Raw genomic sequence first — 55,263 nt, 5'->3', positions numbered from 1 at the left:
TGGGCGATGGCGACGCCGGTCGCGAGCGACTCGTCGTCGGGGTGGGCGTGGACGAAGAGCAGCCGCGCGGGCCGCCCGCGGACCAGGACCGGCTCGGCGCGGGTCATCGCGACACCCCGACGACCCCGAGCTCGGGGACCCCGCCGTAGGCGGGGTTGCCGATGAAGGAGGTGACCTCCGACCCGGCCGCATGGGTCAGCCGGCTCTGGCGAAGGGGGATGTACGCCCCGTCGCGCAGCAGGTCGGTGTCGATCGCGGACCAGGCCTTGGCCCGGTCGGCCCGCGTGGTCTCCGCGCCGGCCTTGTCCATGGCCTTGGTGACCTGCTTGTCGGCCCAGAGTCCGTAGTTGCGGCCGACGGAGGTCTTCGACAGGTTGATCCGGTCGTCGAAGAGGGGCGGCAGCACGGTGCTCGCCGAGGGGAAGTCGGGGCCCCAGTTGGCCCAGACGAGGTCGTGCTTCTCGGCCACCTTGCGGGTGCCGACCTGCGAGAAGTAGTCCTCCTCGTCGATCGGCTCGAGGGTGACGTCGAAGCCGGCGTCCTCCCAGGTGCCCTCGAGCGCCGTGAGCGCCTTGGGCATCTCGCCGCCGTCGCGGTAGGCGACGGAGATCTTGACCGGCGTACGCACCTTGGCCTGGCGCAGCTGGGCGCGGGCCGCGGCGGCGTCGCCCGTCGGTCCGTGGTCGAGGACGGTCTCGTGCGTCGACGGCAGGGCCGTCCCGAGCAGCGACCACGACGGGGTGCCGGTGGCGGTGCCGAGTGCCTCGGTGTATCCCTCGCGGTTGGTCGCCGTGGCCAGCGCGGTGCGCACGGCGGACTTCTTCAGCGCGCTGCTCTTGCTGCTCACGGCGAGGTAGTCGACGAGCTGACCGTCGACGGTGACGGACTGGGCGGCGTCGCCGGCCTCGTCGAGCGCCGGGGTGAGCGCGGCCGGCACCGGGTCGAGGGCCAGGGTGCGCCCGCCGTCCTCGCCGTCGACGATCGTCTCGACGGCGTCCTTGGGCTCGACGCCCTCCTTGTGCTCGATCGTCGCCGGCCCGACCCGACGCAGCGGGTCGCTCTTCGCCGACCACTTCGGGTTGCGCACCCAGGTGCCGCCCTTGCTCGGGGTCCAGCCCTCCTCGAGCTTGTAGGGCCCGGAGCTGAAGGCGTCGTGCGCGACGTCGTCGACCTTGTCGCGCGAGGCCTTGAAGGGCGCGAACTCGGGCAGCGAGACGACCTCGTCGAAGTTGCCGACCGGCTCGGCGAGGTGGAAGGTGATCGTCCGCTCGTCGCGGCACTCCACCGCCCGCTCCAGGAGCTTGCGGTTGGCGGCGGAGGTTCCCCCCTTCGCCAGGGGGCCGGGGTAGCGCGAGGTGCCGTCGGGCCGCTTGGGGATGTCGAGGTAGGTCAGGGCGTAGCCGCTGGAGGTGATGTCCTCGTCGAAGGAGCGGGCGACGCCGTGCTGGACGTCCTCGCAGGTGATCGCCGAGCCGTCCTGCCAGGTGACGCCCTGCCGCAGCCGGAAGGTCCACGTCTGCGCGTCCTTGCTCGCCCGGCCGGTGCCGTCGGCGAGGTCACCGCGCAGCGCCCGCTGGCCCGCGAGGTTGGTCGCCGGGGCGTAGGCGGTGAGGGTGCGCATCCACGTGCGCGAGGCGAGCCCGGCGACCTGCCGGCTGGTGATCCGCTGCGGGTCCCAGGCCGCGATCGGGCCCTCCGACAGCAGGGTCAGGCGGTCCTCGGGGCCGCTCACGTCACCGGTGCTCGCCGACGGGCCGGGGCCGGGGCCGCCGTCCCCGTCGGTGCAGGCGGTCGCGCCCGCCACGACGGCGAGCGCGACCGCACCGGCGATCAGTCCTCGGGTGCTGCGCCTCATCGGCGCTCTCCTCTCAGGAGTTGCGAGCCCGTGAAGCCGCCCGGGCACGCAGGTTGGCGTCGAGCTCGACCTTGCGGATGCGGATGGCGTCCGGGGTGACCTCGACGCACTCGTCCTCGCGGCAGAACTCGAGCGACTGCTCGAGGCTCAGCTTGCGCGGCGGGACCACCTTCTCGAAGTTGTCCGCGGAGGAGGCCCGCACGTTGGTGAGCTTCTTCTCCTTGGTGATGTTGACGTCCATGTCGTCGGCGCGCGAATTTTCGCCGACGATCATGCCCTCGTAGACCTCGGTGCCCGGCTCGGTGAAGAGCGAGCCACGCTCCTGGAGGTTGACCATCGCGTAGGACGTGACCGGCCCGGAGCGGTCGGCGACGAGCGAGCCGGAGACGCGCGTGGTGATCGCGCCGAACCACGGCTCGTAGCCCTCGAAGACGTGGTGGGCGATGCCGGCACCGCGGGTCTCGGTGAGGAACTCGGTGCGGAAGCCGATGAGGCCGCGCGAGGGCACGAGGAACTCCATGCGGATCCACCCGGTGCCGTGGTTGGTCATCTGCTCCATGCGGCCCTTGCGGGCGGCCAGGACCTGGGTGATGGCGCCGAGGTACTCCTCGGGGGTGTCGATCGTCAGGCGCTCGACCGGCTCGTGGACCTTGCCGTCGACCTCCTTGGTGACCACCTGCGGCTTGCCGACGGTCATCTCGAAGCCCTCGCGGCGCATCTGCTCGACGAGGATCGCCAGCGCGAGCTCACCACGGCCCTGGACCTCCCAGGCGTCGGGGCGCTCGGTCGGCAGCACGCGCAGGGAGACGTTGCCGATGAGCTCCTTGTCGAGGCGGTCCTTGACCATGCGGGCGGTGACCTTGGTGCCCTTGGTCGGGCCGCGGCCGACGAGGGGCGAGGTGTTGGTGCCCAGGGTCAGCGAGATGGCCGGCTCGTCGACGGTGATGACCGGCAGCGGGATGGGGTTGTCGGCGTCGGCGATCGTGTCGCCGATCATGATGTCGGGGATGCCGGCGATGGCGATGATGTCGCCGGGGCGGGCGGCGCCGGTGTCGAGCGGCTTGCGCTCGAGGCCCTCGGTGATGAGCAGCTCGGTGATCTTGACCCGCTCGGTCGACCCGTCGTGGCGGCACCACGTGACCTGCTGGCCCTTGCGCAGCTCGCCGTTGAAGACGCGCAGCAGCGCGAGGCGACCGAGGAAGTTGCTCGAGTCGAGGTTGGTGACGTGCGCCTGGAGCGGGGCGTCCTCCTCGTAGGAGGGGGCCGGGATCGTCTCCATGATCGTCTTGAAGAGCGGCTCGAGGTCCTCGTTGTCCGGCAGGGTGCCGTCCTCGGGCCGCGTGAGGCTCGCGGCGCCGGCCTTGCCGGAGGCGTAGACGATGGGGAACTCGATCTGGTCCTCGTCGGCGTCGAGGTCCATGAAGAGCTCGTAGGCCTCGTCGACGACCTCGGCGATCCGGCTGTCGGGCCGGTCGACCTTGTTGATGCACAGGATGACCGGCATCTTCGCCGCGAGCGCCTTGCGCAGCACGAAGCGGGTCTGCGGCAGCGGGCCCTCGGAGGCGTCGACGAGCAGGACGACACCGTCGACCATCGACAGACCGCGCTCGACCTCGCCACCGAAGTCGGCGTGGCCCGGGGTGTCGATGATGTTGATCGTCACGCCGTCGGGGGCGTCGTGGGCGGCCGCGGAGGGGCCGTTGTAGTGGATCGCCGTGTTCTTGGCGAGGATGGTGATGCCCTTCTCCCGCTCGAGGTCGCCGGAGTCCATGGCCCGCTCGTCGACGTGGTCGTGCTCGCCGAAGGCACCCCCCTGCCAGAGCATCTTGTCGACGAGGGTGGTCTTGCCGTGGTCGACGTGGGCGACGATGGCGACATTGCGGATGTCGCTGCGAGAGATCAGGGGCATGGTCGCGATCATCTCAGCCCGTGGGCCCCCGGCCCAAATGGACGAAGGGGGGACCCGCCCCCTGCCGCAGGATCGGGTGAGGGTTTTCCCCCTTCGCCGCACATCCTGCGGTCGCGGCGGTCTCACTCCGGTAAAGGTCACGGCACCAGCCCCTGACGGCCTCAGGATCGGACTAGATTACCGCCCCAACCGTGTGCGGTGGATCACCATCGCCCGCGGACACGGACCCGGGCGACCGCTCCGGGCCTGGCTGAGACGAGCGAGGAACACATGTCGATGAGGAAAGCTGCCCCGCTGGCCGCGCTGGCCGCGACCGCGCTGACGCTGAGCGCGTGCGCGCAGAGCGAGCGCGACGACTCGGGCTCCGGTGGTGACGCCGACGGCACCTTCACCTTCGGCGCCGCCGGCGCCCCCGAGGTCTTCGACCCCTTCTACGCCAGTGACGGCGAGACCTTCCGCGTCACCCGTCAGATCTTCGAGGGCCTGGTCGAGGTCGAGGAGGGCAGCTCCGAGATCGGCCCCGGTCTGGCCGAGAAGTGGGAGCCGTCCGAGGACGGCAAGACGTGGACCTTCACCCTGCGCGAGGGCGTGAAGTTCAGCGACGGCGAGACCCTCGACGCGCAGGCCGTCTGCGACAACTTCGAGCGCATGGCCGACCAGAACGAGACCGCCCAGGCCGGCCCCGCCGAGTACTGGGCCTACTCGATGGAGGGCTTCGGCGACGACTCGCTCTACCGCAGCTGCGAGGCGAGCGACGAGCAGACCGTCGTGCTCAAGATCGCCCGCGCGACCTCGAAGTTCCCGGCGATGCTCTCGCTGTCGGCCTTCGGCATCCAGTCCCCCAAGGCGCTGGAGGAGGGCAAGGCCAACGACGTCAAGAAGCAGGGCGAGGGCTTCGCCTACCCCAAGAACTCCGAGAACCCCGTCGGCACCGGCCCGTACACCTTCGACAGCTACGACGAGGCCAACAAGACGGTCACGCTCAAGCGCAACGACGACTACTGGGGCGACAAGGCGAAGAACGCCGAGATCGTCTTCAACATCATCCCCAACGAGTCGACCCGCCGCCAGGAGCTCGAGGCCGACAGCATCAACGGCTACGACCTGCCCAACCCCGTGGACTGGAAGGCCCTCGAGGACGACGGCAACCAGGTCGAGATCCGCGACCCCTTCAACGTCCTCTACGTCGCCTTCAACCCCGAGAGCAACCCGGCCCTGAAGGACCTCAAGGTCCGTCAGGCGCTCGACATGGCGGTCAACCGCGAGCAGCTGGTGAAGTCGCAGCTGCCGGAGGGCGCCACCGCGGCCTCGCAGTTCTACCCGGACACCGTCGAGGGCTACAACAAGGACATCTCGGTCACCAAGTACGACCCGGAGGGCGCCAAGAAGCTCCTCAAGGAGGCGGGCCAGGAAAACCTCAAGCTGACCTTCGCCTACCCGAGCGAGGTCACCCGGCCCTACATGCCCAACCCGCAGAAGATCCACGAGGCCATCCGCAAGGACTTCGAGAAGGCCGGCGTGGAGGTCGAGGTCGTCACCAAGCCGTGGAACGGCGGCTACCTCGACGGCGTCGACAACGGGCAGTTCGACGCCTGGCTGCTCGGCTGGACCGGTGACTACAACTCCGCCGACAACTTCATCGGCACCTTCTTCGGCAACCTCAAGTCCAACGACTTCCACACCTCGGCCACGGACTTCGGTGCCGACCTGAGCAAGGCGCTCAAGGACGCCGACCAGACGGTCGACGAGGCCGAGCGGACGAAGAAGTACGAGGAGCTGAACCAGAAGATCCACGACGAGTACGTGCCCGGCCTGCCGATCTCGCACTCGCCGCCCGCGATCGTCGTCAACGAGGACGTCGAGGGGCTCGTCGCCAGCCCGCTGACCGCCGAGCGCTTCTCGTCGGTCACCGTCGGCGGCAAGTGACCCACACCAGCAGGTGACCTCGTGACGGGGCCGCCTCGACCACCAGGTCGAGGCGGCCCCGGTCCGCGGTCGACACCAGGAGCGCACTCGTGCTGAGATTCATCATCCGCCGGCTCATGCAGCTGGTGCTCGTCATCTTCGTCCTGTCGCTGCTGCTCTTCCTGTGGCTGCGCGCCCTGCCGGGCGGCATCGTCTCGGCGATGCTCGGCGAGCGCGCGACCCCGGAGAGCCGCGCCCGGCTGACCCACGAGCTCGGGCTCGACGAGCCGATCTGGGTGCAGTACTGGACCTTCCTCAAGCGGGCCGTCACCGGCGACTTCGGCGTCTCCAACGGCGTCCAGCCCGGCAAGCCGGCGATGGACCTCCTCCTCGACCGCTTCCCGGCGACGATCGAGCTCAGCCTCGTCGCGCTCGTCATCGCCATCGGGCTCGCGCTCCCCCTGGGCTACCTCGCCGCCAAGCGGCACGGGAGCCTCCTCGACAACCTCAGCGTCGTCGGTTCGCTCGTCGGCGTCGCCGTCCCGGTCTTCTTCCTCGCGTTCCTCCTGCGCTACGTCTTCGCCCAGGAGCTGCACTGGCTGCCGGTCTCCGGGCGTCAGGAGGTCGACGCGACTCGCGTCACGGGCTTCTTCATCCTCGACGGGTTGCTCACCCGCGAGTGGGACGCGGCGTGGGACGCCCTCAAGCACCTGCTGCTGCCGGGGCTCGCGCTGGCGTCCATCCCCTTCGCCATGATCTTCCGGATCACCCGCGCCTCGGTGCTCGAGGTGCTCGACGAGGACTACGTGCGCACCGCCGAGTCCAAGGGCCTCACCCAGCGGGTCGTCCGCGGCCGGCACGTCATGCGCAACGCCCTGCTGCCGGTCATCACCGCGATCGGTCTGCAGATGGGCGGTCTGCTCGCCGGCGCCGTGCTCACCGAGTCGGTCTTCAACATCGCCGGCATCGGTGACGCGCTGCGCCAGGCCTTCAGCCTGCGCGACTACCCGGTGCTGCAGGTGCTCATCCTCGCGGCCGCGGGCACCTACGTCGTCGTCAACCTGATCGTCGACATCCTCTACGCCGTCGTCGACCCCCGAGTGAGGACCCGATGAGCTCCGACCAGTCCCCCCGCCGCGGGCTCGGCGCCCGCCGCAAGCAGCGCATCGACGACCTGGCCGCCACGAGCGGCGCGACCGTCGCCGAGGCCGGCACGATCGACGACACCGAGGGCGTCGGCCTCATCGCCTCGGCGTGGCGCCGACTGCGCCGCAACCCGATCTTCCTGCTCGGCCTGGCGATCACCATCGCCTTCGTCGTGCTGGCGATCATCGCGCCGTGGATCGCGCCCCACGACCCGGCCGACAACCCCCTCATCGACAAGGTGAGCCCGCAGTCCAACCCGATCCCCGGCCCCGAGGCGGGCTACCCGCTCGGCGCCGACAGCTCGGGCCGCGACTTCCTCTCCCGGCTCATCGTCGGCAGCCGGCAGACGCTCATCGTCGGCGTCGCCGCGACCCTCGGCGGCCTGTCCGGAGGTCTCCTCCTCGGCACCCTCGCCGGTGCCTTCGGCGGCGTCGTCGACGCGGTCATCATGCGCATCGTCGACGTCATGCTCTCGATCCCGAGCCTGCTGCTCGCCTTCTCGATCGCGGCGATCGCCGCCCGCCCCAGCCAGTGGACGGTCATCATCGCCATCGCCACCGTGCAGGTGCCGATCTTCGCCCGGCTGCTGCGCGGCTCGATGCTCGCCCAGCGGAGCAAGGACCACGTCCTCGCCGCCCGCGCGCTCGGCGTCAAGCGCTCGGCGATCGTCCTGCGGCACATGCTGCCCAACTCGCTCGGGCCGGTCATCGTCCAGGCCACCCTCGTGCTCGCGACGGCGATCATCGACGCGGCCGCGCTGTCCTACCTCGGCCTCGGCCTGCCCGACGACCGCGTCCCCGAGTGGGGCCAGATGCTCGGCACCTCCGAGACCTACTTCCAGGACCACCCGCACCTGGCCTTCTACCCGGCCATCTGCATCATCGTCGTCGCCCTCGGCTTCACCCTCATGGGTGAGTCGCTGCGCGAGGCCCTCGACCCCAAGAGCCGGAGGTGAGCGGCATGACGTCCGCCCCCACGCCGAGCAGCCCCCGCGCGGGCGCCGGCACTCCCCTGCTGTCCGTGCGCGACCTGTCGGTGACCTTCCGTCGCCAGGGGCAGACCCCCTTCACCGCCGTCGACGGGGTGAGCTTCGACGTCCAGCCGGGGCAGACCGTCGGTCTGGTCGGCGAGTCCGGCTGCGGCAAGTCGGTGACCTCGCTCGCGATCATGGGCCTGCTGCCCACCCGCGGCAACGAGGTGACCGGCTCGGTCCACCTCGACGGCACCGACCTGCTCACCCTCTCCGACAAGCAGATGCGCGAGCGTCGCGGCCGTGACGTCGGCATGATCTTCCAGGACCCGCTGTCCTCCCTCAACCCCGTCGTCCCCATCGGCCGGCAGGTCACCGAGGTGCTCGAGCGGCACAAGGGCATGTCCCGCAAGGAGGCCACGCCCCACGCCCGCGACATGCTCAAGAAGGTCGGGATCCCCGACCCCGACCGCCGGCTCAAGGACTACCCGCACCAGCTCTCCGGCGGCATGCGCCAGCGCGCGCTCATCGCCATGGCGCTGGCCTGCGAGCCCCGGCTGCTCATCGCCGACGAGCCGACCACCGCGCTCGACGTGACGATCCAGGCGCAGATCCTCGCCCTGCTGCGCGAGCTCGTCGAGGAGACGGGCACGGCCCTGATCATGATCACGCACGACCTCGGTGTCGTCGCCGGGCTGTGCGACGAGATCAACGTCCTCTACGGCGGTCGACTCGTCGAGCGGGCCGAGCGGCACGACCTCTTCGCGCAGCCCCGCCACCCCTACACCGGCGGCCTGCTCGCGAGCGTGCCGAGCCTCGACGGCGAGCGCGGCGCGCGCCTCAACCCCGTGCCGGGGTCGGTGGCCGACAACCTCCCGTGGACGAGCTCGTGCGCCTTCGCGCCACGCTGCGCCAGCGCCACCGACCACTGCCGCGAGGCCACCCCCGACCTCGCCGTCGGGGGCTCGCGAGCCCTGCGCTGCTTCAACCCCCTCGCCGGCGACCCCTCGCCCGCCGAGTCCGCGACGACCGAGGAGGTCCGATGACCACCACGAGCCCCGAGCCGACCGCCACGGCGAGCGACGCCGACGTCCTCGTCGACGTCCGCGGCCTCAAGGTCCACTACCCGATCACCAAGGGCATCGTCTTCGACAAGGTCGTCGGGCACGTCTACGCCGTCGACGGTGTCGACCTGCAGATCCGACGCGGCGAGACCTACGGGCTCGTCGGCGAGTCCGGCTGCGGCAAGTCCACGCTCGGCCGCGCGATCCTCCACCTCGAGCCGGCGACCGACGGCACGGTCACCTTCGGCGGGGAGCCGATCTCCACGCTGTCGGGCGAGGACCTGCGCCGACGTCGCAAGGACCTGCAGATGGTCTTCCAGGACCCCATGGGCAGTCTCGACCCGCGCCAGAGCGTCGAGGCCCTGCTCGTCGAGGGGATGAAGGCCCACGGGATCGTCAAGAACGCCGCGGAGGCCGAGCCCCGCCTGCGCCAGCTGCTCGCCGACGTCGGGCTCCCCCCGGCCGCGCTGAAGAAGTACCCCCACGAGTTCTCCGGCGGTCAGCGCCAGCGCATCGGCATCGCCCGCGCCCTGAGCGTCGACCCGGAGCTCATCGTCGCCGACGAGCCGGTCTCCGCGCTCGACGTGTCGGTGCAGGCGCAGGTCATCAACCTCATGTCGGACCTGCAGGCCGAGTACGGCCTGACCTATCTCGTCATCGCCCACGACCTCGCGGTCGTGCGACACATCTCCGACCGGGTCGGCGTGATGTACCTCGGCGGCATCGTCGAGGAGGCACCGGCTGACGGCCTCTACGCCGCTCCCCTGCACCCCTACACCCGGGCCCTGCTCTCGGCGGTGCCCGTGCCGGACCCGGTCGTCGAGGACACCCGCGAGCAGATCCTGCTGACCGGCGACCTGCCCTCGCCGGCCGCGCCTCCCGCGGGGTGCCGCTTCCACACCCGCTGCCCGTGGCGCCAGGAGACCCGCTGCGACACCGAGCGTCCGCAGCTGAGGCTGGTCGAGATCGACGGCGCCGGCGCGGAGCACAAGGTCGCCTGCCACTGGGCCGAGCAGATCGCCTCGGGCGAGCTCCAGCCGCACGCGGTGACCGCTCAGGCCGACGAGACCGGCGCACAGCTCGCCGCCGATGCCGAGGCCGAGCGGATCGTCGACGAGATCCCCTTCGCCTGACCTCCGGCAGACGCACGAAGGGGGGAGCCACCGACTGGTGGCTCCCCCCTTCGGCGTCTGACGCGTGGCGTGCGTCAGGCGCCTGCGGTCGAGGTATCGGCCGAGGCACCGCCGGCGGCGGCGCCACCGGGCTGACCCGCGGCGGCCGCATCGGCCCGGTCCGTGAGGCCCTGACCCTCGAAGAGGCCGTGGTCGTCCGTGACGTCGGTGGTCTCGACGACGAGCCGCGGCTCCGCGAAGTGGCAGCGGGAGGGGTGCGTCCCCGCGCCGTCCGCGCGCAGCTCGAGCTGCGGGGTCTCGGTCCGGCAGATGTCCTGCGCCTTCCAGCAACGGGTGTGGAAGTGGCAGCCCGCCGGGGGGTTGGCCGGCGACGGGACGTCACCGGAGAGGACGATCTGGTCGCGCTTGCCGCGCAGGGTGGGGTCCGGCACGGGCACCGCCGACAGCAGCGCCTGGGTGTAGGGGTGCGTCGGACGCGAGTAGATGTCGTCCTCGTTGCCGATCTCGACCATGCGGCCGAGGTACATCACGCCGACCCGGTCGGAGATGTGGCGGACCACGGACAGGTCGTGGGCGATGAAGATGTAGGACAGGCCGAGCTCGTTCTGGAGCTTTTCCATGAGGTTGATGACCTGCGCCTGCACCGACACGTCGAGCGCGGAGACCGGCTCGTCGCAGATGAGCACCTTGGGGTTGAGCGCGATGCCGCGGGCGATGCCGATGCGCTGGCGCTGGCCACCGGAGAACTGGTGCGGGTAGCGGTTGATGTGCTCGGGGTTGAGACCGACGAGCTCGAGCAGCTCCTGCACCCGGCGCTTGCGCCCGCCCTTGGGCACGACGTCGGTGTGGATCTCCAGGGGCTCGGCGATGATCTCGCCGACCGTGCGCCGCGGGTTGAGCGATGTGTAGGGGTCCTGGAAGACGATCTGGATGTCACGCCGCAGCTTGCGCATCGCGCCGCCGGACTGGGCGTACATGTCAACCCCGTCGAAGTCGACGGTGCCCTCGGTCGGCTCCTCGAGCCGCATGAGCAGCCGGCCGAGCGTGGACTTGCCGCAGCCGGACTCACCGACGATGCCGAGGGTCTCGCCCTTGTGCAGCTCGAAGTCGACACCGTCGACGGCCTTGACGTGGCCGACGGTCGTACGGAGCACGCCACCCTTGATCGGGTAGTGCTTCTTCAGGCCCTGGGCCTTGAGGATCACCTCAGGCATCGAGCACCTCCTGGCTGAAGTGGCACGCCGACTGACGGCGCGGACCGATGTCGAGCAGCTCGGGCCGCTCGGTACGGCAGATGTCCTGGGCCATGACGCAGCGCGGGTTGAAGGCGCAGCCCTGCGGGATCCGGGTGAGGTTGGGCGGCAGGCCACCGATGGCCGACAGCGTCTGCCCCTTCTGGTCCAGTCGCGGGATCGACTCGAGCAGCCCCTTGGTGTAGGGGTGGCCCGGGTGCGCGTAGATCTCGTCGACGTCCGCCCGCTCGACGATCCGGCCGGCGTACATCACGGCGATCCGGTCGGCGACGTCGGCGACGACACCCAGGTCGTGGGTGATGAGGATCAGGCCCATCTTGTACTCCTCCTGCAGCTCCTGCAGGAGGGCCATGATCTGGGCCTGGACCGTCACGTCGAGGGCCGTCGTCGGCTCGTCGGCGATGAGGACCTTGGGGTTGAGGGCGATCGCCATCGCGATCATGATGCGCTGGCGCATACCGCCCGAGAACTGGTGCGGGTAGGCCTTGACGCGCTCCTTGGCCGCGGGGATGTTGACCCGCTCCATCAGGCGCACGGCCTCCGCGTAGGCCTTGGACCGGCTCATGCCCTGGTGGACCCGGAACATCTCGGCGATCTGCCAGCCGACCGGGAAGACCGGGTTGAGCGAGCTCAGGGCGTCCTGGAAGACCATGGAGATCTCCGGGCCGCGCATGGCACGCCGCTGGTCCTCGGGCATGGTGAGGATGTCGTTGCCCTTGTAGAGGATCCGGCCGCCGGGGATGACGGCGGGCGGCATGTCGAGGATGCCCATGATCGCCTGGGCAGTCACCGACTTGCCGGAGCCGGACTCACCGAGGATCGCCAGCGTCTCGCCCTCGTCGAGGGTGAAGTTGACGCCGTTGATCGCCTTGGCCACGCCCTCGCGGGTGCGGAACTCGACGTAGAGGTCGTCGACCTCGAGCAGGTGCTCGGAGCCCGACGGAGTCGTCGTGGTGCTCATGTACTCACTCACCTGTCTCTCAGCGGCTCTTGGGGTCGAAGGCATCACGCACAGCGTCGCCGAGCATGATGAAGGCCAGGACCGCCAGGCTGAGGAAGAGGGCGGGGAAGAAGAGGATGTGCGGATAGCTCCGCAGAGGCACCAGCGCGTCGCTGATCATGACACCCCACGACACCGTCGGCGGCACCAGCCCGATGCCGAGGAAGGACAGCGTCGCCTCCGCGGTGATGTAGGCGCCGAGGTTGATCGTCGAGACGACGATCGCGGGTGCCATGGCATTGGGCAGCACGTGCCGGCGGATGATCCGCATCGGCGAGGCACCGAGGGCCCGGGCGGCCTGGACGTAGTCGTTGGGCTTGACCTGGATGACCGAGGAGCGCATGAGGCGCATGAGGCTCGGCCAGCCGAAGATCATGAAGACGAGCACGACCTGGATCACGACGCCGAAGTAGCTGTCGGTCTTCAGCCCGAGGATGCTGGGCCGTTCGCGGACCGCAGACAGGAAGATGATGCCGGCCAGGAGGAGGGGGATGGCGAAAAAGATGTCGCCGAGGCGGCTGATCAGGGTGTCGACGATGCCGCCGACGTAGCCGGCGATGAGCCCGAGGAAGGAACCCAGCAGCAGCACGCCGGTCGCCGCGAGCACCCCGACGAGGATCGAGGCCCGGGCTCCGTAGACGCTGCGGGTGTAGATGTCCTGGCCCTGGGTGTCGGTACCGAACCAGTGCTCGCCGCTCGGGCCCTCGTGGGCTCGGCTCAGGTCGTTGAACTTCAGGTCGTAGGGCGTGAAGAGCGAGGGCCACACCGCCATGAGCACGAAGACGAGGATGAGGACGCTCGAGATCCAGAAGAGCGGGTTGCGCCGCAGCGACGCGAAGGCGTCGGAGGTCAGCGACCTCGCCTGACCGCTCTCCTGGGTCACGTCGGCGGCGACCGCCGCCTCGCGGGTGGTGGTCGCGCCCATCTCGTCGTTGCCGGGGCGGGCTTCGGGGGCGACGTCGCGCGTCGCGTTGTCGTCAGTCATTGCTGATCCTCGGGTCGAGGGCGCCGTAGAGCAGGTCCACGAGCAGGTTCACGAGCAGGTAGACGATGACCAGTGCCGTGACCGCGCCGACCACGGCGATGCCATCGCGGTTGCGGATGCCTTGGAAGATGTAGCCGCCGACACCCTGGATGTTGAAGATGCCCTCGGTGACGATCGCGCCGCCGAGCAGAGCACCGAAGTCATAACCCATGAAGGTCACGACGGGGATCATCGAGTTGCGCAGGGTGTGGATGCCGATGATCCGGCGTGAGCTCAAGCCCTTGGCCTTGGCGGTCCGCACGTAGTCCGAGCGGACGTTCTCGGCGATGTTGGTCCGCATCAGGCGGGCGATGTAGGCCAGCGAGGTCGAGCCGAGGACGATCGCGGGCATGATCAGCGACACGAAGCTGGGGTCGGTGCCGCTGGCCAATGACGGCAGCAGCTCGAGGTTGAGGCCGAAGGTGTACTGCAGGACGGTACCGATGACGAAGACCGGCACCGAGATGACGAAGAGGGTGCTGACCAGCACGAGGTTGTCGATGAAGCCGCCCTTGCGCAGACCGGCGAGGACACCGGCAGCGATGCCCAGGACGCCCTCGAAGACCAGGGCCATGAGGCCGAGCTTGGCAGTGACCTGGAAGCGCTCGCCGAGCTCCTCGGCCACGGGGTTGCCGAACTGGTTCTCGCCGAGGTCCCCCTGCACGACGTTCTTCGCGTACTCGTAGTACTGGACGAGCAGCGGGTCGTTCAGGTGGTACTTCTCGTTGAACTCGGCGATGTAGGCCGGCGGACAGGGCCGCTCACCACACTTGCCTGCCGTGGGGTCACCCGGCATGGCGAAGACCATGGCGTAGATCAGGAACGTGGAGAAGATGATCACCGGGATCATCTGGAGCAATCGTCGGACGATGTACTTGCCCACGTTGCACCTCCTCAGGGAAGTCGGACGCACCTCTGCCCGGGGTGCCGGGAGAGACTAACTCAAACGTTGGGGCCGCAGGCGACGGTGGGCGCCGCGGGCTCGGCACGACGCCGACCGGCCATCACGGGAAGCGGATGGCCGGCCGGCGTCGTGCGGAAGTCAACCTTCGACGAGGATCAGTTCTTGACCTTCATCGCGGCCAGGTCCGGGTTGCCGAAGGGCGTGGCCTGGACGTCGGTGACGTTCTCCGACCAGCCGATGATGGTCTTGCCGTACCAGGTCGGGATCGTCGTGAACTCCTCGGCGATCAGGCCCTCGGCCTCCTGGTAGAGCTTGTTGGCCTCCTCCGGGGTCTCCGCGGCGCCGGCCTCACGCATCGTCTTCTGGAAGTCGTCGTTGGCGTAGTTGTAGTAGTTCGAGGACGCACCCTTGCCGTAGATCGGCGCGAGGTAGTTCTCGATCGACGGGTAGTCCATGACCCAGCCCATGCGGAACATGCCCTTGAGCTCGTTCTCGCCCAGCTTGGTCAGCATGGTCGCGAAGTCGACCGTGGGGGTCGCGACGCAGTCGATGCCGAGGGTCTTGTTGATGGAGTTGCAGACCGCCTCGGTCCAGCCCTTGTGGCTGGCGTCACCGTTGTAGGTGAGGGTCAGCTTGCCGTCGTAGCCGCCGCCCTCCTCGAGCAGCTGCTTGGCCTTCTCGGGGTTGAACTCGCAGTACTCACCGCACGCGCCCTCCTTGTAGCCGTCGACGACCGGGGAGACCCAGCCGGTGGCGGGAGTGAAGGCGTCGTTGAAGATCTGCTTGACGATCGTCTTGCGGTCGATGGCCATCGAGATGGCCTGGCGGACCTTGACGTTCTCGAGCTTCTTGTCGACGTGGTAGTTCATGCCGATGAACTGGAGGGTGGAGTTCTCCTTCTCCAGGAACTGGCCCTCACCGAGGTCGTCCTTGAACTTGTTGTCGACCAGCGCGCTCGCGGGGATCTCGCGGACGACGTCGAGGTCGCCGGACTGGAGCGCCACGTAGGCGGCGTCGGAGTCCTCGTAGTTCTGGAAGATGATCTCGTCGGCGTTGCCGCCGTACTCACCCGAGTAGTCCTCGAACTTGCTCAGGGTGATGGCCTGGTTCTTCTCCCAGGAGTCCAGCTTGTACGGGCCGGCCGCGATCGGCTTGTCGCCGAAGGCCTCCGGGTCGTCGAAGAAGGCGTCGGGCTGCGGGGCGAAGGCCGTGTAGCCCAGACGCAGCGGGAGGTTCGAGACCTTTTCGCTGGTCTTGATCGTGAAGGTCAGGTCGTCGACGACCTTGAGGCCGGACAGCTCCTCGGCCTTGGGCTTGCCCTTGCCCTCGCAGGGCTTGTCCTCGTCCTCACCGGTGCACTGCAGGTCCTCGAAGCCCTCGATGGGCTCGAAGAAGTAGCTGCCCTGCTGGCCGTTGACGCCGTAGGCGGTGTAGTTCCACGCGTCGACGAAGTTCTTGGCGAGGACGTCGTCGCCGTTGTGGAACTTGTAGCCCTTCTTGAGCTTGACGGTGAAGTTCTGGTTGTCGTCGGTCTCGATGGACTCGGCGATGTCGTTCTCGGGCTCGGCGGTCTCGGGGTTGTAGTGGACCAGCTTGGCGGTCAGTACGTCGAGGACGTCGCCGCCACAGGTCTCAGCGGTGTTACCTGCGACGAGCGGGTTCTCCGGGTTGCAACCGGCGGCCGTGATGGTGCCGCCCTCGCCGCCCGAGCCGCCGTCGCTGTCGTCGCTGCCACCGCCGCACGCGGTCGCGAGAAGCGCGGCCGCGGAGATGCTGGCGATTGCCATCGCGCGAGACTTCACTCGCATGGATGTCCTCCTACGTCATGCCGCCGGGAACGGCGGGTCTATCGGCGTTCCCGATCGTCCGGGTCCACCCCTGGGCGCAGCGCGGTCCGCGACTGCTCGTGACATCAAAAACCACGGGGCCCGATCGCACCATGGACCCGTGTGCCCTGAGACACAACTGTGACTCTTCGGTGACTGACCCGGCACCCCTCAAAGGAGATGCAGGGTTAACCCTCACGATCGGGAAACCTTGCGGTGACGGCCCCGTGACGCCGCCGATATCGCGGCCGCGGTCGCGACACGGAGGCCTCAGCGACGACGGGCTCCGGCAGACCCCGCGACGATGTCGTCGAGGCTGACCGGGCGACGGTCGGGGCCGGCGAGCGGCAGCCGCCAGTTGGGGTACTCCTCGTCGGTGCCGGGCTGGTTGATCGCCCGCACGTCGCCGACGAGATCGGTGAGGGCGATGCCCCGCAGACGCGAAGGGGTGAGCCCCAGCCACGCGTGCAGCGCCGCCACCACGTCGGCCGGCTCCGCATCGACCCGCGCCAGCAGCCCCCGCTCGTGCAGCGACTCGCGCACCGCCCGCACGCTCGCCTCCTCGGCGGCGCGCTCCTCCTCCACCGGGCGGGTGAGCAGGCCGAGGCGCTCGCGGATCGCGACGTGCTCGAGGTCGAGGTAGCCGGCGCTCGGCGGCAGGTCGTGGGTCGTGACGGTCGCCAGGCACAGCTCGCGGTAGGCCTCGGGCGGCAGCGGGCGTCCGTCGTCGCCCCACTCGAACCACGCGACGCTCGTGCCGAGCACCCCGCGCTCGAGGAGGTGCTCGCGCACCCACGGCTCGACGACGCCGAGGTCCTCGCCGATGACGACGGCCCCGGCGCGGTGCGCCTCGAGGGCGAGGATCCCGACGAGGGCCTCGTGGTCGTAGCGCACATAGGCCCCCTCCCCCGGCGCGTGCCCCTCCGGGACCCACCACAGGCGGAAGAGCCCGATGACGTGGTCGACCCGCAGCCCGCCGGCGCCGGCGAGTACGGCCCGCAGCATCTCGCGGAAGGGCGCGTAGCCGAGCTCGGCGAGCCGGTCGGGTCGCCAGGGCGGCTGCGACCAGTTCTGCCCGAGCTGGTTGAACTGGTCGGGCGGTGCGCCGACGTCGACACCCCGGGCGAGCGCGTCACCGAGGGCCCACGCGTCGGCACCCTCGGGGTGGATGCCCACGGCGAGGTCCGTGACGACGCCGATGCCCATGCCCGCGGCCCGCAACCGCTCCTGCGCTCGCGCCAGCTGGGTGCGGGCGACCCACTGGAGCCACACGTGGAAGGAGACCTCCCCGCGGTGCGCCTCGCGGTGGGCGAGCACCTCGGGCGAGGTGGGGTCGTGCAGCTGCGGCGGCCAGGTGCTCTCCCAGAGGCTGCCGTGCTCGGCCGCCAGCGAGCACCAGGTCGCGTAGTCGACGAGCGCCTCCCCCTCGCCGGCGTGCAGCGCGGCGACCTCGTCGGCCTGCCCGGCACCGAGGTGGCGGAAGGCGGTGCGCAGGGCCTGCTGCTTGAGCGCCCACACGGCGTCCCGGTCGATCCGATCGAGCCGGTTGAGCTCACGGGCCCGGTCGGCGAGCGCGTCGATCTCGGCGCGCGCCGGCTCGGGGAGGCGGTCGGCGCCGGGCAGGTCGCGCAGGTCGACGTAGACGGGGTTGAGGAAGCGGCGCGAGGTCGGCAGGTAGGGCGAGGGCTCCATCGGCGGGACGGGCTCGGCGGCGTGCAGCGGGTTGACGAGGACGAAGTGCGCGTCGTGCTCGCGGGCGGCCCACTCGCCGAGGGTGCCGAGGTCGCCGAGGTCACCGATGCCCTGGCTGCCGGATCCCCGTACTTGGTACAGCTGCGTCAGCAGCCCGGCCCGCGGCTGCTCCTGCACGACGGCGGGCAGCTCCAGACGCTGGGGCACGGTGACGAGCACGGCCCGCTCGCTCCCTTCGGTCAGCGGTCCGGCCTCGACCTCCGCGACGACCTCGTGCCACCCCAGGGGCAGATCGCCCGGGACCTCGAAGGCGGCCTCGCCCACCACCGTGCCGTCGACGTCGTGCGGCTCGACGACGTGCTCGAGCTGCTGCAGGTCACGGCGGTGCCCCCCTTCGAGCTCGACGTGGACGCCCACCGCGCTGCCGTGCGGCACGTGCACGAGGAGGCGAAGGGGGTCGCCCTCACGCTGGACGACGGTCGGGGGCAGCGTGCGGCGCCACGGTGCGGTCCGGACCCGCTCGAGGGCGGTGTGCACGGCCGCCTCGTCGGCGACGTCCTCGCCCATGGCCGTGAGCACGGCGCGCAGCGCAGCCTCCGGCACCTGACGGTGCTCGCCGCGCCAGTCCCACCAGTCGGTGTCGACGCCCTTGGCGGCGGCGAGGGAACGCAGCAGGTCCGTCGTCGAGGTCACGGGGCCACCCTTGCCGAGGTCCACGGCTGCTGTCCACCGGGATCTCGGGGGTAGCGTGGGAGTGGTGGACGACGTGCAGATCCTGCAGCCCCGCGAGGTACCGCTCGGCGGTCCCCGGGCCATGACGGTGCGACGCACCCTCCCCTCCCGCGCCCGCTCGCTGGTGGGCGGGTGGTGCTTCCTCGACCACTACGGACCGGACGACGTCGCGGCGACCGGTGGCATGGAGGTGCCGCGCCACCCGCACACCGCGCTGGCCACGGTCTCGTGGCTCTTCACCGGCGAGATCGAGCACCGCGACTCCACGGGCGCGCACGCGATGGTGCGGCCCGGCGAGCTCAACCTCATGACCGCCGGGCGCGGCGTGAGCCACTCCGAGTTCTCCACCCCGCCGACGACGACGCTCCACGGGGTGCAGCTGTGGTTCGCCCTGCCCGGCCACGCCGTCGACTCCGACCCGGCCTTCGACCACCACGTCCCCGAGCCGACCTACGTCCCCGGCGGCATGGCCCGGGTCTTCCTCGGCGAGCTCTTCGACGTGCGCTCGCCGGTCGTCACCCACGGCGCGCTCACCGGGGCCGAGATCCTCCTCGACGCCGACGCCGAGACGGTCGTCGAGGTGCCGGTCGGTCACGAGCACGCGGTGCTGCTCGACGACGGCGACGTGAGCATCGACGGCACCGCCCTCGAGCAGGGCGAGCTCGGCTACGTCGGCACCGGGCGCGAGCGCTTCACGCTGACCTCGCGCGCCGGGGCCCGCCTCGTGCTCATCGGCGGCGAGCCGCTCGGCGAGCAGATCGTCATGTGGTGGAACTTCGTCGGCCGCAGCCACGACGACGTCGTCGCCGCGCGCGAGCGCTGGATGCGCGAGATCGGCGAGGGCGTGCCCGAGGGCGAGGAGCGCTTCGGGCCCTTCCCCGAGGGGCAGCCGGCCGCGCTGCCCGCGCCGGCGCTGCCCGGCGGACGACTGCGCGCGCGAGGCTGACCATGGGCTGGCACACCCCGACCGTCCGCACGGTCTTCATCCACGGCCGAGGCCGCAGCGGCGCGCGCGCCTGGCCGCTGCAGGCGGCCGCGGCCGACCCCGACCACGTCTTCCTCGAGCGCACCTGTGCCGCAGACCAGCCCGAGCGCGACGCCGACCGGGTCGTCGAGGCGCTCGGCGGGCGCGGCCACGTCGTCGGCCACTCCTACGGAGCGGTGACCGCCATGCTCGCCGCCCAGCGTCGCCCCGACCTGCTCCGCAGCCTCGTGCTCGTCGAGCCCTCGTGCTTCGACGTCGCGCGCGGTGGCCGCAACGTCGAGGCGCACATCAGCGCGATGGCCCCGGTCTTCGCCGTCGCCGACGACCCCGAGGTCGACGGCCGCGAGTTCCTCGACCGCTTCGCCGCGGGCATGAAGCACGGCCCGCTCGACCTCGACACCGAGACCTGCTCGGCGCTCGCCGAGCGGATGCGCGCCACCCCGGCCCCGTGGGAGGTCGCTCTGCGCACCGACACCCCGCGGCTGGTGCCGACCCTCGTCGTCACCGGCGACGACCGACCGATGTACACCGAGGTCGCGCAGGCACTGGCGGCGAAGGGGGCGACCCACCTCGTCCTCCCCGGCGCCGACCACCGGCCCCAGGACCACGACGAGGGCTGGGCCGCGATCCGCGACTTCCAGACCCGGCACCAGCGCTGATCCGGCCTGCCGGGCCCGGGCGGGCCGGATCTCAGCTCTGCTGGTGGAGCACCGCGACCGGGCAGGTGGCCAGGGCGAGCACCCGCTGGGTCACCGACCCGAGCAGCAGCCCGCGGAACCCGCCGCGACCGCGCGAGCCGACGAGCAGCAGGTCGGCCCCATCGGCGATCTTGACGAGGGAGTCGGCGGCGCGACCGTGCAGCACCTCGACGGTGACGTCGATGTCGGGGTGCGCTGCCCGGTCCTCGGCGATGGTCCGCTCGGCCATGTCGCGGTAGCGCTGCTCGACGGTCTGCCACTCGGGGCTGCCGGGCTCGGTGACGACGACGCCGTTCTCGACCTCGACGTTCCACGAGGTCACGGTGGTGACGTTGTGGCCCCGGACCCTGGCCGCGTCGAGGGCGTGGCGGAAGGCCAGCCGGCTGTTGCGGCTGCCGTCGATGCCGACGACGACGCGACCGTCCCCCGTGGTCCCGACGTCCTCGGGCACGAGGACCACCGGGCACGGGGTGTGCGCGACGACGCTGAGCGAGGTGGTGCCGAGGACGACCCGCTCGGCCTTGTTCTTGCGGGCGGAGCCGACGACGAGCACACGGGCTCCCTCGGCGGCGTGCAGCAGCGCGCCCGACGGCGACCCGGTCGGCAGCGCCGTCGTCACGGCCAGGTCGGGGTGGGCCGCGGTGACCCGATCGCGCGCCTCGGTGACGACCTTGGTCGACTCCTGCTCGACCCGCTCGACGATCTCGGGGCTGGTGAGCAGCTCGCCGTAGGCGGACAACGGGGTGCCGAGGTCGACGGCGTGCACGAGGTGCAGCGGCGCCGCGAGGGCGGTGGCCTCGGCAGCCGCCCAGTCGATGACGGCGTCGTCACGGTGGCTGCCGTCGAGGGCAGCCACCACGGCGTCCGAGGGCGTCGGGGTGTCGTGGGTGCTCGCGTCGGTGCTCATGCCCCATTGTCCCCATGGAAGGGGCAGCGCGGTAGGAGAGATCAGCCCCAGTTCGTCAGGCCGGCACGATCATGGCTTCCGTCGGGCCACACCGCCCGGACGATGCCGGCCGCGGCGAGCGCCTTGCGGCAGCCGGGGCACGGCGGGTCCGTGATGTAGGCGGTCGCGCCCTTGGTGTCGCGCGTGGCGAAGAGCAGGGCGTTGACCTCGGCGTGGATCGCGATGCAGAAGCCCTCGGTGCCCGGGCGGTCGTAGTCGCCCAGGCCCGGGACGGCGTCGTAGTCGAGGCGGCCCCGCGGGCAGGCGCCCTCGAGGCAGTCCGGCTCCCCCGGCGCCGCGCCGTTGTAGCCCGTCGCGATGATCCGGTGCTCGATCGTCAGCACGGCGCCGACCCGTCGGCGCGTGCACTTGGCGCGGGCGGCGACGGCGCTCGCGATGCCGAGGAAGTAGTCGTCCCAGGTCGGCACGCTCGGGGTGGTGGTCTCGTCGGGCACGGACCGATCCTAGGCACTGCGGCCCCGCGTGATAGACCGCTGGGGTGACCAGCCACCACGAGACGACGCGACGGACTCCCCCCTTCGGCCCGGTCCTCGCGGTCCTGGCGGTGGCGCTCATCTCGATCAACCTGCGCCCCGGGGCCTCCTCGGTCGGACCGCTGCTCGAGGAGGTGCGCACGGCCCTGGCCATCGGGCCGACCCTCGCGGGCGTGGTCACCGCGCTGCCGGGGTTCGCCTTCGCGGTCGCGGGCGGCGGGGCCGTTGCGCTCGCCCGCCGCGTCGGGGTCTCCGCGGGCATCACGCTCGGCGTCGCCGCGGTGGTCGTCACCCTCCTGGCCCGGGTGCTCACCGACTCCGCCGGGGTCTTCCTCGTGCTCACCGCGCTCGGCCTGGCCGGCATGGGCCTGGGCAATGTCCTCGTCCCGGCGTGGATCAAGGCGCACTCGAGCGACGGCGGGGTGCGCCTGATGACCATCTACTCGATGGGGCTCACCGTCGGCGGCACCCTCGGCCCGCTCCTCGCCGCACCGGTCGCGGCGGTGGCGCCGGGCGCCTGGCGCGGCGCGCTCGGCATGTGGGGCGTGGCCGCCCTGCTCGCCCTCGTGCCGTGGACGATCATCGCGCTGCGCGACCGGGTGCACCGACGTGCCGCTGGCGAAAATCCCACCTCGCGCATCTGGCACTCCCCCACGGCGATCGCCCTCACGGTGCTCTTCGGCGTGCAGTCGACCAATGCCTACGTGCAGTTCGGCTGGCTGCCCCAGATCTATCGCGACGCCGGGCTGTCCGCCGGCACCGCCGGCGTCTACACCTCGGTCCTCGCGGCCCTGGGCATCGGGGGCGGCCTGCTCATGCCGACCGTCATCGCCCGCAGCCGCGACCTGTCCGCGTGGATGCTCGGCTTCGGGGCGCTCGCCGTCGCCGGCTACCTCGGGCTGCTGCTCGCGCCGACGACCCTGCCGTGGCTGTGGGCGGTCCTGCTCGGGCTGTCCGGCTTCGCCTTCCCCACGGCGATCTCGCTCATCACCGCCCGCAGCCGCGACCCGCACGTCACCGCCCAGCTGTCGGGGTTCGTCCAGCCGGTCGGCTACCTGCTCGCCGGCATCGGCCCCTTCCTCGTCGGCGTGCTCCACGAGCTGACCGGCGGGTGGACCCTCGTGCTGTACCTGCTCATGGCCACCGGGGTCGGCATCGCCCTGGCCGGCCTGCGCGTGGCCCGTCCGGTCTTCGTCGACGACGAGATCGGCCTCAGCGCAGCCACGCGCTGAGGCAGGCGGCGGCCGCGGCCCCGGGGTCGGCGGCGCCCATGACCTCGCGGACGACCGCGACGCCGGCGATGCCCGTGCGGGAGAGCGGCGCGACATCGGCGAGCGTGACGTCCCCGATGGCGATGACGGGCAGCTGTGTCGCCGCGACCCGAAGGGGGTAGCCCGCCAGCCCCACGGGCGGCCGGCCGACGTCCTTGGTCGGGGTGGGTCGGAGGGGTCCGCTCCCCAGGTAGTCCGGCCGGTGCGCGCCGGTGCGTGCCTCGGCCTCGCGGACGTGCTCGAGGGTGCCGGCGGTCAGCCCGACGAGCGCGTCGGCCCCGAGGAGGGCGCGTGCCTCGGCGACCGGCAGGTCGGCCTGACCGAGGTGCACGCCGTGGACCGGGGCGCCCCGTCGGCGGGCCGCATGGGCGACGTCGGCACGGTCGTTGACGAGCACGCGGGTGCCCGGCGCGGAGTCGGCCACGGCGGACGCGACGTCGAGGACGAGCTCGAGCAGGTCGCCGGCGAGCAGGTGCTTGGCCCGCACCTGGACGACGCCGGCCCCGGCCGCGGCCGCCGCAGCCGCGGCCCGCACGGTCGCCGGGCCGTCGCCGGAGGTGACGAGGTAGAGACGCCAGTCGATCAGGTCCACGACAGGTCCACCTCCGCCGCGACCTCGTCGCCCGTCACCGCGTCGAGGGCGTCGACGAGCGCCACCTTGAAGCTGCCCGGCCCCATCGGGCCCACCCGGTCGGAGGCGACCGTGAGCAGCGCGGTGGCCGCGACCGCCGCGACGAAGGGGGGCGCCCCCGGAAGGTGGGCGGCCGTCAGGGCCCCGAGGAGGCAGCCGGTGCCGGTGACCTTGGTCAGGCGGGGCGAGCCCGAGGCGATGCGGACCACCTGCCGACCGTCGGTGACGAGGTCGACCGGGCCCGAGACGGCGACGACGCAGCCGCTGCTGCGCGCGAGCGCTCGCGCGGCCTCGGCCGCGGCGTCGGGGCCGAGCGTGCTGTCGGCACCACGACCGCGGCCGGTCCCCCCGGCGAGGGTGATGACCTCGGAGGCGTTGCCGCGCAGGACCGTCGGGCCGAGGGCGAGCAGCTCGTGGGCCAGTGGCGTGCGCACGGGTGCCAGACCGACCGCCGTCGGGTCGAGCACCCAGGGCACCCCGTGCTCGACGGCGGCCCGGGCCGTCGGGAGCAGACCCGCCATGCCGTCGCCGCTCAGCGAGCCGAGGTTGACGAGCAGCGCGTCGGCGACGGTGACGAGCGTCGGGGCCTCCTGCTCGCTCTCGGTGAGCATCGGGCGGGCACCCGCGGCCAGGAGCCCGTCGGCGACGAGCGCGCGGGTCACCGAGCCGGTCGCCCCGTGGACGAGGGGTGCGGCGGCGCGCATCGCGTCCACGGCTGCGGCGATCTCGGCGCCGAGGCCGCGGGTGCGGGGAGCGCCGATCACGTGGCCGCCCGCGTCGTGGCAGCCGGAGAGGCCGCCACCGGCTCGGCCGGTGGGTCCGGCTGCGCCGCCACGCTCTCGACGTCACGGTCGAGGTCCGCTGCCGACAGGCGCGGACCGAGAGCCCCGCACCCGGCGACGAGGAGGCCGCCGGCGAGGAGCACCGCGGCGACCGACGCGTCGTGACCGAGCACGGACTCCAGCGTCGGCAGCCACCACGGCCACAGCGCCGGGAGGACGATCGACAACGAGTAGGCCGTGCCGTAGCCGGTGGAGCGCACCGGTGCCGGGAAGCGCTCGCACAGGTAGGCCCCGACGGGTCCGTAGCCGCACACCGTGACCACCTGGAGCAGGGCCACGCCGACGACGACCGGCACGACCTGCGTCGCCATCGTGCCCGCCCACAGCAGGGGTGCGACGACCGCGGCGGCCAGCCCCCATCCGACGAGGAAGCGTCGCCGCCCGACGAGGGTCGACCAGTGACCGGTGAGCGACATGACAAGGGCCTGGGCGACCGCGGCCAGGCCCATGACGAGCGCGACCTCTCCGCCGCCCATCCCCAGGTCGGTCGACAGCCGACCGGTCGCGAGGATGACGACCATGTTGGTCATGAGCCACAGGCCGCTCATCAGACCGAACATCTGCCAGAAGGCACCTGCGTGCGCACCGCCGAGGACGGCGCGCAGACCGACAGCGGCGGGGGCCCGCCCTTCGTCGGCCTGCTCGCGCTGCCGCACGACCTGCGGCGCATCGGCGACCCGTGCGGAGTAGTAGGCCAGGAGGGCCAGGCTCGCCAGGCCGCCGCAGACGAAGGACACCCGCCAGCCCCACGCGGCGTAGTCGGTCGGACCGAGCACGGCGAGCAGGCCGGCCGTGACGAAGGCGATCGTCGACTGCGCCCAGGGCGCCATCGACATGATCAGCCCGGACACCAGACCCCGCCGCCGCGGGACCGACCACTCCATGGCGAGCGGGATCGCCGAGGTGTACTCGCCGGCGAGGAAGGCACCACCGACGAAGCGCAGGACGACGACGGCGGTGATGGCCGCGACGCCGATGCTCTCGTGCGTCGGGACCGCCGCGATCGCCAGGCTGCACGCGGCGGTGCCGCCGATCGCCAGCTGGGTGGTGCGGGTGCGGCCGACGCGGTCGGCGATGCGCCCGAAGAGCATCGCGCCGATGGGTCGACCGAGGAGGGTCGCGACGATGACGACGGCGCCCGCGGTGACGCCCGCGTGCGGCCCGGCGAGGGTCGCCAGCGCCGGGGCGAGGGCGACGACGGGCAGGAAGATGTTGATCTGGTCGACGTAGTTGCCGACGATCCCGGCGCGCACGGCCGCGCGACCGGTCGGGGGCAGACCGGGCACGAGACTCATCGGGTGGGACCCTCGCGCACGTAGACGCTCGAGCCGAGCTCGACGAACTGGCGCGACTTCGCTGCCATGCCGGCCTCGACGATGGCCTGCTGGGCCGCACCCGACCCGTAGGCATCGCGGATGTCCTGGCTGATCCGCATGGAGCAGAACTTCGGCCCGCACATCGAGCAGAAGTGCGCGGTCTTGGCCGGCTCCGCCGGCAGGGTCTCGTCGTGGAAGGCCATGGCCCGCGGCGGGTCGAGGGAGAGCGCGAACTGGTCGTGCCAGCGGAACTCGAAGCGGGCGCGACTCAGGGCGTCGTCGCGCTCACGCGCTCGCGGGTGCCCCTTGGCCAGGTCGGCGGCGTGCGCCGCGATCTTGTAGGTGACCACACCGGTGCGCACGTCGTCACGGTCCGGCAGACCGAGGTGCTCCTTGGGCGTGACGTAGCAGAGCATCGCCGTGCCGTGGCGGGCGATCTCGGTGGCCCCGATCGCGGAGGTGATGTGGTCGTAGCCGGGCGCGATGTCGGTGACGAGCGGGCCCAGCGTGTAGAAGGGCGCCCCGTGGCACCACTCCTGCTCGAGGTCGACGTTGTCCTTGACGAGGTGGAGCGGCACGTGCCCCGGGCCTTCGACCATGACCTGCACGTCGTGCTCCCACGCTCGCCGGGTCAGCTCGCCGAGCACCCGCAGCTCGGCGAGCTGCGCCTCGTCGTTGGCGTCGGCGACCGACCCCGGTCGCAGCCCGTCACCGAGGGAGAAGGCGACGTCGTAGCGCGCGAAGATCTCGCACAGCTCGTCGAAGTGCGTCCAGAGGAAGGACTCCTCGTGGTGGGCCAGGCACCAGCCGGCCATGATCGACCCGCCGCGGGAGACGATGCCCGTCACCCGCTCGGCCGTCAGCGGGACGAAGGCGAGCCGCACCCCGGCGTGGATCGTCATGTAGTCGACGCCCTGCTCGCACTGCTCGATGACCGTGTCCCGGAAGATCTCCCACGTGAGGTCCTCCGCTCTCCCGTCCACCTTTTCGAGGGCCTGGTAGATCGGCACGGTGCCGATCGGCACGGGGCTGTTGCGCAGGATCCACTCGCGCGTGGTGTGGATGTCGTCGCCGGTCGACAGGTCCATGACCGTGTCGGCGCCCCACCGGGTGGCCCAGGTGAGCTTGTCGACCTCTTCGGCGATCGAGGAGGTGACGGCCGAGTTGCCGATGTTGGCGTTGATCTTCGTGAGGAAGGCCCGGCCGATGACCATCGGCTCGGACTCCGGGTGGTTGACGTTGGCCGGGATGATCGCCCGGCCGGCGGCCACCTCGTCGCGGACGAGCTCGGGCGAGCAGCCTTCTCGCAGTGCGGCATAGCGCATCTCGGCGGTGATCTCACCGCGTCTGGCGTAGTGCATCTGGGTCACTGCGCTGCCGGCCACGGCACGAAGGGGGCGACGCTCCGGTCCACGCCACGCCGCCGTGGCGCCACCGCGTCGCTGGGCCGCGCGGCCGTCGTCGGCGAGGTGACGGGATCTCCCTTCGTAGGGCTCGACGTCGCCGCGGCCGGTGATCCACGCACCGCGGTGGTCGGGCAGACCGACCGCGGGGTCGGCACCGGGTCCGCTCGTGCGGTAGACGACGACGTCGTCGTTGGCGGTGCCGTCGGGGCTGTCGGCCAGCGAGATCGCGGTGACCGCGACCCGCACCGACGGGTCGTGGGGGTCGACGACCTCCTCGCGACGGTGCTGCGGGTGGAGCTCGGACTCTTCGGGTGTGCGCACGCGGGCGCCTCCTCTTCCTTCGCCGGCATGATCCGGACAGGTTCAGACGGTCCGGACGGCAGCAGTCCGATCTCAGCCCGTGCCCGGGCTCCCGCGGGGGTGCCTCGATACAACCACATGGCTACGGTGACGGCATGGCTGCCCCTCTGCCCCGCCCTCCGGTCGCCCTCTCGATCGCCGGGTCGGACCCTTCGGGCGGCGCCGGGGTCCAGGCGGACCTCAAGACCTTCAGCGCCCTGGGCGCCTACGGCACGTGCGTCATCACCGCCCTCACGGCGCAGTCGACCCGTGGCGTGACGCACGTGCACGAGGTGCCCGTCGACGTCGTGCGCGCCCAGGTCGAGACACTCGTCGCCGACGTGCGCATCGACGTCGTCAAGGTCGGGATGCTCGCTTCCGCCGCGCTCGTCGCGAACGTCCACGAACTGCTGGCGAGCGGCCCACTGGCCGCGACACCGGTCGTCCTCGACCCGGTGATGGTCTCGACCTCCGGCTCGCGGCTGCTCTCGCCCGACGCGGTCGACGCCGTGCGGGCCCTGCTCCCCCGCGCGGATGTCATCACGCCCAATGTGCCCGAGGCCGGAGTGCTCCTCGACCAGCCGCCGGCCGGGTCCGCCGCCGAGCTGCCCGAGCAGGCCACCGCGCTCCGGGCACTGGGCGCACGTCGCGTCCTGCTCAAGGGCGGCCACCTCGACGGCACCGAGTCGGTCGACGTGTGGCACGACGAGCGCGGCACGAGCGAGCTGCGCGGACCGCGGATCGCGACGACCGCCACCCACGGCACGGGGTGCACGCTCAGCTCGGCGATCGCCGCCCTTCGCCCGCGCCACGACGGGTGGCTGCCGGCGGTCCGCGAGGCACGCGGCTGGCTCACCGAGGCACTGCGCCACGGCGAGTCGCTCGACGTCGGGTCGGGGGCCGGGCCGGTGCACCACTTCCACGAACTCGCCCGATGGAGCCAGACCATCCCCTGACCAGACCTTCACCACAACCCGCAGGGCCGGACGGCCCGGTCCATCGGCTACCTCACCGAGGCCGACTTCACGATCCTCGAGGAGGGCATCGGTCTGGCCATCGCGCAGTGCCAGGCCGACCAGCCGAGCTGAGCACCCGGCACCCTCGCTCAGGCCGCGACGTCGTGCAGGTGGTGCTCCACGTCGTGGAGCAGGTAGCGGCACAGGCCGGCGATCGTGAAGGGCGCGCCGTCCCCACGGGTGCCTGCGCGCTCCCACGCGTCACCTCGCACCCCGTCGAGGACGGCGACGGTGCGCTCGGTCTCCTCGGCGACCTGTCGGGCCGCGACGCGCGGGTCACTGGCCCAGAACTCCTGGCGCACGGCCTCAGCCTCCCCGTCGTAGTCCGCGAAGGGGGCGCCCTCCCGGGCGAGCACGGCGCTCACCCGATCGCCGAGGACCCGGACCAGGTCACGCGCGTGGCAGGCGTACTCGAGGGGCGACCACACCCCCGGGGCAGGCCGCTCGCTCGCCCCCGGGCGTTGCAGTGCCGCGGCCCAGCGGGGCACCGCGGCGAGGAGCCGGTCACTCGTCGCGGCCGGGTCGTGCGGGGTGTAGCCGCACTCGTCGCACCCGTCGTCGACGACGAAGGTCCAGTCCCGGGAGTCGTGGTCGGCGGGCGGCGCGGTGCTCATGCATCCAGCCTAGGCTCGGGGCATGACGACCTGGCTGCTGCTCGCCGCCGCCATCGTCTGCGAGGTCGCGGCCACACTGAGCCTCAAGGCGGCCCTCGACCGGCCCGTGCTCTACGCCGTCGTCGTCGCCGGCTACGTCGCGTCCTTCGGCCTGCTCGCCGTCGCGCTCCGACGGGGCATGCCCTTGGGCATCGCCTACGGGATCTGGTCGGCCTGCGGTGTCGCCCTGACGACGCTCCTGTCGACCCTGCTGCTCGACGAGACCTTCACCCCGCTCATGGGACTGGGCGTCGTCCTCGTCATCGGGGGCGTCCTGCTCGTGGAGACAGGCGCCCCGCACGAGCCGGAGGCGTCGCCATGACGGCATGGGCGTGGCTCGTCGTCGCCGTGGCGGCCGAGGTCGCGGGGACGCTCTCGCTGCGCCTGGCGGTCCATGGCGGCCCTCGGTGGTACGCCGCCGTCGCGCTGGGCTACGTCACGGCCTTCGTCGGGCTGTCGACGAGTCTCGCGCACGGCATGCCGCTCGGCGTCGCCTACGGGACGTGGGCCGCGGCCGGGGTCGCGCTGACGGCCATCGGCTCGCGCGTGCTCTTCGGGGAGGCCCTCACCCGGCGGATGGTCGCCGGGATCGGCCTGATCATGGTCGGTGTGCTGCTGCTCGAGCTCGGCGGCGGGCACTGACCGAGTGACCCTCAGCCGGTGCGACGCGTCAGCCGAAGAGCGCGGCGAGCCGGTCGAGGGAGGCGCGCAGGTTGCCCTCCGTCGTGTTGCGGGCTCGCTCGTAGCGCGACTCGTCGGTCAGCTCGCGCCAGTCGTAGGTGTGGGTCACCTCGGTGCCGCCGTCGTCGGTCGGGGTGAGCTCCCACCCCCACTGGTGGCCGAAGGGGGTCTCCCCCTGCGCCGCCGGGCGCCAGGCGATGCGACGCCCCTCCTCGAAGTCGACGACGTGGTTGTAGCGGTCGTTGCCCCCGGTCGTCGTCGTGACGAAGACGTCGCCGACGGCGTGCACCCGCTGGCCCTCGGCCGAACGAGCGAGGTTGTCGTTGCCGTCCCACGCGAGCTGGCGGGCGGGGTCGGCGATCTCCTCGAAGACCGCCTCGGGTGCGGCGGCGATGGTGGTGGATGCGGTGACGACCTTGGTCTCGTCCATGCCCGCCACTCTAGGGGCGCTCGCCCAGGCCTGCTCGGACATCGCGGGCCAGCTGCGGGGTGCGCCCCTGCGCCACACCCGACCACCACCTGGCGACAGGGAAGGCCAACCGGCGCAGCGAGTAGTTGACCAGCTCGACGACCCCGAAGGCCCAGACGAGGAGCAGCAGGACGAGCCACCCGGTGGAGGGGGCCGCGACGAGGGTCACGACGAGTCCACCGGCGAGGAGCAGCGCGGCGAGCACCCCGAGACCGACGTAGGTCAGGGCGAGCGCGCGTGGCATGGGCGTCACGCCGACCCAGCGTCGGGCGAGCAGCCAGTAGACGCCGGCGGCGACGAGCACGAGGACGAGCGGGCCCATGGCGCCGAGGACCGCCAGGCGGCCATCCGCACCCAGGTCGGCGCCGTACCAGGTGGCCACGCCGCCGAAGACGCCCGCCGCCACGAGCTCGCCCAGCCCCAGCGACAGGTACTGGCGCCGTCGCAGCTCGCGCCGGTCGGTGGACTCAGCCACGCGGGACGACGGGCACCACGCGCCGCAACGCCTCGACGTCGGGCCGGTGCACGCCGAAGCCGAGCGAGGCGGCCCGCTTGCCGGTGGGCACGTGGAGGAGCTGCGTGCCGTCGACCACGAGGTCGCGGGGCTCGCTGATCGGGAGGCGGCGCAGGGTCATGCCGAGCGGGTTGCACATGCGCACCTCGTGCGGGTCGATCCGCACCGCGGGGTTGATCAGCTGGAGGATGCCCAGGATCGCGAGCACGGTGCCCGCCGCGACGGTCACCCAGGCGGAGGTGAGCAAGGACACGAGCGCGATGAGCACGCCCAGGACGACGAAGGCGATCGCCATGGGGCGGCTGTAGCGGATGGTCATCGGCGGCATGGTCGCACCCTAGTCGGCGACCTCGATGACGAGCTTGCCGCGGGCGGCCCCGGACTGGCTGGCCGCGAAGGCCTGCGGCACGTCCTCGAGGGTGAAGGTCCGGTCGACGTCGACCCGCAGTCGGCCGGCGGCGACCTCGTCGAGCAGGTCGGCCAGGCGTGCGCCGTCAGGTCGCACCCACACCCAACGGCCGCCGTGCTCCTCGACGGTGGGGTCGGTGATCGACGCGAGGCGTCCGCCGTCGCGCAGCATCGCGCGGCTGACGTCGAGGACGCCACCGACGAAGTCGGCGACCGCGTCGAAGCCCTCGGGCGCCACCTCGCGCAGCCGCTCCTCGAGCCCGTCGCCGTACTCCACCGGCGTCACGCCGATGTCGCGCAGCTTGTCGTGGTTGGCCGTCGACGCGGTGCCGACGACCGTGGCCCCTGCGGCGATCGCCAGCTGGGCGGCGGCGAAGCCGACGCCACCGGAGGCGGCGTGGACCAGGAGGGTGTCTCCCTTCGTCACGGCCAGCGTCTCGAGGACTCGAAGGGCGGTGAGCCCGGCGAGCGGGAGGGCCGCAGCGACGTCGTCGGTGACCTCGTCGGGGACGGCTGCCACGTCATCGACGCGGACCGTGACGTACTCGGCGAAGGTGCCGGCCGACAGGACCTGCTTGCGGGCGTAGGCGGCGACCCGGTCGCCGGGACTGAACTCGGGGCTGTCCGGGCCGACGGCGTCGATGACACCGGCGACGTCCCAGCCGGGGATGACCGGGAAGTCGGCGGAGAGCATCGGGTCGAGACCGCCGGACATGGCCTTCCAGTCGACGGGGTTGACCCCGGCCCGGGTGACGCGAATGCGGACCTCGCTCGGGCCCACCTTGGGGACCGGCAGGTCGCTCAGGTGCAGCTCGTCGGTGGTGCCGTACTGGTCGTAGGTGATGGCGCGCATGATCGGGTCAACCTCGGGAGGTGGCAGGGCATTCCACAGGGGGTCAGAGTGGTCGCTTGAACCCCACGTGGCTGGCCTCGTAGCCGAGACGGTCGTAGAAGGCGTGTGCCCGCCTGCGCACCCGGTCGGTCGTCAGCTGAGAGAGGGTCGCGCCCCGGGCACGTCCGTGGTCGTGGGCCCACGAGAGCATCGCGGCACCGAGTCCCATGGACCGCTCGCTCCCGGCGACGCGCACCCCCTCGACCTGCAGCCTGGTCGCGCCGTTGCGCGAGAGTCCCGGCACGATCGACAACTGCATCGTCGCGACGACGCGGTCCTGCTCGTCCTGCACGACGGCGAGGTACTGCGCGCGGTCACGGCTGATCGCATCGAAGACCCGCTCGTAGTGGGCGAGGTCGGTGCCCTCGCGGGTGGCGCCGAGCTCGTCGTCGGCGAGCAGGGCGACGATCGACGCGACATCGGTGCGCACTGCTCGGCGGACGCGGTAGCGACGCTCCCCGAGCTCGAGGACCCCGCCGACGGACTCGGCTGCCCGAGCCCTCAGATCGAGCGCGAGGGCGTCGAGCCAGCCGCCGACATGCCGTCGGGCCTCGTCGGTGTCGGGGTATCGGCAGCGCAGGTGAAGGCCGGCCTCGTCGAGGATGAACCACAGCATCACCCCGTCGGAGCGGATCGTCGCCCCGACGTACTGGGCGTCCAGACCCGCTGCGTCGACCCGTACCGGCAGCCGCCGCAGGTCGAGCCAGGAGACGGCGAACATGCCGGGTGCCTCCGGCATGCCGCCCCACGGACGCATGACGTCGTCGAGCGGCCACGAGCCGAGGTGCACCGCTTCTCTGACGGCGGCGGCGCAGGCCTGCGGGTCAGGGTCGGACGACTCGAGGACCGAGTTGGCGATGAACCACCCGACCGAGTCGTGCCACCTCGCGTCGTATCGCGAGTGGACGGGGAAGACGGCGCGCAGCGGTGAGTCGGCGAGGTCGCGGGTGACGGCGGTCATCGCGGCGACGACGGTGGTCAGGATCGAGACACCGTCACCGCGGGCCTGTGCGGCGAGCGCGGCCGCGTCGTCGACGTCGAGCACGTCGCGCAGCTCGACGCGCTCGGCGTGCGGCACCGGCTCCCCGAGCGGCAGCGGGAAGCGGGGCATGACGTCACCGCTGGCGGCGAGCACCTCGGCCCACCGCCGGCGGACGTCGTCGGGAGCGGGGTCACGGTCGGCCAGGGCCGCGGTGTGGTCGGCGAAGGGAGGAACGAGCGTCAGCTCGGGGATGCTCTCGCCGTCGGTGAGGTCGAGCGCCGCGAGGAGGTCGCGGATGACGACGAGCATCGACCACATGTCGACGTGGGCGTGATCGGCGCCGATGACCACCGTGGGACGTTGCGCGGTCTCGAGGACGAGGAGTCGGTGCGAGGGCGTGGCGAAGGGGGTGCACGTCGCGTCGAGCACGTCCCGGACGCAGTCGTTGACCGCCTGCCCCGAGGCGACGGGGTGCTCGACCCACTGCCCCGGCGTGACCTCGAGCTCCTCGAGCACGGGCACCCCGTCGGGACCGGGTGCGAAGCCCGACCGCAACGTGCCGTGTCGCGCGATGACGGCGAGCCAGGCGGCCGAGAGCCGCTGGCGCGCAACGGGGACGGGCAGGGTGAAGCAGATCGCCATCCACGAGCCGGGCCGGTCGCCACCACCGACGTGGGCGACGCTGGTCGAAGGAGAGCGGCAGGGCGCGTCCTGTGCCGTGGGCGGTGACGTCGTAGCCCAGGAGCCTCCCGAAGGGCAGCCGCAGGTGGGCGACGTTGGACAGCCTCATGGCGGTTACCGTAGCCGCACGGTGCCGCCCGCGTGCCGGGCGAGGAGGTACCCGTGACCAGCGTCGACGTCCCCGGTGCGCGGCTGAGGCTGGAGTACAGCGACGAAGGGGGCCACCCCGTCGTCCAGCTCCACGGCCTGACCTCCAGCCTGGAGCGCGACCGGGTCCTCGACCTCGACCTCGGTCGCGGCCTGAGCGGTACCCGGCTGCTGCGCTACGACGCCCGCGGGCACGGTCGGTCGACGGGCCGGCCGGTGGCCGACGACTACCGGTGGCCCCGGCTCGCCCAGGATCTGCTCGCCCTGCTCGACGTGTGGTTCCCGGGCGAGCGCGTGCACGGGGTCGGGCCGTCGATGGGCTGCGCGACCTTGCTGCACGCGGCGCTGCTCGACCCCGGGCGCTTCAGCGGGCTGACTCTCATGGTTCCGCCGACGGCCTGGGAGACCCGCGCGGCCAAGGCGCACGACTACGAGCGCTCCGCCGAGGCTGTCGAGGCCCATGGTCTCGAGCTGCTGCTGCGAGCCCAGGCAGCGGCGCCGGCGCCGCCGGCGACCGCCGGGGCACCCGACACCGTGCCCGACGTGCGGACCGACCTGCTGCCGTGGGTCTTCCGCGGAGCCGCCCGCAGCGACCTGCCCGACCGCGAGTCGCTGCGCTCGATCGACCTGCCGACGACGATCCTCGCCTGGACGGACGACCCGGCGCACCCGCTGTCGACGGCCGGGGCCCTGCTCGACCTGCTCCCCCGCGCGACCCTGCAGGTGGCGAGCACCCGGGCCGAGGTCGACCGCTGGCCCGCGGTGCTCATGGCCGACGTCGAGAGGACCGTGCGATGAGCGGCCCGCCACCCCTGCACCAGGCGATCGCCGTGCTCGACGCGGGCGGGCAGGTGCGTGTCGCGCGCTCGCGCGGCTACGCGATCGGCCTCCTCGTGCTGGGTCTGCTCGTCGGAGCGGGGCTGCTCGCCTGGCTCGTCTTCGCCGTCGCCGACGGACTGCGCCGCGACCGGATGGGCGTGGTGCTCGCGCATCCGGTGACCTGGGCCAGCACCATCGCCGTCGTGGCCTGCGCCCTCCTGCCGGTGGTCATCGCGGTGCGGCTCCACCGCCGTGAGGCCCTCGTCGTCACCCACGGGGGGCTGGCCACGGAGTCGGGTGGCGTCATCCGCTCACACGTGCCGTGGACCGGCATCGAGCGCGTCCGCTTCGAGAGGGTGACCGGCCCCTACTACCACTTCGCCCCCCGCTCGGTGACCTACGTGCTGACTCCGGCGGCGATCGAGGCCAGGGACCGCGCCATGGTGGCCGCGGGTCGGCGCCCGCCCCGCTACGGGCTCCTCGGGCCCGGTGGGTACGTCCTCGAAGCCGGGTACGTCGGTGGGCGGCGGCGCCTCTACGAGCTCCTCGCCGCGGCGCACCACCGCTACGGCGGCGTCAGGCCTTCCTGACGACGTCCACGCGCAGGATGCGGTCGTCGCCATCGCCGGGATCGCCGCGACCGTCGGTGTTGTTGGTGAGCACCCACAGCGAGCCGTCGGTCGCGACGGCCACGTCTCGCAGCCGCCCGTGCTCGCCGACGAGGTGCTCGGTGGACGTCGTCACGTCGTCGAGGGGCACCTCGCGCAGCCGCTCGCCGCGCAGGTTGGCGATCCAGATGCTGCCGTCGTCGATCGCGATGCCGCTCGGGCTCGCGTCGTCGGGCGACCACTGCTGCACGGGGTCGGTGAACCGGTCGTCGTCGGCGGTGCCCTCGACGGTCGGCCAGCCGTAGTTGTCGCCGGCCTCGATGACGTTGAGCTCGTCCCACGTGTCCTGGCCGAACTCGCTGGCATACATCGTCCCGTCGTCGTCCCAGGCGATGCCCTGCGGGTTGCGGTGGCCGAGGGTCCAGACGAGCGAGTCGTCGAAGGGATTGTCCTCGGGCACCTCGCCCTCGGGCGTCAGCCGCAGGATCTTGCCGGCGAGGCTCTCGGGGTCCTGGGCGCGGTCGGTCTCGCCGGCGTCACCGGTCGTCACGTAGAGCATGTCGTCGGGCCCGAAGGCGATCCGGCCACCGTTGTGGAAGCTCGCCGACGGGATCCCCTCGAGGATCGTCTCGGCGTCGCCGAGCCCGAGCGAGCCCGGCTCGCCGGTCAGCTCGTGGCGCACGACGCGGTTGTCGTCGGCGCTCGTGAAGTAGGTGTAGAGGTAGTCGTCGTGCACGGCGAGGCCGAGCAGGCCCCCTTCGCCGCCCGCGGAGACGCCCTCGACGGCCCCGACCTCCCGGGTGCCGCCGTCGTCGGTGAGCTCGAGGACGCGGCCGGAGTCGCGCTCGCTGACGAGCGTCGTCTCGTCGTCGATCGTGATGGACCACGGGGCGTCGAGGTCGGTGACGACGTCGGTCGGTGCGCTGCCGGACGAGGACGAAGGGGGTGCACCCGACGTCGTCGTGCCGGACCCGGAAGTACCGCGGTCCGTCGCCTCCCCCGAGCAGCCGACCAGCAGGGCTGTCGCCGCGGCGAGCGCGGCGGCACGGGGAGCTGTCCGGCGGTCCATGACCTGACGCTACCGGCGGACCTGGCGTGAGGCCATGGACGAGACGACGGAGCAGGGGCCGACGGCGTCGGCGGAGCAGGGTCCCTTCTTCCACGGAACGACCGCGCGGCTCGAGGTCGGCGACCGGCTCAGCTGGCCGGGTCCGACCAGGGCACGAGGTCCGACCGCCCCAGCCACGAGCCGTGCTCGGACAGCGGACGGAATCGATAGGTCGCGAACTCGTGGTGGAAGTCGCGCCGCTCCCGCTCGCGCATCGCTGCCGAGTGCCGGTCCGGCTCGGGCACCTCGGAGCGGCCGTGGACCAGCTCGACCATCTCGCGCACGCTGCGCCAGATGGAGAAGGTCGAGATGGTCCGCGGCGGACGCAGCGCCGCCGCAGCGAGCGTCACCCCCGGGTGGTCACGGACGAGGCGCTCGACCGGGCGGCCATGGTGGAGGAAGCGCGGGATCTCGGGGATCTTCATGCGGGCGAGGGTGACGGCGACGACCGGATCGTCCTGCGCCAGAGTGCCGGAGCGGGCGGGCAGCCCCTCGAAGGCCGCGATCGTCGACCAGCGCCGGACGAACTCCAGCCGCACGTGCCAGCCGTCGTGGAGCCGCTGCCCCAGCGGGTCACGCTCGAGGAAGCGGACGAGGGCATCCTCGTCGCGCCACTGGGCGAAGACCGCCAGCCGGGTCAGCTGGAGTCGCTCGGGCGAGACGACGGGCGCCCCGAGCCGCATGAGGGAGAGGCACTCGAGGTGGTCGAGACCGAGGACGGTTGCCGGGGTGGGCGGCCGCAGAAGTACTGCCGCTCCGACGCGGGCGGGCACCTGCGCCAGGTGGAAGCTGTGGATCATGCCGCTGGCTCCAGCTTGTAGTGCAGGCGAAGGGCGGGACGGTCCCACATGCGCAGCACGTGATCGGTGCGCAGCACCCCCTGCGGGTCGAGGTACATGTGGAAGGTCTCCCGCAACGGCACCTTGGCCGCGTGGCTGCGTGGCCCACGGACGACGACGTAGGCGCCGTCCTCGCCAAACCGCCCACCGAGCGACTCGAGGAGGAAGCCACCGCCGTCGACGATGGAGGGCCGCAGGAAGACCTGGAGGTTGCCCGACTCGAGGGGAAAGGTCACGTGCACGCTCGGGCGGTCGGCCCCGGGGAGGGTCCGCGTCGCGTAGGCCCCGCTGAAGACGGTGCGGCCGGTGGCGCGCAGGGCGCGGGTCCACGCGGCGGCGACCTGCTCGCCCTGCCCGTCGAGGATCGGGGTCACGACGCTGTCCATGCCGTGGGCGACGTCGAGCGGGCGCATCGGCAGGGCCAGCTGCTCGACCCTCCTCCCCCACAGCCGGGCGACGAGCTCCCCGCCCGGCCAGAAGAGCGGGGACCAGGACGACCAGACCTCCATCTGCCACGAGGCCGTGTGCTCGTAGAAGTCACGCACCGCCGGGTGCAGCCGGGTCGCGTCGAAGCCCGGGCCGTCGAGGAGCGACATCGACGGCAGCAGACCGGCAATCGGGTCCGCGTCGGCCACCGAGCCGCCGTGGCGCTCGGCCTCGGCTGCCAGCCAGTCGGAGGCCACCCGAGGCGAGCCGCTCACGGGGCCGTCGAGCCAGCTCTCGGCGCCGCCGAGGTCGACGGATCTACCGGTGAGCGTCCAGAACTTCCGGGATCCGATGTCCAGCAGGTGCGGCACGGGCTCGATTGTGCCGCAGAGCGCGTGACGGTCGAGTGCGATCGCGGGGCCGGTGTCTCCGGTCGGAGGCCGCGGACGATAATGGGAGGGATGCTCCCTTCGCACCTCTGGTACGTCAGCTATGGCTCCAACATGTCCCGCCGCCGTCTTGGCTGCTACCTCGCCGGTGGCACGCCGCCCGGATCGACGAGGACCTATGCCGGGGCGCGCGATCGGACCTTGCCGACGGCCGATCACGCGGTGACCCTTCCGGGGAGCCTGTACTTCGCCGGTGAGTCGAAGACCTGGGGCGGAGGGGTCGCCTTCTACGACCACGACACCCCCGGCGAGACCGCGGCCCGGGCCTACCTGCTGACGATCGGTCAGTTCGTCGACGTGGCCAACCAGGAGATGCGCCGATCGGCGATCGAGGACGACCCGCTCGAGGAGGTGCTGCGCACAGGACTGCCCGGCGAGCGCCACAGCGCGGGACCGGGCAGGTACGAGACGATCGTGCGGGTGGGCGAGCACGAGGGGCTGCCGATGCTCACCTTCACCGCACCGCACGGCATGGACACGGTGCCGCACACCGCTCCCCGACCGGCCTACCTCGCGATGCTCGCCGAGGGACTGCGCGAGGCGCACCAGTGGGACGAGGAGCGGATCGAGGGGTACTTCGCGGCGCGTGCGCTGCGCGGTCAGCCGATCGTGTAGACCATGCCGCGGCCGTCTCGCGCAAGGGCGGTCATGAAGGACCTGGCGCTCTGCAGGTACTGCAGCGTGTACTCGGCGTACTCGGGCCCGCGCTCCCAACGCCGCTGGACCACGTGCCGAGCGACCGCGTCGTCGTCGAGCACCATCAGGTCCTCGGCGATCGCCGGAATCTCCTCGGGAGCAAGTACCCGCACCCACGGCCGGTCGCCGTCGCCGGTCCAGGGCGGTCGCCCCTCGAACATTCGGAAGGCCGGCCGCGCCGGTTCGTCGTCCGTGGGTGCGGTCGCGCGCGATGAAGCGACCGAACTCACGACGATCGTGATAGCCGTGATCGTCTGGCGCTTGCGCACGTTCACGATGTCCTTCGGGCCGCAGATCACCAGCAACGCCACAGCCGTGAACTCGCCGTATGGCACCTCGCCGTGGGTCTCGACGGCCTTCGCGTCGATGTCGCCGTCGACGCGCTCGCGTGACGGCGTCAGCCGTCGACGCGCTCGCGCATCACGCGCGCGGTCCAGACGACATCCTCCTCGTCGTACTCGAAGTGCACGACGCGGTCGTCGACCTCGTAGAGATCCCATTCATCGCTGCGAGACGCCGTCGGCTCGCCGAGCGCAGCACGAACGCCGTCCCTGGTGTACTCCTCGAGGCCGCTGATGAGCGTGGCCCGGCCGGGATACGCGTCGAAGCCGCCATGCGCGACGACGTAGAACGACACCTGCATCAGCCCCTGCTCGTCGAACACGAAGCCGACGCCGCTCTTGTAGTAGCTCACATAGTGCGCGAACGGGCCCTTGAAGGTCTCAGTCTTCGCCTTGCCCTGCTGCTGCTCCATGATCGCCTGGACTGCTGCGTCATCCTCAGCGAGGCCGAGCACGGCAAGGTACGGAGCGCAGTCACCGGTGATGGTCGTCATCAGTCCATCCTCATGGTCGAGTCACGCGTGGGCAGGCACGTCAGGAAACGCTAGCAGCGTCAATCCTCCACGCCGGCGATCGTCATCGAGACGACCTCGACGCGGCCGCGCTGATAGTCGAAGCGCAAATAGTGATCGCCGTAGCGATAGAGGTCCATGATCTGGCTTGCACGATCAGGCTCGCCGAGGAGCGCCTCGACCTCGCCACGGGTGCTCTCGCCGTCGAGCCCCTCGATGAACGCGGCGGGGTCGCGGTAGGTCGGCTCGCCTGCGTCGGAGCGCAGCGGGATGCGGATCACGATGGGCTCTCCGCCGCGGAGTCTGATGCTGCCTCCGGTCGCGGCGTAGTGGAGCATGAGGTCGGTCCCGCCGTTGGGGCGCTCGTACTCCTCGGACTCCATGCCGGGACCGAGGAGTGCGAAGGCCGTGCCGATCGCGGTCGCATCGCCGGCGAGCGCAGCGTCGAAGACACCGATCTCACCCGGCGGAAGGGTTCGGGGCGCTGTCATGGTCACCATCTCGCGACGTTGGCGGCTCGGATCCTCGCCATCATCTCATCGATCGTCGTGCCCGGCACTCCCTGCTCCCGCAGCGTGCTTCGGTGCGCCGCGAGGCCGACCCTCGTGGCTGCGGGGAGATCTGCTGCATCCTGCTGGATCTGAGCATCGGAGTTCTTGTGTCCGTGCGTGCGGCCGGCACGGTGCTGCACGTCGGTGATCGCGACTGCGGTCGCGTCACGTTCGACGGCGTTTCGCTCCCACGGATGGAGGGCCCGACCATACCGCTCGAGGGCTGCGACGAGCGCTGCCTTCGAGGGGATGTGGTCCTACTCGAGTCCGCCCTGGCCGCCGTTCCGTCGGGCGACCGCCTTGAGGTCGCCGTACTGTCCGATGTCGCACTGGCCCGGCCTCGCGTCCCCGCGCTCGGCTCGATCGATCCGCCGGCGATCCCGTGTGATCATGCGGTCGAGCTGCCTCGACCGCATCGACGCGATCATCATCAACCAGATCGTGCCCGCCTACCATTCACCCGGGGGCACCGGCAATGCGCGCACGCGTCCGCTCATGTGCCCGCATCTCGTTCTCCTGCGCCTCGTCGGCGAATGGCCGGCAATCGCAATCACCATCACGCAGAATGAGTCCGCCGTGCACAGTAGGCGTGAACCGGCTCAAAAACCGCGAATGGGCGACTTCGTGCGACAGCTAACGATTAGCGCAGGATTCGCGGATGGACTTCACATCAAAGAGCCCACTTTGTCGGCCGCGATCGGAAGACGCGTCATTCCTCCGACTCTGGACGTCTGCCACGCCTGATGAGCCAAGCGCACCTTTACGCATGGACGCCAGATAAACAGGGCTGTTCGCACCTGCGTCTTTCCCCACCCCTCACCGGGGGGACCCGATGGTTGCCAGGAAGTTCGCCGTGGAGATCCCTGCGAACACGAGCAGGGTCACCCCCATCCAGGGCCCCACGGGCCGACTGGTCGGTGCTTGCGTTCTCCTCAGGCGGCCGACCATGACAGCGAGACCGATGGCTTGGACGACCCCAGGCCCGCCAGTGACGGATCCCGGAGGAAGACGGCCAGCGGCAGGAAGTGCAGCAAGACCACGACTGCGACCCACCACGCCATCCAGCGCCCCTGGCCCCGCCGCGCGAGGACGAAGCAGCGGCTCAAGAAGTCTTCAGACAACCTTTTTTGAATGGGCGCCAGGTCTGTTGACGTGATTCCTGGGTACGCCAACCCCATTGGGCCAAGGCGAGTGGCGACCCACCGCTCCAAAGCCACACGAGCTTCGCGTAGCATCCGCCGGTCCTCACGCCGTTCTGCAACAGAACCACCGACAACCTGCGTCAGGTATCCACCGAGCAGTGCGCGACGAGAGCGAGCGCAGGAACAATCAAGTCCAGAAGATCCATAACTTCATCCCAGATTCGTGACTGATTCTCTTTTACAGTTACGCACGCGCTTCGTTTGCGAAGTGAACGTCCCAGAATCGAATTGTACTCGTGCCGTACCGTCCCGTTCCGCCCAGGGATCGAGGCGATACGGAAGGGGTTAGCAAGAACGGTGAAGCGGCTTTGACCGCATTGTGCGACTCACACATTGAATCTAAACTCCACCACGTCGCCATCAGCCATGACGTAGTCCTTGCCCTCCATGCGCACCTTGCCGGCGGCCTTCGCCTCGGCCATCGAGCCGAGCCTGTCGAGGTCCTCGAAGGAGACGACCTCAGCCTTGATGAAGCCGCGCTCGAAGTCGGTGTGGATGACACCGGCGGCCTTGGGCGCGGTGTCGCCCTTGTGGATCGTCCACGCGCGCGACTCCTTGGGGCCGGCGGTGAGGTAGGTCTGCAGACCGAGGGTGTTGAAGCCCTTGCGCGCCAGCTGGTCCAGACCCGGCTCGTCGATGCCGACACCCTCGAGCAGCTCGCGGGCGTCCTCGTCGTCGAGCTCGGCGACCTCGGACTCGAGCTTGGCGTTGAGGAAGATCGCCTCGGCCGGCTCGACGAGCGCCTGCCACTGGGCCTGCAGGTCGGTGTCGGTCAGCTGGTCCTCGTCGACGTTGAAGACGTAGAGGAAGGGCTTGGTCGTGAGCAGCCCGAGCTGTGAGGCGATGGTCATGTCGACCCCGGCCGCGGCCCCCTTCGCGAAGAGGGTGTCGCCGGCCTCGAGGACCCCGCGGGCGGCGAGCGCCGTGTCGAGGACGTCCTTGTCGGTCTTCTTGCCCTTGACCTCCTTCTCGATCCGCGGGATCGCGGACTCGAGGGTCTGCAGGTCGGCGAGCACGAGCTCGGTGTTGATCGTCTCCATGTCGGAGGCGGGGTCGATCTTGCCGTCGACATGCGTCACGTCGTCGTCGACGAAGGCGCGCACCACCTGGCAGATCGCGTCGGACTCACGGATGTTGGCGAGGAACTTGTTGCCCAGCCCCTCCCCTTCGCTCGCACCACGGACGATGCCGGCGATGTCGACGAAGGAGACGGTCGCGGGCAGGATCTTCTCGCTGCCGAAGATCTCGGCGAGCCGGCCCAGCCGCGCGTCCGGCAGCGGGACGACGCCGACATTGGGCTCGATGGTCGCGAAGGGGTAGTTCGCGGCGAGGACGTTGTTCTTGGTCAGTGCGTTGAACATCGTCGACTTGCCGACGTTGGGGAGACCGACGATTCCGATGGAGAGTGCCACGGGGACAGGAGTCTAACCGCGCGAAGGGGGAACCCCGGCCTCGTCGGCCCTGCCGCGGGCGTCGCCGGCCGCGACCCAGCGCCGCAGCAGCACCCGCACGATCCACCAGAGCGCGACGAAGAGCACGAGCAGACCGAGCAGGCGCGGCCACGAGCCACCCGAGGTGGCGACGACGGGGACGAGGAGGAGGGTGCAGGCAGCGGGCAGCGCGGCCAGCAGCAGCACGAGGTCCTTGACCGTCTCGCGACCCCACAGCGACCACAGGAGGGTCGGGCTCGTCGGCTGGCGGCGGGGCAGCTCGAGGTCGTCGAGGGGGTCGCTCACGGGTCGACCCGATCGGTGGAGTTCTCGAGGTAGAGCGTGGCGTCGGCCGCGACCGCCTCGGCGATCATCGCAGCGGTGTAGGGCGCGACCCGCTCGCCGACTGTGGCGACGTCGACCCAGTGGACCGCCTTGATCTCGCGGGCCTGCAGGACCGCGTCGTCGAGGAAGGACTCCGGCACCGTCCCGAGGTCGAAGAGGCACAGCAGCGCGTCGTCCCACCCGCGATAGGGCGGCAGCCAGTTGACCGCGAGCATGCCGCGGACGGTGACCTCGAGGCCCAGCTCCTCGCGGACCTCACGGACGACGCAGTCGGCCGGGGACTCCCCCGGGTCGACGATGCCGCCGGGCAGGTCCTGGTCGCGCTTGTAGACCAGCTCGCACAGGGCGACCCGACCGGCCTCGTCGCGCAGGAGGCCCTGGGCGATGAGGCGCTTCTTGGGCAGGCGGGCGTTGAGCACCTTGATGAAGGTGAGCCGGCCGGTCTCCGTCGCGAGGTCGGGCCGGGTCGTCGCGGACTTGACCTCGTCCTCGGTGGGCTCCTGGCTCGTCATGGCCACGAGGCTACCTGCGCTCCTTCTCCCTTCGTCCGCAGCGTTGTCGGTGGTCGACGAGAGCATGGGTCATGGGTCGTCGACGATGACGAAGGGGGATGACGTGACGGTCATGCAGATGGGCACGGTGGAGGCCGAGGCGCTCGGCGAGGTGAGGTCCGAGACAGGTCCAGGCGACGCGGTCGAAGAAGCAGCCGGCGACGCGGCCGCAGGCGCCGCCCGCGACGCAGACCGGTGGCTCGAGGGGGTGCTGGCCTCGGTGGCGCGGGCCCGTGACCGGGCGGTGCGCGGCGCCTCCCGGCTCGACGACGGGCAGCTGGAGCGGGCGCTCGTCGCGACCGAGGCGGTGCGGCGAGCCGTCGACGGCCTCGAGCTCGTGCTCGTCGCCGAGGTCGGGCGCCGGGGCGAGGAGCGCGGGCCGGACGGGCGCTACCGCGAGGTGCGGTTGCCGGAGGGCACGGTCGCCGAGATGGCTCCCGACGCGGTGGCCGTCGCCACCGGCATCGGTCCCACCGAGGCGAGCCGACGGTGCGCCGTCGCCTCCCGAGCCGCGACCGACCTGGCCGCGCTGGCGGGACTCGTCGCCGAGGGCCGGCTCGGGCGCCGGGCCCTCGAGCAGGTGCACAAGCACACGAGCGACACCGCGCCCGAGACGACCGCGGCCATCGTCGAGCACCTGCTCGGCGAGCGTCGCGGGGCGCCGGGCTCGATCCGGATCATCGACATGGAGCCACACGAGGTCGCCAAGACCTGCCGGCGCCTCATCACGCGCCTCGAGCCCGACCTCATGCAGGCCCGGGCCGACGCCAACCGCGCCGCCAAGCTCGACGTGCGCACCGAGGCCGGTGCCGTCGGCACGACCTGGCTCACGGCGGTGCTGCCGAGCGAGGTGGGCGCGGCGATCAAGGCGGCGGTCGACGCCGCCGGTCAGCGGTGGCGCGCCGACGACCCCGATATGCCGATCGGCACGGCCCGGGCGATGGGTCTGGCCGACCTCGTGCTCTGCGGCAGCGAGGTCACCGCCGAGGTGCGGCTCGGGGTGCCGGTCATCGCGTCTGCGGTCTCCCGGCTGACCTTCGCACCCGTCGTCGACCCGAGCTGCCCGGTGTGCCGCGGTGAGCGGGACGTGCTCTTCGAGGACATGCTCGAGGAGGGCCTGACCTGTGCCGAGCCCCAGCACGCTCACCTGCGGCTCGTCACCGGCGAGGGGCCCGACCAGGTCGACGTCCTCGGCGAGGAGTGGATGAGCGACGACGTGACGACCCAGGTGCGGGTCGGTGGTGGCGACCGGTGGGTGTCGGGGACGACGATCCCGGGCGTCGGCTTCGTCCCGCCCGACGTCGTCGCGGCGATCGTCGCGCGTCTCGACACCCGGGTCGGGCGCGCGATGCTCGATGCGCGCACCGGCACCCTGCTCGAGACGTCGACGTCGAGCTACGCGATCCCGTGGGCGCAGCGCGAGTTCGTCGCCACGCGTGACGGCACCTGTCGCATGTGGGGCTGCGAGCGCCCCGTCGAGTCACGTCGGCTCGGCTGGGCCGCCGACGTCGATCATGCGACACCCTGGCCGCAGGGCGAGACGAGCCCGGCCAACCTCTCGGACCTGTGCCGGCACCACCACCGGGTCAAGCACTCCACACGCTGGAGCCACCGGCTGCGCGAGGACGGCTCGACCGAGTGGGTCACGCCCGGCGGGGTCGTCGCCTTCACCTTCCCGGTGCACGCGGTGGACGAAGGGGAGGAGGCTTCGTCCCCGCTGACGGGGACCGACGAGCCCGACGAAGGGAGCCCCGCCTCCCCTTCGTCCCCACCCGTGGGGACCAACGCGGCCGTCACGCAGGACTCGTCCCCGCTGGCGGGGACCAACGCGGCCGAGGAGGGTGCGCCGCCCTTCTGATCGGCTGCAGCCGACGTCCCACGACTGTCAGGGGTCGCTGGTTGGCTGGGGCCATGGACATCACGACTCTCATCACGGGACTGCTCCTCGGCCTCGTCGTCGGCGGTCTGCTCGTGTGGCTGACCGGGCGCGCAGAGGTGGCCGGCCTGCGAGCAGAGCGCGACGGGCTGCGCGAGCGGATCGACGAGATCGCAGCGGTCCATGATGACGACTCCCGCACGGCTGCGGCTCTCGCCCCCATGGGCGAGGTGCTGCAGCGGGTCTCGCGCAAGGTCGACGAGCTCGAGCGCGACCGGGTCGACCAGTTCGCGTCGGTGCGCGAAGCGCTGGGTCGCGTCGAGCAGACGACGACCCGGGTCGGCCACGAGGCCTCGTCGCTCGCCTCGTCCCTGCGCATCTCGTCGGTGCGCGGGGCATGGGGCGAAGTCCAGCTGCGACGGGTGCTCGAGGTGTCGGGGATGCTCGCGCGCACGGACTTCGAGGAGCAGGCCCAAGGCGTGGCGCGCGACGACCGTGCGGTGCGCCCCGACGTCGTGGTGCACCTGCCCGGCGGCAAGCACCTCGTCATCGACGCCAAGGCGCCGATGTCGCACTGGCTGCAGGCGCAGGCCGACGACATCGACCCCGGTGAGCGTGACCGCCTGCTCGAGGGACACGCGGCAGCGCTGCGCGCGCACGTCGACACCCTGGCGGGCAAGGCCTACTGGACCGCCTTCAACCCCTCGCCCGAGATGGTCGTGTGCTTCGTCCCCTCCGACGCGACGCTGGCGGCTGCCCTCGCGCGGGTGCCCGGCCTGCACGAGGAGGCCATGGCGGCGCGGGTCGTGCTCGTCTCCCCGAGCACCCTGCTCGCGCTGCTGCGCACCGTCGCCTTCGCGTGGCAGCAGGACACGGTGACGAGCGAAGCCCGCGAGCTGCTGTCGGTCGGCCGTGAGCTTTATGCCCGACTGGCGACGCTCGGGGAGCACGCGACCCGCATGGGCCGCTCGCTGCAGCGATCCGTCGACGACTACAACCGGCTCGTCGGGTCGCTCGAGAGCCGGGTGCTCGTCAGTGCCCGACGCATGCACGAGCTCGGTCTCGCGACCGACGGCTTGGCCGAGGTCGAGCCGGTGTCGGTGGCCCCGCGCCCACTCACCGCGCCTGAGCTGCTCGACGCCGTCGCGGCGCCCGACGTCCGCCCCGAGCTGGACGTCGACATGCCGCCGCGCCGGTCGGAGGGTGGTCGCAGGACCAGCACGGATCAGGAGGAGGCGTCATGACGCCACCCACGACCCCGGACTGGGTGACGCCCTGGGGCCGGGACTGAGCTCCTCCCCTTCGCCCGCATTTCCCTAGGGAAATGACAGCGGCCCTCCGCATTTCCCTGGGGAAATGCGCAGTCCCTCAGACTTCCAGCGTCCGGGCGATCGGCACCCCGGCGCGGTAGCTCAGGTGCAGGTGGTTGGGCGCCTCCAGGACGGCGAGATCCGCCCGCGCGCCCACCTCGATCCGGCCGATGTCCTCGCGGTGCAGCGCGCGGGCACCACCGAGGGTCGCCGCGACGACCGCCTCGCTCGGGGTCAGCCCCATCTCGCGCACGGCGAGCGCGATGACGAAGGGCATCGAGCTCGAGTAGCAGGTACCCGGGTTGCAGTCGCTCGCGAGCGCGATGGACACCCCCGCGTCGAGCAGCGCCCGCGCGTCCGGCCACGGTGAGCGGGTCGAGAACTCCACCCCGGGCAGCAGCGTCGCCGTCGTCGTCCCGGCCAACTGCACGAGGGCGTCGACGTCGGCGTCCGAGAGGTAGGTGCAGTGGTCGACGCTCGCCGCGCCGAGCTCGCAGGCGAGCTGCACACCCGGCCCGTGGCCGAGCTGGTTGCCGTGGACCCTCAGCCCGAGCCCGGCGGCGCGCCCCGCGACCAGGACCTCGCGGGACTCGTCCCCGGTGAAGGCGTGCGGCGAGTGCGGCTCGCAGAAGACGTCGACCCACCGAGCGTGCGGCGCGCACGCCGCGAGCATCTCCCCCGTCACGAGCGAGACGTAGCCGGCGCGGTCCTCGCGGGCCTCGGCCGGCACGACGTGCGCGCCGAGATAGGTCACCTCGTCGGTGACCTCGGCGGCGAGCCGCAGCGCCCGCTCCTCGTCGGCGACGGTGAGCCCGTAGCCGGACTTCACCTCGACGGTCGTCGTGCCCAGCGCGCGCATCTCGGCGACACGTGCCTCGAGCGCGGCGCGCAGCCACCCGTCGCTCGCCCCCCGGGTCGCGGCGACCGACACCCCGATGCCCCCGCCGTCGTAGGCCTGCCCGGCCATCCGCGCGGCGAACTCCGCGGACCGGTCGCCCGCGAAGACGAGATGGGCGTGACTGTCGACGAAACCGGGTATGACACAACGCCCTTCGACGTCGATGACCGCGTCAGCCGCAGGCGCCGACGCGGCCGGCCCCACCCACGCGATGTGCCCGGCGTCGACGACGAGCGCGTGGTCGGCGCGGGTACCGACGCCCCCTTCGCCCGTGCCGTCGCAGGTGACGAGCTCACCGATGTTGGTCACGAGGGTCGACATGCTCAGGCCTCCTGCTGGCGTGGGGTGCTGGCGTGGCGAGTGATGATCCGGTGGATCAACCGGGCGGCGACCCGCGCGGTCCGCTGGTCGACGTCGAGCCGCGGGTTGAGCTCGGTGACGTCGAGGTGGACGAGCTTGCCGGAGGCGACGACGGCGTCGCACACCGCCTGGACGACGAAGGAGGGAACCCCCAGTGCCGCAGGCGCGCTCACGCCGGGCGCCACGGCGGCCGGCAGCACGTCGAGGTCGATCGTCAGGTAGACCGCGTCGACCCCGGCGAGGAAGTCCTCGACGAAGCGCACCGGCGCGCCGGGCTCCTGGCTGTCGTCGTCGAGCAGCCACCGCACGCCGAGCTCGTCGGCGGTGTCAAAGAGCGTGCTCGTGTTGCTCGTGCGCGAGATGCCGACGACGGCGTAGTCGAAGTCGACGCCCGCCTCGTGGCGGTCGGCCGCGATCTGCCGGAAGGGCGTGCCCGACGTCGGCCGCTCAGCCTCCCGCAGGTCGAAGTGCGCGTCGAGGTTGAGCACGCCGAGGCGCGGGTGCGGCCCGAGCCCGAGGTGGCTGCCGTAGGCGGTCTCGTGCCCACCCCCGAGGACGACGGTCAGGTCGGCGCTCTCGCGGGCGGCGGCGACCACCTCGCCGAGGCGACGCTGGCCCCCTTCGAGATCGCCGTCGGTGACCGCGACGTCCCCGTGGTCGACGACCGCGAGGTCCTCGTGCACGGCGAGCGAGGCGAGCGCCGCACGCAGGGCGCCGGGCCCCTCGGCGGCGCCGACCCGACCGTGGTTGCGGCGCACCCCCTCGTCGCTCGCGAAGCCGACGAGCGCGGCGTCCGCCCCACGTTGGTCGAGGCGGGAGGAGCTCTGCGACCACCCTCGAGACAGCAACGCTGGTCGAGGTGCGAGGCCGTCCGCGGCCGAGCCTCGAGACCCCGACCCCGCCTCCTCGACCGTGTGCCAGAACCGCCGGTACGCCGGCCCGTCACCGTCGCTGCGTCCGCTCCAGGCGAAGGGGGCCACGCTCACGCCTCCTGCCCGTCCCGGACGACCGGCTCCATCGGCACACGGACCCCGCGCTCGGCGGCGACCTCGGCGGCTCGCGAGTAGCCGGCGTCGACGTGCCGCAGCACGCCCATGCCGGGGTCGTTGGTGAGCAGTCGGTCGAGCTTCTGCGCGGCGAGGTCGGTGCCGTCGGCGACGCCGACCTGGCCGGCGTGGATCGAGCGGCCGATGCCGACGCCACCACCGTGGTGGATCGACACCCAGGTCGCGCCGGAGCTTGTCGCGGTGAGAGCGTTGAGCAGCGGCCAGTCGGCGATGGCGTCGGAGCCGTCGAGCATCGACTCGGTCTCGCGGTAGGGCGAGGCGACCGAGCCGGAGTCGAGGTGGTCTCGGCCGATGACGATCGGCGCCTTGACCTTGCCCTCGCGCACGAGCTCGTTGAAGAGCAGGCCCGCCTTGTGGCGCTCGCCGTAGCCGAGCCAGCAGATGCGCGCGGGCAGGCCCTCGAACTCGACGAGCTCGCCGGCGGCGTCGAGCCAGCGGTGCAGGTGCTCGTTGTCGGGGAAGAGCTCCTTGAGCGCGGCGTCGGTGACGGCGATGTCCTCGGGGTCACCCGAGAGGGCGACCCAACGGAAGGGCCCGAGTCCCTCGCAGAAGAGCGGCCGGATGTAGGCCGGGACGAAGCCGGGGAACTCGAAGGCCCGCGTGTACCCGGCGTGCCGGGCCTCGTCGCGGATGCTGTTGCCGTAGTCGAAGACCTCGGCGCCCTCGTCCTGGAACTCGACCATCGCCTGCACCTGCGCGGCCATCGACTCGCGCGACTTCTTGGTGAAGCCTTCCGGGTCGGCCTCGGACTCGCGCTGCCACTCGTCGAGCGCGACCTCCGCCGGCAGGTAGCTCAGCGGGTCGTGGGCGCTCGTCTGGTCGGTGACGACGTCGACCTCGACCTCGCCGGCCCGGTGGCGGCGCAGGATCTCGGGGAAGATCTCGGCGGCATTGCCGACGAGACCGACGGACAGGGCGTGGCGCTCCCCCTTCGCCTCCATGACCTTGGCCAGGGCGGTGTCGAGATCGGTCTCGACCTCGTCGAGGTAGCGCTTGGACTGGCGTCGGCGCAGCCGGGTCTCGTCGACGTCGACGATGAGGCAGGCGCCGCCGTTGAGCGTGACGGCGAGCGGCTGCGCGCCACCCATGCCGCCGCAGCCACCGGTGAGGGTGAGGGTGCCGGCGAGCGTGCCACCACACCGCTTGCGCCCCACCGCGGCGAAGGTCTCGTACGTGCCCTGGAGGATGCCCTGGGTCGCGATGTAGATCCACGACCCGGCGGTCATCTGGCCGTACATCATCAGGCCCTCGGCCTCGAGCTTGCGGAACTCCGGCCATGTGGCCCAGTCACCGACGAGGTTGGAGTTGGCGAGGAGCACGCGCGGCGCCCACGGGTTGGTCCGCAGCACGCCGACCGGCTTGCCGGACTGCACGAGGAGGGTCTCGTCGTCGGCGAGGTCGGTGAGCGTGGCGACGATCGCGTCGAAGGCCTCCCACGACCGCGCGGCACGACCGGTGCCGCCGTAGACGACGAGGTCGTCGGGGCGCTCGGCGACCTCGGGGTCGAGGTTGTTCATGAGCATGCGCAGCGGCGCCTCGGTCTGCCAGCTGCGGGCGGTCAGGTCGGTGCCTCGGGGGGCACGCACGGGACGAGCTCCGTCCATGGTGGGACTCCTTTGTCTTCTCGGGTGGATGCAGGTCAGGCCAGGGGGCCGGTGGCGGACTCCGCCGCGGCGAGGACCGACCCGTCGACGACGGCGAGGTGGGCGGCGGCCAGGTCGGGCGCAGCGAAGCGGTCGGGGCCTGGCTCGGTCCGCCCGTGCTTGGCAAGGGCGTCGATGACGGCGGCCGTCGCCGGCGCAGGACGAAGGGGGGCGCGCAACGCGATCCCCCGCGCGGCGGTGTGCAGCTCGACGGCCACGACCCGCGCGAGCGCGTCGACGCTGCGGCGCAGTTTGCGGGCACCGGCCCATCCCATCGACACGTGGTCCTCCTGCATGGCGCTGCTCGGGATCGAGTCGACGCTCGCGGGTGCTGCGAGGCGCTTCATCTCCGAGACCATGCCGGCGGCCGTGTACTGGGCGATCATCAGGCCGGAGTCGGTGCCGGGGTCATCAGCAAGAAATGGAGGAAGTCCGTTGCTGCGCTTGACGTCGAGGAAGCGGTCGGTGCGCCGCTCGCTCATGCTCGCGACGTCGGCGGCGACGATCGCGAGGAAGTCGAGGACGTAGGCCACGGGCGCCCCGTGGAAGTTGCCGTTGGACTCCACCCGACCGTCGAGGGTGACGACGGGGTTGTCGATGGCCGAGGCGAGCTCGTGACCGGCGATCGTCGCGGCGTGCTCGACGGTGTCGCGCGCGCCGCCGTGGACCTGCGGCGCGCAGCGCAGGGAGTAGGCGTCCTGGACCCGGGTGCAGGCGGCGGGGTCGCGGTGGCTGTCACGGATCGGGCTGTCGGAGAGGACCGCTCGCATGTTGGCGGCTGAGAGGGCCTGGCCCGGCTGCGGGCGCAGCGCCTGCAGGTCGGCGGCGAAGACGTCGTCGGTGCCGAGCAGGCCCTCGACGCTCATCGCGGTGGCGATGTCGGCCGTCGTGAGCAGCCGGCGCAGGTCGTGGATCGCCAGGCAGAGCATGCCGAGCATGCCGTCGGTGCCGTTGATGAGGGCCAGGCCCTCCTTCTCGTGCAGCTCGACGGGCGCCAGGTCGGCGGCGGCCAGGGCATCGGCGGCGGGCTGCCGGGTGCCGTCGACGACGACGTCACCCTCACCCATGAGGACGAGCGCGCAGTGGCTGAGCGGGGCGAGGTCGCCGGAGCACCCGAGCGAGCCGTACTCGTGGACGACCGGCGTGATCCCGCGCTGGAGCAGCGCGAGGTAGAGACGCAGAGTCTCCTCGCGGACGCCGGTGCGACCGGTCGCCAGGGTCTGCACGCGCAGCAGCATCAGGGCGCGCACGACCTCCTCCTCGACCGCCTCGCCCATGCCCGCGGCGTGGCTGCGCACGAGCGAGCGCTGCAGCTGGGTGCGCTTGTCGTGCGGGATGTGGGTGGTGGCGAGTGCGCCGAACCCGGTGGAGACGCCGTAGTGCGCCACGGTGTCCTCGGCCAGGCCCTCGATGACGGTGCGGGCCTGGCGGACGCGCCCCCAGGCAGCGTCGCTGATCTCGACGGGGGCGTGGTGGCGGGCGACGGCGACGACCTCGTCGATGGCGAGGGGCCGGTCGCCGAGGACGACGGTGGTGGTGTCGGTGCTCATGGGTCCATGCAACTCCCCGGCGCCGCCCCGCGCAGGACCTCCACAGGCAATACTGTCTCGGATACAAGACACACCACGCCAACGTTGGTCGAGGCGCGAGGAGCTCTGCGACGAGCCTCGAGACCCCACCCGAGAAGGACCCCCGTGCCCAATGCCACCTCCGCCCGTCACGCCCTGCGCGCGCTGACCCACCTGGCCAGCCGCGCCGAACCCGTCCCCGCGGCCCACATCGCTCGCGCCCTGGACCTGCCCCGCAGCAGCACCTACCACCTGCTCGCGGTCCTCGTGGAGCAGGGCTACGCCGTGCACTACGCGGAGGAGCGCACCTACGGCATCGGGGCGGCGGTGCACGAGCTCGGCGCCGGCTACCAGCGCCAGGACCCGTTGCAGCGGCTCGCTCGGCCGCTCGTCGAGCGTCTCGTCGACGCGACGACGCACAACGCCCACCTCGCCGTGCTCTCGGGTCGCGACGTCCTCTACGTCATCGAGGAACGCGCGGCCGGGCGCCCTTCGCTCGTCACCGACGTCGGGGTGCGGCTGCCGGCGACGCTCACCGCGAGCGGTTTGGCGATGCTCGCCGCGCTCCCCCGCCGGCAGGTCACGGCGCTCTACCCCTCGGCGTCGGTCATGGTCGGCGGTGGCCCGACGACGCCGTCGGCGCTACGGCACCTGCTCGTCGACGTGCGGGCCCGTGGGCACGCGGTCGAGGTCGGGAGCGTGTCACCTGACCTGTCGTCCGTGGCCGCCACGGTCCTCGACCGCGACGCTCACCCCGTCGCCGCGGTGGCGGTCACCTATCGCACCGACGACGTCGACGAAGGGGGCGCTGCCCGCCTCGCGCAGGCGGCCGCCGAGACGGCGACGAGGATCAGCCAGCGGTTGTAGTCCCCGCTGGTCGAGGTGCGACGAAGGAGCCTCGAGACCGAGGCCGAGCTCACTAGTGCAGCTGACTCGCGTCGCCGAGGGCGCCGGCGTCGTGCTTCATCTGGTCGCTCATGCCGGCGGCCTTGAGGTCGCGGCGCAGCTCCTTGGGCAGGGCGAAGAGAAGCGACTCCTCGGCGGCCGTGACCGGCTGCGGCTCGCCGTAACCGCGCTCGGCGAGGAAGTCGAGGACCCCGCGCACGAGGATCTCGGGGACCGAGGCGCCGGAGGTGACACCGACGGTGCGCACGCCGTCGAGCCAGGCCTCGTCGATCTCGTCGGCGTAGTCGACGAGGTGCCCGTCGCGCGAGCCGTGCTCGATGGCGACCTCGACGAGGCGCACGGAGTTGGAGGAGTTGCGCGAGCCGACGACGATCATCAGGTCGCAGTCCTTGGCCATCTGCTTGACGGCCAGCTGGCGGTTCTGCGTCGCGTAGCAGATGTCGTCGGAGGGCGGGTCCTGCAGCTTGGGGAACTTGTCCCGCAGCCGGCGCACCGTCTCCATCGTCTCGTCGACCGACAGGGTGGTCTGCGAGAGCCACACGACCTTGTCGGGGTCACGGACCTCGACGTTGGCGACGTCGTCGGGGCCCTCGACGAGGGTGATGTGCTCGGGCGCCTCGCCGGAGGTGCCGACGACCTCCTCGTGCCCCTCGTGGCCGATGAGCAGGATGTCGAAGTCGTCGTCGGCGAAGCGCACGGCCTCGCGGTGCACCTTGGTGACGAGGGGGCAGGTCGCGTCGATCGTCTTGAGGCTGAGGGCCTTGGCCTCCTCGTGGACGATCGGGGCGACGCCGTGGGCGGAGAAGACGACGGTCGCGCCCTCGGGCACCTCGTCGGTCTCCTCGACGAAGATCGCCCCCCTCTTCTCCAGGGTCGTCACGACGTGCTTGTTGTGGACGATCTCCTTGCGCACGTAGACCGGCGGGCCGTAGAGCTCCAGGGCCTTTTCCACCGTGACGACGGCACGGTCGACGCCGGCGCAGTAGCCGCGGGGCGCGGCGAGCAGGACGCGCTTGGCGTCCTGCGGGGCGTCGGTGGCGGCGGTCGGGGTCGCACTCGTGGTCATGCCCTCCATGGTAGGTGAGTGGGCTGAACACGCCCTGACCGCCGCCGGACCGTCCGACGTGGCTGCTTGACTGTGGGCCGTGAGCATCCCCCTTCCCGACAAGGCAGCCGACACCACGGCCGAGCAGCCGTGGCCGGTGCGCCTGCTGAGCATGAAGATCGCCGAGTACGTCGACCGCATGTCGGTGACCTGGGTCGAGGGGCAGGTCGTCCAGCTGACCCGCCGCCCGGGCGCGCGCACCGCGTGGCTGACCCTGCGCGACCCCGACGTCGACATGTCGCTGTCGTGCATGGTCCGGGTCACGGCCCTGGATGCCATGCCGACCCCGCTCGGCGAGGGCGCCCGGGTCGTCGTGCAGGCCAAGCCGAGCTACTGGACCCAGCGTGGGTCGCTGTCGATGGACGTGCGCCAGATCCGCCCGGTCGGCGTGGGCGAGCTGCTCGCCCGCATCGAGTACCTCAAGCAGCACCTGCGCTCCGAGGGGCTCTTCGAGGCCTCGCGCAAGCGGCCGCTGCCCTTCCTCCCGCGACGGGTCGGGCTCGTCTGCGGGCGCGCGAGCGCGGCCGAGCGCGATGTCGTCGAAAATGCCCACCGCCGGTGGCCCGGGCTGCCCTTCGAGATCCGTCAGGTCGCCGTGCAGGGGCCGACGGCCGTGACCGAGGTCAGCGCGGCCATCGCCGAGCTCGACGCCATCGACGAGGTCGACGTCATCATCGTCACCCGCGGCGGCGGGTCGGTCGAGGACCTCCTGCCCTTCAGCAACGAGACGATGGTCCGGGCGGTCGCCGACGCCCGCACCCCCGTCGTCAGTGCCATCGGGCACGACGTCGACACCCCGATCCTCGACCTCGTCGCCGACGTGCGCGCCTCCACGCCCACCGACGCGGCCAAGCTCGTCTGCCCCGACG

General features: G+C 71.7%; 54 protein-coding genes and 1 riboswitch (2 of these 55 running past the window's edge). Of the genes, 19 read left to right on the top strand and 35 right to left on the bottom strand.

What is annotated here, in order from left to right; genetic code table 11:
* The 3 genes in view from mshB to typA are tightly spaced (at most 13 nt apart) and all read right to left on the bottom strand, a layout consistent with a single transcriptional unit that may run on beyond the window.
* A protein-coding gene (gene mshB / locus H7A72_RS03380) for an N-acetyl-1-D-myo-inositol-2-amino-2-deoxy-alpha-D-glucopyranoside deacetylase (RefSeq protein WP_185221628.1) crosses the window boundary here: on the bottom strand, positions 1–107 show its 5' portion. Its footprint begins 805 nt before the window's first position; the window shows 107 of its 912 coding nt (coding positions 1–107); its start codon is at positions 105–107; its stop codon lies beyond the left edge, outside the window.
* Positions 104–1,855 carry an ABC transporter substrate-binding protein gene (locus tag H7A72_RS03375; protein ID WP_185221627.1) on the bottom strand — a complete coding sequence of 584 codons (1,752 nt, stop codon included), beginning with the start codon at positions 1,853–1,855 and terminating at the stop codon, positions 104–106. Before H7A72_RS03375 ends, mshB begins: the two co-directional genes overlap by 4 nt.
* A 13-nt stretch (positions 1,856–1,868) precedes the next feature.
* On the bottom strand, positions 1,869–3,764 hold the full coding sequence (gene typA, locus H7A72_RS03370; protein ID WP_072626105.1) for a translational GTPase TypA: 1,896 nt from the start codon (positions 3,762–3,764) through the stop codon (positions 1,869–1,871).
* Between the two features lie 270 nt (positions 3,765–4,034).
* On the opposite strand from typA, the gene H7A72_RS03365 reads away from it, so the two are divergent.
* The 5 genes from H7A72_RS03365 (at position 4,035) to H7A72_RS03345 (ending at position 9,982) form a co-directional block, all read left to right on the top strand.
* On the top strand, positions 4,035–5,690 hold the full coding sequence (locus H7A72_RS03365) for an ABC transporter substrate-binding protein (protein WP_185221626.1): 1,656 nt from the start codon (positions 4,035–4,037) through the stop codon (positions 5,688–5,690).
* An 89-nt stretch (positions 5,691–5,779) separates the two neighbouring features.
* Entirely contained in the window at positions 5,780–6,784 is a 1,005-nt protein-coding gene (locus tag H7A72_RS03360) for an ABC transporter permease (RefSeq protein ID WP_185221625.1), read from the top strand.
* The gene (locus tag H7A72_RS03355) at positions 6,781–7,770 is read left to right on the top strand and encodes an ABC transporter permease (RefSeq protein ID WP_185221624.1); all 990 of its coding nucleotides are present in this window, start codon (positions 6,781–6,783) and stop codon (positions 7,768–7,770) included. Before H7A72_RS03360 ends, H7A72_RS03355 begins: the two co-directional genes overlap by 4 nt.
* Positions 7,771–7,775: 5 nt before the next feature.
* Positions 7,776–8,831: an ABC transporter ATP-binding protein gene (locus H7A72_RS03350; RefSeq protein WP_185221623.1), complete on the top strand. Its 1,056-nt coding sequence runs from the start codon at positions 7,776–7,778 to the stop codon at positions 8,829–8,831.
* Positions 8,828–9,982 carry an ABC transporter ATP-binding protein gene (locus H7A72_RS03345; RefSeq protein WP_185221622.1) on the top strand — a complete coding sequence of 385 codons (1,155 nt, stop codon included), beginning with the start codon at positions 8,828–8,830 and terminating at the stop codon, positions 9,980–9,982. The genes H7A72_RS03350 and H7A72_RS03345 overlap by 4 nt, the downstream gene beginning before the upstream one ends.
* Before the next feature lie 74 nt (positions 9,983–10,056).
* On the opposite strand, the gene H7A72_RS03340 is transcribed toward H7A72_RS03345, so the two are convergent.
* The 6 genes from H7A72_RS03340 to malQ all read right to left on the bottom strand — a co-directional run bounded on the left by H7A72_RS03340 (position 10,057) and on the right by malQ (position 18,374).
* Positions 10,057–11,196, bottom strand: coding sequence for an ABC transporter ATP-binding protein (locus tag H7A72_RS03340; protein ID WP_185221621.1), 1,140 nt, complete (start codon positions 11,194–11,196; stop codon positions 10,057–10,059).
* Positions 11,189–12,196 (bottom strand): ABC transporter ATP-binding protein, encoded by a 1,008-nt coding sequence (locus tag H7A72_RS03335; RefSeq protein ID WP_072623848.1) that lies wholly within the window; start codon positions 12,194–12,196, stop codon positions 11,189–11,191. Before H7A72_RS03335 ends, H7A72_RS03340 begins: the two co-directional genes overlap by 8 nt.
* A 19-nt stretch (positions 12,197–12,215) precedes the next feature.
* Positions 12,216–13,220 (bottom strand): ABC transporter permease, encoded by a 1,005-nt coding sequence (locus H7A72_RS03330; protein WP_200811151.1) that lies wholly within the window; start codon positions 13,218–13,220, stop codon positions 12,216–12,218.
* The gene (locus H7A72_RS03325; protein ID WP_185221620.1) at positions 13,213–14,142 is read right to left on the bottom strand and encodes an ABC transporter permease; all 930 of its coding nucleotides are present in this window, start codon (positions 14,140–14,142) and stop codon (positions 13,213–13,215) included. Before H7A72_RS03325 ends, H7A72_RS03330 begins: the two co-directional genes overlap by 8 nt.
* A gap of 176 nt (positions 14,143–14,318) precedes the next feature.
* Positions 14,319–15,950, bottom strand: a complete 1,632-nt coding sequence (locus tag H7A72_RS03320; protein ID WP_223277763.1) for an ABC transporter substrate-binding protein — start codon at positions 15,948–15,950, stop codon at positions 14,319–14,321.
* Positions 15,951–16,259: 309 nt separating this feature from the next.
* Positions 16,260–18,374 (bottom strand): 4-alpha-glucanotransferase, encoded by a 2,115-nt coding sequence (gene malQ, locus H7A72_RS03315; protein ID WP_223277762.1) that lies wholly within the window; start codon positions 18,372–18,374, stop codon positions 16,260–16,262.
* Between the two features lie 64 nt (positions 18,375–18,438).
* On the opposite strand from malQ, the gene H7A72_RS03310 reads away from it, so the two are divergent.
* Together H7A72_RS03310 and H7A72_RS03305 are read left to right on the top strand one after the other, a co-directional pair.
* Entirely contained in the window at positions 18,439–19,359 is a 921-nt protein-coding gene (locus H7A72_RS03310; RefSeq protein WP_223277761.1) for a pirin family protein, read from the top strand.
* A 2-nt stretch (positions 19,360–19,361) separates the two neighbouring features.
* Positions 19,362–20,057: an alpha/beta fold hydrolase gene (locus tag H7A72_RS03305; protein WP_185221617.1), complete on the top strand. Its 696-nt coding sequence runs from the start codon at positions 19,362–19,364 to the stop codon at positions 20,055–20,057.
* Between the two features lie 31 nt (positions 20,058–20,088).
* On the opposite strand, the gene H7A72_RS03300 is transcribed toward H7A72_RS03305, so the two are convergent.
* Entirely contained in the window at positions 20,089–21,003 is a 915-nt protein-coding gene (locus H7A72_RS03300; RefSeq protein ID WP_084450072.1) for a universal stress protein, read from the bottom strand.
* Positions 21,004–21,044: 41 nt separating this feature from the next.
* Complete coding sequence (locus tag H7A72_RS03295; protein WP_072623842.1) at positions 21,045–21,497, bottom strand: deaminase; 453 nt, start codon at positions 21,495–21,497, stop codon at positions 21,045–21,047.
* A gap of 44 nt (positions 21,498–21,541) precedes the next feature.
* Here H7A72_RS03295 and H7A72_RS03290 point away from each other — a divergent pair, with 44 nt between their 5' ends.
* A complete protein-coding gene (locus H7A72_RS03290; protein ID WP_072623841.1) occupies positions 21,542–22,768 on the top strand; it encodes an MFS transporter in 1,227 nt (408 codons plus the stop codon).
* Here the strand turns inward: H7A72_RS03290 and H7A72_RS03285 are convergent.
* The 4 genes from H7A72_RS03285 to thiC form a co-directional block, all read right to left on the bottom strand.
* Positions 22,749–23,399, bottom strand: coding sequence for a thiamine phosphate synthase (locus tag H7A72_RS03285; protein WP_094078810.1), 651 nt, complete (start codon positions 23,397–23,399; stop codon positions 22,749–22,751). The genes H7A72_RS03290 and H7A72_RS03285 overlap by 20 nt on opposite strands.
* Positions 23,390–24,202, bottom strand: coding sequence for a hydroxyethylthiazole kinase (gene thiM, locus H7A72_RS03280; protein WP_223277760.1), 813 nt, complete (start codon positions 24,200–24,202; stop codon positions 23,390–23,392). Before thiM ends, H7A72_RS03285 begins: the two co-directional genes overlap by 10 nt.
* Positions 24,199–25,575: an MFS transporter gene (locus H7A72_RS03275; protein ID WP_185221616.1), complete on the bottom strand. Its 1,377-nt coding sequence runs from the start codon at positions 25,573–25,575 to the stop codon at positions 24,199–24,201. The genes thiM and H7A72_RS03275 overlap by 4 nt, the downstream gene beginning before the upstream one ends.
* The gene (gene thiC, locus H7A72_RS03270; protein WP_185221615.1) at positions 25,572–27,323 is read right to left on the bottom strand and encodes a phosphomethylpyrimidine synthase ThiC; all 1,752 of its coding nucleotides are present in this window, start codon (positions 27,321–27,323) and stop codon (positions 25,572–25,574) included. The genes H7A72_RS03275 and thiC overlap by 4 nt, the downstream gene beginning before the upstream one ends.
* A riboswitch (TPP riboswitch) is annotated at positions 27,321–27,428 on the bottom strand. Its footprint overlaps the gene before it by 3 nt.
* A gap of 29 nt (positions 27,429–27,457) precedes the next feature.
* Here thiC and thiD point away from each other — a divergent pair.
* Entirely contained in the window at positions 27,458–28,297 is an 840-nt protein-coding gene (gene thiD / locus H7A72_RS03265; protein WP_084450068.1) for a bifunctional hydroxymethylpyrimidine kinase/phosphomethylpyrimidine kinase, read from the top strand.
* 149 nt (positions 28,298–28,446) lie between these two features.
* Here thiD and H7A72_RS03260 read toward each other — a convergent pair whose 3' ends face one another.
* Entirely contained in the window at positions 28,447–28,971 is a 525-nt protein-coding gene (locus H7A72_RS03260; RefSeq protein WP_185221614.1) for a DinB family protein, read from the bottom strand.
* A gap of 22 nt (positions 28,972–28,993) precedes the next feature.
* On the opposite strand from H7A72_RS03260, the gene H7A72_RS03255 reads away from it, so the two are divergent.
* On the top strand, positions 28,994–29,332 hold the full coding sequence (locus tag H7A72_RS03255) for a multidrug efflux SMR transporter (RefSeq protein WP_084450066.1): 339 nt from the start codon (positions 28,994–28,996) through the stop codon (positions 29,330–29,332).
* Complete coding sequence (locus H7A72_RS03250) at positions 29,329–29,652, top strand: multidrug efflux SMR transporter (protein WP_185221613.1); 324 nt, start codon at positions 29,329–29,331, stop codon at positions 29,650–29,652. Before H7A72_RS03255 ends, H7A72_RS03250 begins: the two co-directional genes overlap by 4 nt.
* 28 nt (positions 29,653–29,680) lie before the next feature.
* Here H7A72_RS03250 and H7A72_RS03245 read toward each other — a convergent pair whose 3' ends face one another.
* From H7A72_RS03245 to H7A72_RS03225, 5 genes are read right to left on the bottom strand one after another with little or no spacing between them, the layout of a single operon-like run.
* Positions 29,681–30,121 (bottom strand): SRPBCC family protein, encoded by a 441-nt coding sequence (locus H7A72_RS03245; RefSeq protein WP_185221612.1) that lies wholly within the window; start codon positions 30,119–30,121, stop codon positions 29,681–29,683.
* Between the two features lie 10 nt (positions 30,122–30,131).
* Positions 30,132–30,635, bottom strand: a complete 504-nt coding sequence (locus H7A72_RS03240) for a hypothetical protein (protein WP_185221611.1) — start codon at positions 30,633–30,635, stop codon at positions 30,132–30,134.
* Complete coding sequence (locus H7A72_RS03235; RefSeq protein ID WP_185221610.1) at positions 30,628–31,002, bottom strand: hypothetical protein; 375 nt, start codon at positions 31,000–31,002, stop codon at positions 30,628–30,630. The genes H7A72_RS03240 and H7A72_RS03235 overlap by 8 nt, the downstream gene beginning before the upstream one ends.
* A 9-nt stretch (positions 31,003–31,011) precedes the next feature.
* A complete protein-coding gene (locus H7A72_RS03230) occupies positions 31,012–31,935 on the bottom strand; it encodes an NADP-dependent oxidoreductase (RefSeq protein WP_185221609.1) in 924 nt (307 codons plus the stop codon).
* 43 nt (positions 31,936–31,978) lie between these two features.
* Entirely contained in the window at positions 31,979–33,598 is a 1,620-nt protein-coding gene (locus H7A72_RS03225; protein WP_223277759.1) for a GNAT family N-acetyltransferase, read from the bottom strand.
* Positions 33,599–33,799: 201 nt separating this feature from the next.
* Here H7A72_RS03225 and H7A72_RS03220 point away from each other — a divergent pair, with 201 nt between their 5' ends.
* Positions 33,800–34,582 carry an alpha/beta fold hydrolase gene (locus H7A72_RS03220; protein WP_185221608.1) on the top strand — a complete coding sequence of 261 codons (783 nt, stop codon included), beginning with the start codon at positions 33,800–33,802 and terminating at the stop codon, positions 34,580–34,582.
* Positions 34,579–35,193, top strand: coding sequence for a hypothetical protein (locus H7A72_RS03215; RefSeq protein WP_185221607.1), 615 nt, complete (start codon positions 34,579–34,581; stop codon positions 35,191–35,193). The genes H7A72_RS03220 and H7A72_RS03215 overlap by 4 nt, the downstream gene beginning before the upstream one ends.
* On the opposite strand, the gene H7A72_RS03210 is transcribed toward H7A72_RS03215, so the two are convergent.
* The 3 genes from H7A72_RS03210 to H7A72_RS03200 all read right to left on the bottom strand — a co-directional run bounded on the left by H7A72_RS03210 (position 35,180) and on the right by H7A72_RS03200 (position 37,955).
* A complete protein-coding gene (locus H7A72_RS03210; protein WP_185221606.1) occupies positions 35,180–36,280 on the bottom strand; it encodes a sorbosone dehydrogenase family protein in 1,101 nt (366 codons plus the stop codon). The genes H7A72_RS03215 and H7A72_RS03210 overlap by 14 nt on opposite strands.
* A 128-nt stretch (positions 36,281–36,408) precedes the next feature.
* Positions 36,409–37,119: a hypothetical protein gene (locus H7A72_RS03205; RefSeq protein ID WP_185221605.1), complete on the bottom strand. Its 711-nt coding sequence runs from the start codon at positions 37,117–37,119 to the stop codon at positions 36,409–36,411.
* Complete coding sequence (locus H7A72_RS03200; protein WP_084450056.1) at positions 37,116–37,955, bottom strand: hypothetical protein; 840 nt, start codon at positions 37,953–37,955, stop codon at positions 37,116–37,118. The genes H7A72_RS03205 and H7A72_RS03200 overlap by 4 nt, the downstream gene beginning before the upstream one ends.
* Positions 37,956–38,045: 90 nt before the next feature.
* Here H7A72_RS03200 and H7A72_RS03195 point away from each other — a divergent pair, with 90 nt between their 5' ends.
* A complete protein-coding gene (locus H7A72_RS03195; RefSeq protein ID WP_185221604.1) occupies positions 38,046–38,648 on the top strand; it encodes a histone deacetylase in 603 nt (200 codons plus the stop codon).
* Here the strand turns inward: H7A72_RS03195 and H7A72_RS03190 are convergent.
* The 3 genes from H7A72_RS03190 to H7A72_RS03180 all read right to left on the bottom strand — a co-directional run bounded on the left by H7A72_RS03190 (position 38,633) and on the right by H7A72_RS03180 (position 40,073).
* Positions 38,633–39,040, bottom strand: coding sequence for a DUF1877 family protein (locus H7A72_RS03190; protein WP_185221603.1), 408 nt, complete (start codon positions 39,038–39,040; stop codon positions 38,633–38,635). The two genes, H7A72_RS03195 and H7A72_RS03190, sit on opposite strands and share 16 nt — an antisense overlap.
* 86 nt (positions 39,041–39,126) lie before the next feature.
* On the bottom strand, positions 39,127–39,564 hold the full coding sequence (locus H7A72_RS03185; protein ID WP_185221602.1) for a hypothetical protein: 438 nt from the start codon (positions 39,562–39,564) through the stop codon (positions 39,127–39,129).
* 59 nt (positions 39,565–39,623) lie between these two features.
* On the bottom strand, positions 39,624–40,073 hold the full coding sequence (locus tag H7A72_RS03180) for a hypothetical protein (protein ID WP_185221601.1): 450 nt from the start codon (positions 40,071–40,073) through the stop codon (positions 39,624–39,626).
* A gap of 450 nt (positions 40,074–40,523) precedes the next feature.
* Between H7A72_RS03180 and H7A72_RS03175 the strand changes: the two genes are divergently transcribed.
* Entirely contained in the window at positions 40,524–40,877 is a 354-nt protein-coding gene (locus H7A72_RS03175) for a hypothetical protein (protein ID WP_185221600.1), read from the top strand.
* A 784-nt stretch (positions 40,878–41,661) separates the two neighbouring features.
* On the opposite strand, the gene ychF is transcribed toward H7A72_RS03175, so the two are convergent.
* Genes ychF through H7A72_RS03160 form a run of 3 tightly spaced genes read right to left on the bottom strand, consistent with a single transcriptional unit; the run spans position 41,662 to position 43,622 of the window.
* Positions 41,662–42,747 carry a redox-regulated ATPase YchF gene (gene ychF / locus H7A72_RS03170; protein WP_185221599.1) on the bottom strand — a complete coding sequence of 362 codons (1,086 nt, stop codon included), beginning with the start codon at positions 42,745–42,747 and terminating at the stop codon, positions 41,662–41,664.
* Positions 42,748–42,759: 12 nt separating this feature from the next.
* The gene (locus tag H7A72_RS03165) at positions 42,760–43,071 is read right to left on the bottom strand and encodes a hypothetical protein (protein WP_072623819.1); all 312 of its coding nucleotides are present in this window, start codon (positions 43,069–43,071) and stop codon (positions 42,760–42,762) included.
* Positions 43,068–43,622, bottom strand: coding sequence for an NUDIX hydrolase (locus H7A72_RS03160; protein ID WP_223277758.1), 555 nt, complete (start codon positions 43,620–43,622; stop codon positions 43,068–43,070). Before H7A72_RS03160 ends, H7A72_RS03165 begins: the two co-directional genes overlap by 4 nt.
* 112 nt (positions 43,623–43,734) lie before the next feature.
* Between H7A72_RS03160 and H7A72_RS03155 the strand changes: the two genes are divergently transcribed.
* Positions 43,735–45,519, top strand: a complete 1,785-nt coding sequence (locus H7A72_RS03155; RefSeq protein ID WP_223277880.1) for an HNH endonuclease signature motif containing protein — start codon at positions 43,735–43,737, stop codon at positions 45,517–45,519.
* A 53-nt stretch (positions 45,520–45,572) separates the two neighbouring features.
* The gene (locus H7A72_RS03150) at positions 45,573–46,781 is read left to right on the top strand and encodes a DNA recombination protein RmuC (RefSeq protein ID WP_185221597.1); all 1,209 of its coding nucleotides are present in this window, start codon (positions 45,573–45,575) and stop codon (positions 46,779–46,781) included.
* A gap of 124 nt (positions 46,782–46,905) precedes the next feature.
* Here the strand turns inward: H7A72_RS03150 and hutI are convergent, their stop codons facing one another.
* From hutI to hutH, 4 genes are read right to left on the bottom strand one after another with little or no spacing between them, the layout of a single operon-like run.
* Positions 46,906–48,066 carry an imidazolonepropionase gene (gene hutI / locus H7A72_RS03145; protein ID WP_185221596.1) on the bottom strand — a complete coding sequence of 387 codons (1,161 nt, stop codon included), beginning with the start codon at positions 48,064–48,066 and terminating at the stop codon, positions 46,906–46,908.
* A 2-nt stretch (positions 48,067–48,068) separates the two neighbouring features.
* The gene (gene hutG / locus H7A72_RS03140; protein WP_185222276.1) at positions 48,069–49,085 is read right to left on the bottom strand and encodes a formimidoylglutamase; all 1,017 of its coding nucleotides are present in this window, start codon (positions 49,083–49,085) and stop codon (positions 48,069–48,071) included.
* Positions 49,086–49,087: 2 nt separating this feature from the next.
* Positions 49,088–50,776 carry a urocanate hydratase gene (locus H7A72_RS03135; RefSeq protein WP_185221595.1) on the bottom strand — a complete coding sequence of 563 codons (1,689 nt, stop codon included), beginning with the start codon at positions 50,774–50,776 and terminating at the stop codon, positions 49,088–49,090.
* A 35-nt stretch (positions 50,777–50,811) separates the two neighbouring features.
* Complete coding sequence (gene hutH, locus H7A72_RS03130) at positions 50,812–52,365, bottom strand: histidine ammonia-lyase (protein ID WP_185221594.1); 1,554 nt, start codon at positions 52,363–52,365, stop codon at positions 50,812–50,814.
* A 144-nt stretch (positions 52,366–52,509) separates the two neighbouring features.
* Between hutH and H7A72_RS03125 the strand changes: the two genes are divergently transcribed.
* Positions 52,510–53,250 carry an IclR family transcriptional regulator gene (locus tag H7A72_RS03125; protein ID WP_185221593.1) on the top strand — a complete coding sequence of 247 codons (741 nt, stop codon included), beginning with the start codon at positions 52,510–52,512 and terminating at the stop codon, positions 53,248–53,250.
* A 52-nt stretch (positions 53,251–53,302) separates the two neighbouring features.
* Here H7A72_RS03125 and H7A72_RS03120 read toward each other — a convergent pair whose 3' ends face one another.
* Positions 53,303–54,355, bottom strand: a complete 1,053-nt coding sequence (locus tag H7A72_RS03120; protein WP_185221592.1) for a 4-hydroxy-3-methylbut-2-enyl diphosphate reductase — start codon at positions 54,353–54,355, stop codon at positions 53,303–53,305.
* A gap of 79 nt (positions 54,356–54,434) precedes the next feature.
* On the opposite strand from H7A72_RS03120, the gene xseA reads away from it, so the two are divergent.
* A protein-coding gene (xseA, locus tag H7A72_RS03115) for an exodeoxyribonuclease VII large subunit (protein ID WP_185221591.1) crosses the window boundary here: on the top strand, positions 54,435–55,263 show its 5' portion. 404 nt of this gene lie beyond the right edge of the window; only the first 829 of its 1,233 coding nucleotides appear in the window; the start codon lies at positions 54,435–54,437; its stop codon lies beyond the right edge, outside the window.

The sequence above is a fragment of the Janibacter sp. YB324 genome, assembly GCF_014217915.1.
Lineage (GTDB): Bacteria > Actinomycetota > Actinomycetes > Actinomycetales > Dermatophilaceae > Janibacter > Janibacter indicus.
Note: the sequence above shows the minus strand (reverse complement) of the source record. Positions and strands in the feature narration are given on the sequence as shown.

Bases quoted from the DNA above. Each gene is read 5' to 3' on its own strand.
- typA (WP_072626105.1), bottom strand. From the start codon at position 3,764: ATGCCCCTGATCTCTCGCAGCGACATCCGCAATGTCGCCATCGTCGCC.
- hutH (WP_185221594.1), bottom strand. From the start codon at position 52,365: ATGAGCACCGACACCACCACCGTCGTCCTCGGCGACCGGCCCCTCGCC.
- H7A72_RS03150 (WP_185221597.1), top strand. From the start codon at position 45,573: ATGGACATCACGACTCTCATCACGGGACTGCTCCTCGGCCTCGTCGTC.
- H7A72_RS03160 (WP_223277758.1), bottom strand. From the start codon at position 43,622: ATGACGAGCCAGGAGCCCACCGAGGACGAGGTCAAGTCCGCGACGACC.
- hutI (WP_185221596.1), bottom strand. From the start codon at position 48,066: ATGTCGACCCTCGTGACCAACATCGGTGAGCTCGTCACCTGCGACGGC.
- H7A72_RS03365 (WP_185221626.1), top strand. From the start codon at position 4,035: ATGTCGATGAGGAAAGCTGCCCCGCTGGCCGCGCTGGCCGCGACCGCG.
- H7A72_RS03225 (WP_223277759.1), bottom strand. From the start codon at position 33,598: ATGGCGATCTGCTTCACCCTGCCCGTCCCCGTTGCGCGCCAGCGGCTC.
- H7A72_RS03235 (WP_185221610.1), bottom strand. From the start codon at position 31,002: ATGCCGCCGATGACCATCCGCTACAGCCGCCCCATGGCGATCGCCTTC.
- thiD (WP_084450068.1), top strand. From the start codon at position 27,458: ATGGCTGCCCCTCTGCCCCGCCCTCCGGTCGCCCTCTCGATCGCCGGG.
- H7A72_RS03205 (WP_185221605.1), bottom strand. From the start codon at position 37,119: ATGATCCACAGCTTCCACCTGGCGCAGGTGCCCGCCCGCGTCGGAGCG.
- H7A72_RS03155 (WP_223277880.1), top strand. From the start codon at position 43,735: ATGCAGATGGGCACGGTGGAGGCCGAGGCGCTCGGCGAGGTGAGGTCC.
- H7A72_RS03300 (WP_084450072.1), bottom strand. From the start codon at position 21,003: ATGAGCACCGACGCGAGCACCCACGACACCCCGACGCCCTCGGACGCC.
- H7A72_RS03195 (WP_185221604.1), top strand. From the start codon at position 38,046: ATGCTCCCTTCGCACCTCTGGTACGTCAGCTATGGCTCCAACATGTCC.
- H7A72_RS03185 (WP_185221602.1), bottom strand. From the start codon at position 39,564: ATGACGACCATCACCGGTGACTGCGCTCCGTACCTTGCCGTGCTCGGC.
- H7A72_RS03305 (WP_185221617.1), top strand. From the start codon at position 19,362: ATGGGCTGGCACACCCCGACCGTCCGCACGGTCTTCATCCACGGCCGA.
- H7A72_RS03245 (WP_185221612.1), bottom strand. From the start codon at position 30,121: ATGGACGAGACCAAGGTCGTCACCGCATCCACCACCATCGCCGCCGCA.
- H7A72_RS03355 (WP_185221624.1), top strand. From the start codon at position 6,781: ATGAGCTCCGACCAGTCCCCCCGCCGCGGGCTCGGCGCCCGCCGCAAG.
- H7A72_RS03250 (WP_185221613.1), top strand. From the start codon at position 29,329: ATGACGGCATGGGCGTGGCTCGTCGTCGCCGTGGCGGCCGAGGTCGCG.
- H7A72_RS03255 (WP_084450066.1), top strand. From the start codon at position 28,994: ATGACGACCTGGCTGCTGCTCGCCGCCGCCATCGTCTGCGAGGTCGCG.
- H7A72_RS03180 (WP_185221601.1), bottom strand. From the start codon at position 40,073: ATGACAGCGCCCCGAACCCTTCCGCCGGGTGAGATCGGTGTCTTCGAC.
- H7A72_RS03210 (WP_185221606.1), bottom strand. From the start codon at position 36,280: ATGGACCGCCGGACAGCTCCCCGTGCCGCCGCGCTCGCCGCGGCGACA.
- H7A72_RS03350 (WP_185221623.1), top strand. From the start codon at position 7,776: ATGACGTCCGCCCCCACGCCGAGCAGCCCCCGCGCGGGCGCCGGCACT.
- H7A72_RS03135 (WP_185221595.1), bottom strand. From the start codon at position 50,776: ATGGACGGAGCTCGTCCCGTGCGTGCCCCCCGAGGCACCGACCTGACC.
- H7A72_RS03230 (WP_185221609.1), bottom strand. From the start codon at position 31,935: ATGCGCGCCATCACCTACGACCAGTACGGCACCACCGACGAGCTGCAC.
- H7A72_RS03320 (WP_223277763.1), bottom strand. From the start codon at position 15,950: ATGGCAATCGCCAGCATCTCCGCGGCCGCGCTTCTCGCGACCGCGTGC.
- H7A72_RS03260 (WP_185221614.1), bottom strand. From the start codon at position 28,971: ATGAGCACCGCGCCGCCCGCCGACCACGACTCCCGGGACTGGACCTTC.
- H7A72_RS03340 (WP_185221621.1), bottom strand. From the start codon at position 11,196: ATGCCTGAGGTGATCCTCAAGGCCCAGGGCCTGAAGAAGCACTACCCG.
- H7A72_RS03335 (WP_072623848.1), bottom strand. From the start codon at position 12,196: ATGAGCACCACGACGACTCCGTCGGGCTCCGAGCACCTGCTCGAGGTC.
- H7A72_RS03345 (WP_185221622.1), top strand. From the start codon at position 8,828: ATGACCACCACGAGCCCCGAGCCGACCGCCACGGCGAGCGACGCCGAC.
- H7A72_RS03175 (WP_185221600.1), top strand. From the start codon at position 40,524: ATGCGGTCGAGCTGCCTCGACCGCATCGACGCGATCATCATCAACCAG.
- H7A72_RS03215 (WP_185221607.1), top strand. From the start codon at position 34,579: ATGAGCGGCCCGCCACCCCTGCACCAGGCGATCGCCGTGCTCGACGCG.
- H7A72_RS03330 (WP_200811151.1), bottom strand. From the start codon at position 13,220: ATGACTGACGACAACGCGACGCGCGACGTCGCCCCCGAAGCCCGCCCC.
- H7A72_RS03120 (WP_185221592.1), bottom strand. From the start codon at position 54,355: ATGACCACGAGTGCGACCCCGACCGCCGCCACCGACGCCCCGCAGGAC.
- H7A72_RS03275 (WP_185221616.1), bottom strand. From the start codon at position 25,575: ATGAGTCTCGTGCCCGGTCTGCCCCCGACCGGTCGCGCGGCCGTGCGC.
- H7A72_RS03375 (WP_185221627.1), bottom strand. From the start codon at position 1,855: ATGAGGCGCAGCACCCGAGGACTGATCGCCGGTGCGGTCGCGCTCGCC.